General features: G+C 66.3%; 56 protein-coding genes, 2 tRNA genes and 1 pseudogene (1 of these 59 running past the window's edge). 21 read left to right on the top strand and 38 right to left on the bottom strand.

Going from position 1 to position 53,325, the window contains the following annotated elements:
- Positions 1 to 59: 59 nt before the first annotated feature.
- Positions 60 to 512: a Spy/CpxP family protein refolding chaperone gene (locus F9K20_RS21300; RefSeq protein WP_367238240.1), complete on the bottom strand. Its 453-nt coding sequence runs from the start codon at positions 510 to 512 to the stop codon at positions 60 to 62.
- A 361-nt stretch (positions 513 to 873) separates the two neighbouring features.
- Between F9K20_RS21300 and F9K20_RS10915 the strand changes: the two genes are divergently transcribed.
- Positions 874 to 1,155, top strand: coding sequence for a hypothetical protein (locus F9K20_RS10915; protein ID WP_291001184.1), 282 nt, complete (start codon positions 874 to 876; stop codon positions 1,153 to 1,155).
- On the opposite strand, the gene F9K20_RS10910 is transcribed toward F9K20_RS10915, so the two are convergent.
- A complete protein-coding gene (locus F9K20_RS10910) occupies positions 1,152 to 1,367 on the bottom strand; it encodes a hypothetical protein (protein WP_291001181.1) in 216 nt (71 codons plus the stop codon). The genes F9K20_RS10915 and F9K20_RS10910 overlap by 4 nt on opposite strands.
- A gap of 307 nt (positions 1,368 to 1,674) precedes the next feature.
- On the opposite strand from F9K20_RS10910, the gene F9K20_RS10905 reads away from it, so the two are divergent.
- A complete protein-coding gene (locus F9K20_RS10905) occupies positions 1,675 to 2,049 on the top strand; it encodes a copper resistance protein CopC (RefSeq protein ID WP_291001178.1) in 375 nt (124 codons plus the stop codon).
- The gene (locus F9K20_RS10900; protein ID WP_291001175.1) at positions 2,046 to 2,897 is read left to right on the top strand and encodes a CopD family protein; all 852 of its coding nucleotides are present in this window, start codon (positions 2,046 to 2,048) and stop codon (positions 2,895 to 2,897) included. Before F9K20_RS10905 ends, F9K20_RS10900 begins: the two co-directional genes overlap by 4 nt.
- Before the next feature lie 29 nt (positions 2,898 to 2,926).
- On the opposite strand, the gene F9K20_RS10895 is transcribed toward F9K20_RS10900, so the two are convergent.
- From F9K20_RS10895 to F9K20_RS10885, 3 genes are all read right to left on the bottom strand, one after another.
- The gene (locus tag F9K20_RS10895) at positions 2,927 to 3,193 is read right to left on the bottom strand and encodes a hypothetical protein (protein WP_291001172.1); all 267 of its coding nucleotides are present in this window, start codon (positions 3,191 to 3,193) and stop codon (positions 2,927 to 2,929) included.
- Between the two features lie 82 nt (positions 3,194 to 3,275).
- Positions 3,276 to 3,629: a hypothetical protein gene (locus F9K20_RS10890; RefSeq protein WP_291001170.1), complete on the bottom strand. Its 354-nt coding sequence runs from the start codon at positions 3,627 to 3,629 to the stop codon at positions 3,276 to 3,278.
- 247 nt (positions 3,630 to 3,876) lie between these two features.
- Positions 3,877 to 4,383, bottom strand: a complete 507-nt coding sequence (locus F9K20_RS10885) for a hypothetical protein (RefSeq protein WP_291001168.1) — start codon at positions 4,381 to 4,383, stop codon at positions 3,877 to 3,879.
- A gap of 719 nt (positions 4,384 to 5,102) precedes the next feature.
- On the opposite strand from F9K20_RS10885, the gene F9K20_RS10880 reads away from it, so the two are divergent.
- From F9K20_RS10880 to F9K20_RS10870, 3 genes are all read left to right on the top strand, one after another.
- Complete coding sequence (locus F9K20_RS10880) at positions 5,103 to 6,422, top strand: aminotransferase class I/II-fold pyridoxal phosphate-dependent enzyme (RefSeq protein ID WP_291001165.1); 1,320 nt, start codon at positions 5,103 to 5,105, stop codon at positions 6,420 to 6,422.
- A gap of 71 nt (positions 6,423 to 6,493) precedes the next feature.
- On the top strand, positions 6,494 to 7,408 hold the full coding sequence (locus F9K20_RS10875; protein ID WP_291001162.1) for an alpha/beta hydrolase: 915 nt from the start codon (positions 6,494 to 6,496) through the stop codon (positions 7,406 to 7,408).
- Between the two features lie 98 nt (positions 7,409 to 7,506).
- Entirely contained in the window at positions 7,507 to 7,941 is a 435-nt protein-coding gene (locus tag F9K20_RS10870; protein WP_291001160.1) for a cytochrome c, read from the top strand.
- A gap of 31 nt (positions 7,942 to 7,972) precedes the next feature.
- Here the strand turns inward: F9K20_RS10870 and F9K20_RS10865 are convergent, their stop codons facing one another.
- Entirely contained in the window at positions 7,973 to 8,482 is a 510-nt protein-coding gene (locus F9K20_RS10865; RefSeq protein ID WP_291001158.1) for a GNAT family N-acetyltransferase, read from the bottom strand.
- A gap of 174 nt (positions 8,483 to 8,656) precedes the next feature.
- On the opposite strand from F9K20_RS10865, the gene F9K20_RS10860 reads away from it, so the two are divergent.
- The 3 genes from F9K20_RS10860 to F9K20_RS10850 all read left to right on the top strand — a co-directional run bounded on the left by F9K20_RS10860 (position 8,657) and on the right by F9K20_RS10850 (position 11,661).
- Positions 8,657 to 9,343: an outer membrane beta-barrel protein gene (locus F9K20_RS10860; protein WP_291001155.1), complete on the top strand. Its 687-nt coding sequence runs from the start codon at positions 8,657 to 8,659 to the stop codon at positions 9,341 to 9,343.
- A 275-nt stretch (positions 9,344 to 9,618) separates the two neighbouring features.
- The gene (locus F9K20_RS10855; protein ID WP_291001152.1) at positions 9,619 to 9,909 is read left to right on the top strand and encodes a hypothetical protein; all 291 of its coding nucleotides are present in this window, start codon (positions 9,619 to 9,621) and stop codon (positions 9,907 to 9,909) included.
- Between the two features lie 132 nt (positions 9,910 to 10,041).
- The gene (locus F9K20_RS10850) at positions 10,042 to 11,661 is read left to right on the top strand and encodes a peptide chain release factor 3 (RefSeq protein ID WP_291001149.1); all 1,620 of its coding nucleotides are present in this window, start codon (positions 10,042 to 10,044) and stop codon (positions 11,659 to 11,661) included.
- Here F9K20_RS10850 and F9K20_RS10845 read toward each other — a convergent pair.
- Both F9K20_RS10845 and F9K20_RS10840 read right to left on the bottom strand, forming a co-directional pair.
- Entirely contained in the window at positions 11,658 to 12,497 is an 840-nt protein-coding gene (locus F9K20_RS10845; protein WP_291001147.1) for an LssY C-terminal domain-containing protein, read from the bottom strand. The genes F9K20_RS10850 and F9K20_RS10845 overlap by 4 nt on opposite strands.
- A 19-nt stretch (positions 12,498 to 12,516) precedes the next feature.
- Positions 12,517 to 12,942, bottom strand: a complete 426-nt coding sequence (locus tag F9K20_RS10840; protein WP_291001145.1) for a cupin domain-containing protein — start codon at positions 12,940 to 12,942, stop codon at positions 12,517 to 12,519.
- A 129-nt stretch (positions 12,943 to 13,071) separates the two neighbouring features.
- Between F9K20_RS10840 and F9K20_RS10835 the strand changes: the two genes are divergently transcribed.
- Complete coding sequence (locus F9K20_RS10835; RefSeq protein ID WP_291001144.1) at positions 13,072 to 14,163, top strand: TQO small subunit DoxD; 1,092 nt, start codon at positions 13,072 to 13,074, stop codon at positions 14,161 to 14,163.
- A gap of 61 nt (positions 14,164 to 14,224) precedes the next feature.
- Positions 14,225 to 14,965 (top strand): DUF72 domain-containing protein, encoded by a 741-nt coding sequence (locus F9K20_RS10830; RefSeq protein WP_291001141.1) that lies wholly within the window; start codon positions 14,225 to 14,227, stop codon positions 14,963 to 14,965.
- On the opposite strand, the gene F9K20_RS10825 is transcribed toward F9K20_RS10830, so the two are convergent.
- Entirely contained in the window at positions 14,962 to 15,444 is a 483-nt protein-coding gene (locus F9K20_RS10825) for a cupin domain-containing protein (protein WP_291001138.1), read from the bottom strand. The two genes, F9K20_RS10830 and F9K20_RS10825, sit on opposite strands and share 4 nt — an antisense overlap.
- 208 nt (positions 15,445 to 15,652) lie before the next feature.
- Between F9K20_RS10825 and F9K20_RS10820 the strand changes: the two genes are divergently transcribed.
- Together F9K20_RS10820 and F9K20_RS10815 are read left to right on the top strand one after the other, a co-directional pair.
- Positions 15,653 to 16,507, top strand: a complete 855-nt coding sequence (locus F9K20_RS10820) for a DUF72 domain-containing protein (protein WP_291001136.1) — start codon at positions 15,653 to 15,655, stop codon at positions 16,505 to 16,507.
- A gap of 135 nt (positions 16,508 to 16,642) precedes the next feature.
- Positions 16,643 to 16,872: pseudogene (locus F9K20_RS10815) on the top strand (DUF3175 domain-containing protein).
- 149 nt (positions 16,873 to 17,021) lie between these two features.
- On the opposite strand, the gene F9K20_RS10810 reads toward F9K20_RS10815, so the two are convergent.
- From F9K20_RS10810 to serS, 3 genes are all read right to left on the bottom strand, one after another.
- On the bottom strand, positions 17,022 to 18,491 hold the full coding sequence (locus tag F9K20_RS10810; RefSeq protein ID WP_291001133.1) for a LysM peptidoglycan-binding domain-containing protein: 1,470 nt from the start codon (positions 18,489 to 18,491) through the stop codon (positions 17,022 to 17,024).
- A 217-nt stretch (positions 18,492 to 18,708) separates the two neighbouring features.
- The gene (surE, locus tag F9K20_RS10805; RefSeq protein WP_291001130.1) at positions 18,709 to 19,509 is read right to left on the bottom strand and encodes a 5'/3'-nucleotidase SurE; all 801 of its coding nucleotides are present in this window, start codon (positions 19,507 to 19,509) and stop codon (positions 18,709 to 18,711) included.
- Between the two features lie 199 nt (positions 19,510 to 19,708).
- Complete coding sequence (gene serS, locus F9K20_RS10800) at positions 19,709 to 21,076, bottom strand: serine--tRNA ligase (RefSeq protein WP_291001127.1); 1,368 nt, start codon at positions 21,074 to 21,076, stop codon at positions 19,709 to 19,711.
- Positions 21,077 to 21,343: 267 nt separating this feature from the next.
- Here serS and F9K20_RS10795 point away from each other — a divergent pair, with 267 nt between their 5' ends.
- Positions 21,344 to 21,655, top strand: coding sequence for a HigA family addiction module antitoxin (locus F9K20_RS10795; protein WP_291001125.1), 312 nt, complete (start codon positions 21,344 to 21,346; stop codon positions 21,653 to 21,655).
- Here F9K20_RS10795 and tatC read toward each other — a convergent pair.
- The 10 genes from tatC to F9K20_RS10745 form a co-directional block, all read right to left on the bottom strand.
- Positions 21,652 to 22,458: a twin-arginine translocase subunit TatC gene (tatC, locus tag F9K20_RS10790; RefSeq protein ID WP_291001122.1), complete on the bottom strand. Its 807-nt coding sequence runs from the start codon at positions 22,456 to 22,458 to the stop codon at positions 21,652 to 21,654. The two genes, F9K20_RS10795 and tatC, sit on opposite strands and share 4 nt — an antisense overlap.
- Positions 22,455 to 22,862, bottom strand: a complete 408-nt coding sequence (gene tatB, locus F9K20_RS10785; RefSeq protein ID WP_291001120.1) for a Sec-independent protein translocase protein TatB — start codon at positions 22,860 to 22,862, stop codon at positions 22,455 to 22,457. Before tatB ends, tatC begins: the two co-directional genes overlap by 4 nt.
- 77 nt (positions 22,863 to 22,939) lie before the next feature.
- The gene (gene tatA / locus F9K20_RS10780) at positions 22,940 to 23,176 is read right to left on the bottom strand and encodes a twin-arginine translocase TatA/TatE family subunit (RefSeq protein WP_291001117.1); all 237 of its coding nucleotides are present in this window, start codon (positions 23,174 to 23,176) and stop codon (positions 22,940 to 22,942) included.
- 145 nt (positions 23,177 to 23,321) lie between these two features.
- A complete protein-coding gene (locus F9K20_RS10775) occupies positions 23,322 to 24,458 on the bottom strand; it encodes an ABC transporter ATP-binding protein (protein WP_291001115.1) in 1,137 nt (378 codons plus the stop codon).
- Positions 24,459 to 24,494: 36 nt separating this feature from the next.
- Complete coding sequence (scpB, locus tag F9K20_RS10770) at positions 24,495 to 25,331, bottom strand: SMC-Scp complex subunit ScpB (protein WP_291001112.1); 837 nt, start codon at positions 25,329 to 25,331, stop codon at positions 24,495 to 24,497.
- 195 nt (positions 25,332 to 25,526) lie between these two features.
- Positions 25,527 to 26,384: a ScpA family protein gene (locus tag F9K20_RS10765; protein ID WP_291001110.1), complete on the bottom strand. Its 858-nt coding sequence runs from the start codon at positions 26,382 to 26,384 to the stop codon at positions 25,527 to 25,529.
- A 78-nt stretch (positions 26,385 to 26,462) separates the two neighbouring features.
- Entirely contained in the window at positions 26,463 to 27,494 is a 1,032-nt protein-coding gene (gene nagZ / locus F9K20_RS10760; protein ID WP_291001107.1) for a beta-N-acetylhexosaminidase, read from the bottom strand.
- Positions 27,495 to 27,574: 80 nt separating this feature from the next.
- Positions 27,575 to 29,287 carry an SPOR domain-containing protein gene (locus F9K20_RS10755; protein WP_291001105.1) on the bottom strand — a complete coding sequence of 571 codons (1,713 nt, stop codon included), beginning with the start codon at positions 29,285 to 29,287 and terminating at the stop codon, positions 27,575 to 27,577.
- A gap of 50 nt (positions 29,288 to 29,337) precedes the next feature.
- Entirely contained in the window at positions 29,338 to 31,152 is a 1,815-nt protein-coding gene (argS, locus tag F9K20_RS10750; RefSeq protein WP_291001102.1) for an arginine--tRNA ligase, read from the bottom strand.
- Between the two features lie 46 nt (positions 31,153 to 31,198).
- Entirely contained in the window at positions 31,199 to 32,371 is a 1,173-nt protein-coding gene (locus tag F9K20_RS10745; protein ID WP_291001196.1) for a deoxyguanosinetriphosphate triphosphohydrolase, read from the bottom strand.
- A gap of 175 nt (positions 32,372 to 32,546) precedes the next feature.
- Between F9K20_RS10745 and erpA the strand changes: the two genes are divergently transcribed.
- Entirely contained in the window at positions 32,547 to 32,876 is a 330-nt protein-coding gene (gene erpA, locus F9K20_RS10740; protein ID WP_291001099.1) for an iron-sulfur cluster insertion protein ErpA, read from the top strand.
- A 60-nt stretch (positions 32,877 to 32,936) separates the two neighbouring features.
- Positions 32,937 to 33,719 carry an exodeoxyribonuclease III gene (xth, locus tag F9K20_RS10735; RefSeq protein ID WP_291001096.1) on the top strand — a complete coding sequence of 261 codons (783 nt, stop codon included), beginning with the start codon at positions 32,937 to 32,939 and terminating at the stop codon, positions 33,717 to 33,719.
- Positions 33,720 to 33,722: 3 nt separating this feature from the next.
- Here xth and F9K20_RS10730 read toward each other — a convergent pair whose 3' ends face one another.
- Positions 33,723 to 34,766, bottom strand: coding sequence for a tetratricopeptide repeat protein (locus F9K20_RS10730; RefSeq protein ID WP_291001093.1), 1,044 nt, complete (start codon positions 34,764 to 34,766; stop codon positions 33,723 to 33,725).
- Between the two features lie 274 nt (positions 34,767 to 35,040).
- Between F9K20_RS10730 and F9K20_RS10725 the strand changes: the two genes are divergently transcribed.
- Positions 35,041 to 35,460: a hypothetical protein gene (locus F9K20_RS10725; RefSeq protein ID WP_291001091.1), complete on the top strand. Its 420-nt coding sequence runs from the start codon at positions 35,041 to 35,043 to the stop codon at positions 35,458 to 35,460.
- 77 nt (positions 35,461 to 35,537) lie between these two features.
- Here the strand turns inward: F9K20_RS10725 and F9K20_RS10720 are convergent, their stop codons facing one another.
- The 7 genes from F9K20_RS10720 to F9K20_RS10690 all read right to left on the bottom strand — a co-directional run bounded on the left by F9K20_RS10720 (position 35,538) and on the right by F9K20_RS10690 (position 46,110).
- Entirely contained in the window at positions 35,538 to 35,975 is a 438-nt protein-coding gene (locus F9K20_RS10720; protein ID WP_291001088.1) for a hypothetical protein, read from the bottom strand.
- Between the two features lie 284 nt (positions 35,976 to 36,259).
- The gene (locus tag F9K20_RS10715) at positions 36,260 to 37,312 is read right to left on the bottom strand and encodes a tetratricopeptide repeat protein (RefSeq protein WP_291001086.1); all 1,053 of its coding nucleotides are present in this window, start codon (positions 37,310 to 37,312) and stop codon (positions 36,260 to 36,262) included.
- Entirely contained in the window at positions 37,299 to 39,023 is a 1,725-nt protein-coding gene (gene ilvD / locus F9K20_RS10710; protein ID WP_291001084.1) for a dihydroxy-acid dehydratase, read from the bottom strand. The genes F9K20_RS10715 and ilvD overlap by 14 nt, the downstream gene beginning before the upstream one ends.
- Positions 39,024 to 39,304: 281 nt before the next feature.
- Positions 39,305 to 42,073 (bottom strand): valine--tRNA ligase, encoded by a 2,769-nt coding sequence (locus F9K20_RS10705; RefSeq protein ID WP_291001081.1) that lies wholly within the window; start codon positions 42,071 to 42,073, stop codon positions 39,305 to 39,307.
- 132 nt (positions 42,074 to 42,205) lie between these two features.
- On the bottom strand, positions 42,206 to 43,417 hold the full coding sequence (locus F9K20_RS10700) for a DUF2497 domain-containing protein (RefSeq protein WP_291001078.1): 1,212 nt from the start codon (positions 43,415 to 43,417) through the stop codon (positions 42,206 to 42,208).
- Positions 43,418 to 43,671: 254 nt separating this feature from the next.
- Positions 43,672 to 45,051 carry a TolC family outer membrane protein gene (locus tag F9K20_RS10695; RefSeq protein WP_291001075.1) on the bottom strand — a complete coding sequence of 460 codons (1,380 nt, stop codon included), beginning with the start codon at positions 45,049 to 45,051 and terminating at the stop codon, positions 43,672 to 43,674.
- Between the two features lie 396 nt (positions 45,052 to 45,447).
- Positions 45,448 to 46,110: a protein-L-isoaspartate O-methyltransferase gene (locus tag F9K20_RS10690; protein ID WP_291001072.1), complete on the bottom strand. Its 663-nt coding sequence runs from the start codon at positions 46,108 to 46,110 to the stop codon at positions 45,448 to 45,450.
- Between the two features lie 177 nt (positions 46,111 to 46,287).
- Between F9K20_RS10690 and F9K20_RS10685 the strand changes: the two genes are divergently transcribed.
- The 3 genes from F9K20_RS10685 (at position 46,288) to F9K20_RS10675 (ending at position 47,174) form a co-directional block, all read left to right on the top strand.
- A tRNA-Cys gene (locus tag F9K20_RS10685) sits at positions 46,288 to 46,361 on the top strand.
- A gap of 136 nt (positions 46,362 to 46,497) precedes the next feature.
- A complete protein-coding gene (locus tag F9K20_RS10680) occupies positions 46,498 to 46,869 on the top strand; it encodes a hypothetical protein (RefSeq protein ID WP_291001069.1) in 372 nt (123 codons plus the stop codon).
- Positions 46,870 to 47,099: 230 nt separating this feature from the next.
- Positions 47,100 to 47,174 (top strand) — tRNA-Asn (locus F9K20_RS10675).
- Between the two features lie 36 nt (positions 47,175 to 47,210).
- Here the strand turns inward: F9K20_RS10675 and F9K20_RS10670 are convergent.
- A complete protein-coding gene (locus F9K20_RS10670) occupies positions 47,211 to 47,384 on the bottom strand; it encodes a hypothetical protein (RefSeq protein ID WP_291001067.1) in 174 nt (57 codons plus the stop codon).
- 9 nt (positions 47,385 to 47,393) lie between these two features.
- Here F9K20_RS10670 and F9K20_RS10665 point away from each other — a divergent pair, with 9 nt between their 5' ends.
- Positions 47,394 to 47,606: a hypothetical protein gene (locus F9K20_RS10665; protein WP_291001064.1), complete on the top strand. Its 213-nt coding sequence runs from the start codon at positions 47,394 to 47,396 to the stop codon at positions 47,604 to 47,606.
- 28 nt (positions 47,607 to 47,634) lie between these two features.
- Here the strand turns inward: F9K20_RS10665 and F9K20_RS10660 are convergent, their stop codons facing one another.
- From F9K20_RS10660 to ribB, 7 genes are all read right to left on the bottom strand, one after another.
- A complete protein-coding gene (locus F9K20_RS10660) occupies positions 47,635 to 48,096 on the bottom strand; it encodes a DUF1772 domain-containing protein (RefSeq protein WP_367115831.1) in 462 nt (153 codons plus the stop codon).
- Between the two features lie 67 nt (positions 48,097 to 48,163).
- Positions 48,164 to 49,264 (bottom strand): site-2 protease family protein, encoded by a 1,101-nt coding sequence (locus tag F9K20_RS10655; protein ID WP_291001061.1) that lies wholly within the window; start codon positions 49,262 to 49,264, stop codon positions 48,164 to 48,166.
- 86 nt (positions 49,265 to 49,350) lie between these two features.
- Positions 49,351 to 50,754: a L,D-transpeptidase family protein gene (locus F9K20_RS10650; RefSeq protein WP_291001058.1), complete on the bottom strand. Its 1,404-nt coding sequence runs from the start codon at positions 50,752 to 50,754 to the stop codon at positions 49,351 to 49,353.
- Positions 50,755 to 50,961: 207 nt separating this feature from the next.
- The gene (gene thiL / locus F9K20_RS10645; RefSeq protein WP_291001055.1) at positions 50,962 to 52,002 is read right to left on the bottom strand and encodes a thiamine-phosphate kinase; all 1,041 of its coding nucleotides are present in this window, start codon (positions 52,000 to 52,002) and stop codon (positions 50,962 to 50,964) included.
- On the bottom strand, positions 51,983 to 52,495 hold the full coding sequence (gene nusB / locus F9K20_RS10640) for a transcription antitermination factor NusB (protein WP_291001052.1): 513 nt from the start codon (positions 52,493 to 52,495) through the stop codon (positions 51,983 to 51,985). Before nusB ends, thiL begins: the two co-directional genes overlap by 20 nt.
- On the bottom strand, positions 52,492 to 52,956 hold the full coding sequence (ribH, locus tag F9K20_RS10635; RefSeq protein WP_291001194.1) for a 6,7-dimethyl-8-ribityllumazine synthase: 465 nt from the start codon (positions 52,954 to 52,956) through the stop codon (positions 52,492 to 52,494). The genes nusB and ribH overlap by 4 nt, the downstream gene beginning before the upstream one ends.
- A 60-nt stretch (positions 52,957 to 53,016) precedes the next feature.
- A protein-coding gene (ribB, locus tag F9K20_RS10630) for a 3,4-dihydroxy-2-butanone-4-phosphate synthase (protein WP_291001049.1) crosses the window boundary here: on the bottom strand, positions 53,017 to 53,325 show its 3' portion. Its footprint extends 843 nt past the window's final position; 309 of the gene's 1,152 nt are visible here — the last part of the coding sequence; its start codon lies off the right edge, out of view; the stop codon is at positions 53,017 to 53,019.

Genomic DNA, 53,325 nt, shown 5'->3' with positions numbered 1-53,325 from the left:
GGGCGGGCTCCCATGTGAGCGGCAGCTCTTGGGGGCTGCCAGCTCAGACTTCAGATGTATCAAGCGGCGAGAGGCGACCGCTCCCGCCCGTCTATCTTGAGGTTTGCGCCGGCGCGCGTTGATCCGCGCGGTTGCGTTTCCGTCGGGCGCCCTAGCCACCCACACTCGGCGTATAGGGTCGGCAGGAGCCGGTCGGCACGCATCCGCTGGCTCGGAGTCAACGATCGATACAGCGACCCTAGGCTTGCCGAGAGCCTTCGCGTGGTCGCCAGATGTACCATGAGGTTCTGCATTCGAAGCTCGAGTGCATCGGGAAACGATGGCGGGCGCTCGGCGTAGTTGCACGCCATCTCCTTGGCTGCCGCCTCGAGCAAGTCCGCTGTCGAATGGAACATATCGACCAATTCATCCCACGCGGAAGTCTGACCGCCGGATATCGCCAGATCGGCTTTGATCTCACGCAAACGCGCTATTCGTCTCTCTCGCTCCGCCACATCGGAACTTAATGGCATCGCTCACTCCTCAGTCATGAAATTGATGCCGCCAAAGGCGAGTGCTTCTTGCGCCGCACTGAGCGCCAACGTAACCAAATTGGTGGCAGGCAGAAGAGGGAGATTTGTGCAGATTTGTGCGCATCAATGCGAGGATGCGCTCATCGAGATGGAACTCGCGAACTCCGCTTATGGGATGAAGCGGCCACGGAGAGCAGTGACGGGTCCGCAATACTGCATGTCCGCTGCTGGCCGATAGCAGACAATCTTGTCCCCATCCCGCCGCGGCGAAAGGGTTGATCGCGCAGCCTCGCGTCTGATGATGCCCGCCGGCGGAACCGACGGACGCCGCGAGCGTTACCGCTCGGTCGTGGAGGGACACATGCACATCCTCACTTCCGCTTCGCTAGCGCTCGCAACCGCCGCCGTCTGCGTGACGACCGCCGAGGCGGTCGTCACGCAGAGGGTGAAGAATGCCTGCCGCAGCGAGTACTATGCGTTCTGCAGCGCCCACGCCGTGCCCAGCGCCGGGCTCAGGTCCTGCATGCGCGGCGTGCAGGATCAGCTGTCGCCGCGCTGCCTCAAGGAGCTTGTCGCCGCCGGCGAAGTCTCGCAGGACGAGGCCCGCAGCTATAACGCTCGGCAGAGGAAGGCGCAGCGCTAGTCGCCTGAAAGGTCGCCGCCTTCCGTCAGGCACAGGATGGCCACCGCGAGGGCGCGAGCATCCTGTTCCGGATCATGATCCTGGTCCGGCGCCCGCCGTGGCTTGCCTGGCGGCACGCGCCGGCCCGGCTCGGGCTCCGACTGCGCGGACGGATTGGTGCTGATGCTGGCGGCACGGCCCCCGTCAAAGCCATCTTGCTCGTGGGTCTTCATGTGTCCCTCCCGCTCTGTGGAGGGGCTAGGCAAGCGGCGAGATTGGGCAGACTCTAGGCAAGCGCAATCAACTCTGCCTCACGTTACGCAACGGTCGGCCCCGGCGCGGTCACGTTCGATGTCCAAGCGTTACGCGTTGTGTTGCCTGAGCGATATCCCACCTGTATGCCGAAGCTCGCGAAGCTTGACAGGAACAAGGATCAAGCCCTGTTCAGCCGCCCTTCAGGTAGGTGTTCCTACACTAAGGGATACGAACGAAGACGTTTCAGTGCGCGCACCAGGGATTGCAGCCCAGGGAGTATCGACAATGAAGCGCATTAAAGCAGCGGCGCTCGCGGCACTGCTCATGGCAACCGCACCGGTGGCAGCGCTGGCGCATGCGAAAATGACGGCCAGCAAACCCGCCGACGGCAGCACCGTTGTCGCCGGCTTGGCGGAAATCGAGATCGACTTCTCCGCGCCGCTGCGCGTCTCAATGCTGCATGTGCGCGACGCCAACAAGCACGAGGTCGCGCTCAAGAGCGAGCTGCCGGCGACCTTCGCTCCGGCGGTCAAAGTCAATGTCGAGGCGCTCGCGCCAGGCAACTACGAGGTGTCGTGGACGGCGGTGGCCGAGGACGGCCACGTGATGCAGGGCGGCTTTGCATTTTCCGTCAAGCCGGATACGCAGACGGCAAAATGATGGAGCCCGATCGCATCGCGATCATCCTGCGGGCGCTGGTTTATGTTGGCGCCGTCGCTGCCGCCGGCGGTGTGCTCTTTTCGCTCAGCTTCCCGTCGGCGCGCCAGCACGTCGAACGCGCGGTTGAGCGCCAGGTGCTGCTCGGGTGCTGGCTGCTCATCCTCCTCGAGCCGCTGCGCTACATCGCCTTCCAACTCGCCGTCGCCGAGGGAGACTGGTCGGCCGCATTTGCGCCCGGCATGCGCTGGATGGGGCTGCAGACCGCTGTCGGCCAGGCCGCTGCCATGCGCGTCCTCGCCGCCCTCGCGCTGGTGGGAACACGTCTGCGCTGGAGCGGCGTTTCACTCGCCGCCGCCATCGTCATGATCGCCTCGTTCGCGCTCGAAGGTCATACGGTGAGCAGCCATTACCGGCTTGCCGTGGCGCCACTGTTGCTTATTCACTTTGCCGCCGTCTGCTGGTGGTTCGGCGCGCTTTATCCCTTGCTCGCCTCGATCCGCCGGGCGCCACCCGAGATCGTCGCCGGCACGGCGCGCAGCTTTGGTCGTCGCGCGGTGTGGGTCGTCGGCGCCCTCGTGGCGGCGGGTGCCGTGCTCCTCATCGTCCTCTGCAACGGCGAGCTGCGCCTCGACAAGCCCTACCAGCAGCGCTTCATCGTCAAGCTCGCACTCGTTGCAGTGCTGCTGTCGCTCGCCGCCTGGAACAAGCTTCGCCTGACCCCGCTCCTCGTTGAGAACTACACGATCGGCGCCGCCAAGCTGCGCCGATCGATCCGCTTCGAGATCGCCGTGGCGCTGATGATCCTGTTGTCGACCGCGTGGATCGTCAGCACCGGTCCGTCTGACTAGGCCACAAAGAGCGCCACGGCGTCCCGGCCTCAATCTTGATGATCGTGCCACGTGTCGGGATGCTCGTCGTGGAAGTCGTGATGCATATAGCGCAGAGCGCGATGAAATGCCCTGTGCTCGCGGCGGCTGTCAAAGCCGTCCTCGTGGGCGCGCGCGTGAGCCTCGGCCGCCCGATCGTGGAAGCGGTAGTGCCTGTAATGACCGCTGGCGTGATCGTCGTAGTCATCGCCCGCCACCGCCGGTGCCAACGGCACAGCGAGCCACAACACGCCGGCCAGTAATGCCGTCTTGCTCATACTTCTCCTCCTTTGCAGCGAGCGCCTGAACGCTCGCAGACTCAATGGTTCCGCGCGAGAAAGCGTTCCGCCACGGAACCCGCTAGTAGTCGTAGCGCGGATAGCGCGAGCGCGACCGATAGTCGTAGTCGTCGTCATAGTCGTGGCAACGGCCGAGCTCGTCGACCTGCACGAGGTCGCCGTGGTAGTTGACGTGGATGTGGTAGCGCACGCCGCGCTTGCAGGCGCGGAAGCTGTACGGCAGGCTCGCGCGCTCAACCTCGATGTCGTAGTAGCCGAGGTCGCGGAGCGTGTGCTTGGCTTGATGCAGCGAGTGCACCTTGTGCAGTAGCGTGCGCGGCGGCTGCTCGAAGATTGCCGTGCGCACGTCTACGGCGTTGGCCGCCGATGTCCCCAGAAGTGATAAGCCGAGGGCGGCGCATAGAGCGGTCCGCATGACGATGCCTCCATATGCTGATTTGCATCGGCTCCTGTCCGACAGGGGCATCGTGCCTGCGTGCGACTGAACGCGATCGGAAGCCGCCGTTCATCCGCCATTCATCTGACCGATCGCGCTGACGCTCGCGGCATCTTTTGCAGCGGGGCGGATCTCCAGCCTTGCACCGCCGGCACGCATAAGCAAAACGCCCGCTGGTCTCCCAGCGGGCGTTTCCTTTTGCAGATCGTCTCGTCTCGCGGCCGGCTTACTCGCACGGCACCGTCAGCGTCATGCCAACAGAGGCGAAGAACTTCTTGCAGTCCGTCGGCTTGGCGGCGGCTTCCTTGGCAACCGGCGCCTTGGCGACCTTCTCGACCACATTGGCGGCAGCCACGGTGATCGAGGAGCTTTCGCTCTGCGCCGGCGTCGCCGCCACCTGCTTCTCGGCAGCATCGTCCTTGGCAACCTCCACCGGCTCGGCGGCCTCCGACTTGGCAACCTTCGCCGCCTTCTCGTCCCTATCGACTTTGGCGACCTTGGCCGGCTTGTCGGCGATCGCGGCCTTGGCGATGCGCCTCTTGGCCACGACGGCGCTGCGCGCCTTGTTCGAGCTATAGGAGTGCGCGGAGTAGTAATGGCCCGTGTGCGGCAGCGTCGAGGAGTTGCGCACGACCTCGGGGACGTACTCGCAGGAAATGCAGGCTTGCGCGCCCGAGGCCAGCATCGAGGCGGCGGCGAGAGCGGCGGCAGTGGCTAGAATGGTGCGGGTCACTGTTTCTCTCCAAAGTTGGTCTGCGTGTCTCAGGAGGGAAAATGCCGTGCCGGACGCCGGTGCGCTGTTCCGGGTGAAACAGGCGGCTTTTTATGCTCAAGCGGCCAAATTTATCCCCGCGCGCGCCGCCGCGCATAAAATCCCCCGCCAGCCCAACTCGAAGACCCGGGGTGCAGACGTGCGCTGGCGGACCTGCAGGAGATGGGCCGGCACGAATCCGCCAGGGCCGTAAGCGTAGCCCTAGGACCTACTGTCGCCGGCGCGAAAATGTCGGTGGGCCCCGGGCAGGGATGCGATCCGGGGAAGGCGGTTGGTCGGCGCTCGTGCCTGGGTGGGGCGGCGATGGCTGCATCCACACGAACAAGTAGAAGGGCCAGGACCGCCCCGCTCCCCGTGTCTATCACCCCGGGCTTTCCCGCCGCGGGCCAATGCAGCGCGCCTTGCTCTTTTGACATCGCTTGGAAATTGCGGCCCGGCAACTAGTGCGTGCCGGGCGATGGCCCATGCCCCCGACAAGTCAGCTCGCCGGCGGGATGCCATCCGTAGCCAGATAATCCTCCCCCAAAGCCGCGAAGTGCGCCAATATTGGCCCGGGCCTGCCGCCGCAGCGCTTTTGCCGCGCACGACAGGCAAGAACTGGGGTCGTAGCGTTGGACGCGCGTGAGACAGATCTCGTTCGGCCGGACTTGCGCCAGGCGCGGGACGGCAGACTGGCACGCTTGCTCACGCTCATGGGTCTCGCCGGCGCCGCCATGGCGCAGGACGCCGCTGTCCTCTGTCGTTCCTGGCGCGACAGGCTCAGCTTGGCGCCCCGCCGGCGGGCGTCGACGGCGCCGCGCCGATCGCAATCCTTCGACGAGCTGACCGCCTACACCGGCATCCAAAAGCATCGCGCCATTGCCGCGCGTTTCCAATTCAGCGATCCGTTCTACCAGTGCCACGCGCCGAGCCGCACGCCGTACATCGTGGTCGAGGGCCGCACGCTGCTCAACTTCTCTGCCTACGACTATCTCGGGCTCAACGGCCACCCCGCCGTGTCGGCCGCGGCGCAGGCGGCGATCGCGCAGTATGGAACGTCGGTGTCGGCCAGCCGCATCGTCGCCGGCGAGATCGACTTGCACCGCGAGCTAGAGGCGGCCCTGTCTGCCCACTACCGCACGGAGGCAGCGCTCACCTTCGTCAGCGGGCACGCCACCAACGTGTCGACCATCGCTGCGCTGACCGAGCCGGGCGATCTCATCCTCCACGACGAGTTGTCCCACAACAGCATTCTCGTCGGCGCCAAGTTGTCGGGCGCCCGCGTTCTCGCCTTCCGCCACAACGACCTGACTTCGCTGCAGCGCCTGCTCGAGCGCGAGCGCGCCCACCACAAGAATGTGCTCATCGTCGTCGAGGGTCTCTACTCGATGGACGGCGACATGCCGGATCTGCGCGCACTCATTGACCTCAAGCGCCGCTACGGCGCCTGGCTGATGGTCGACGAGGCGCACGCCTTCGGCGTCCTCGGGCACACCGGCCATGGCATCGCCGAGGCCGCCGGCGTCGATCCCGGCGAGGTCGACATCTGGATGGGGACGCTGAGCAAGGCGCTGGCCGCCTGCGGCGGCTATATCTGCGGCGCGGAGGCGCTGATCGAGGTGCTGCGCTTTCGCGCCTCCGGGCAGGTTTACTCGGTCGGAATGTCGCCGCCGCTGGCCGCCGCCGCCCTCGCTGCCTTGAAGATCGCCCGCGCCGAGCCCGAGCGCGTTGCGCGCCTGCAGGCCAACGGCCGCCTGTTCCTGAGCGAGGCGCGCCGCCTAGGCCTCGATACCGCGACGTGCCAGGGCTATGCCATCTGCCCGGTCATGGTCGGCGACATCGTCAGTGCGGGGCGCGTCACCGACCGCATGCTGGCGCGCGGCATCTATGTGCTGCCGATCATCTACCCCGCCGTGCCCTTGAAGGCAGCGCGGCTGCGCTTCTTTCTCACCAGCGAGCATACCCCCGAGCAGATTTGTGAGGCCCTGCGCATTACCGCCGAGGAGGTCAAGGCATCGTAGTTGCAGGCAAGAGGCAGCAACACTCCGGCCGCTTTCCACGCGAACCTGCGAGAAAGGCCTTCGGAGCTCACGTGGCCGGAAGCGGGCGAACGACATTCCTTGCCATTCTCCTCATCTTCGGCGTGCCAGCACTCGCGCCCGAGGCGCTGGCCTCCCCCTATAGCATCGAAGTTGCCGCCGCGGGGCAATCGGTCGTGCTCTATGCCGAAGAGACCGGCGAGGGACCGCCGCTGCTGCTGCTGCACGGCCTCGGTGCCTCGACGTTTACCTGGCGCCACGTGGTGCCTGCCTTGGCGCGCGATCATCGCGTCATTGCGCTCGATCTCAAGGGGTTCGGCCGCTCCGACAAGCCGCTCGACTATCGCTATTCGGCGGCCGATCAGGCGGAGCTCGTCGCGGCGTTCATCGCCGAGCGCGGGCTCACCGGCGTCACGCTCATCGGCCACTCGTTCGGCGGCACCGTCGCGCTGCTCACGGCGCTGCGCTTCGCGCAGCAACCGGGGCGCATTCATCGTCTCGTCGTCATCGATGCGCCGGCACTCGAGCAAGACTTTCCCGGCGCCGCAGAGCTCGTGCGCGCACCGGCGATACCGTACGTGGCGATGACGTTGAGCCCACCGGAAGTATTGGCGCGCGTGATGTTGCGCATCGTGCGCGCGCCGGGCCGGGCCGTCCCCGAGGCCGACATTCGCGGCTATGCGGCGCCGTATTACACGCGGGGCAGCCGCCACGCCTTCATGGCCACGGTGCAGGCGATCCTCGATGGCAATACGCCCCGCATGGGGGCGCGCTATCGTTATGTCACGCAGCCGACGCTCGTCGTCTGGTGTCGGCGCGATCGCATCGTGCCGCTGGCGACCGGGCGGCGGCTCGTGCGCATTCTGCCCAACGCCCAACTTGCAACGCTCGGCCGCTGCAATCACCTGCCACAAGACGAGGTGCCGGGTGCCCTGCTGGCAAAGCTCCGCCCCTTCTTGCGAGCCTGAAAAAACATGCATCTGACGCAAGTCAGCGCACCGCCTTCAACAAGCGTTAGAAGTTCGTGCCATAGCCTGATGCTTTACGTTCGCAAGGTTCGTCGGTCATGGCCCCGCACTCAGTCCCCTCCGTCGCCCGCCTACGCGTTGCTGCGCTCGCGGCCATGCTGGCGCTCCCCATGAGCGCGGCGGCGCAAGATCTGGAACCTGCCACCATCGCGCTCGGGCATGCGCTGTTCCAGGACCGCTGCGCGAGTTGCCACGGGACCGACGCCGGCGGCAACGGTCCGGCGGCGTCGACGCTGAGCGTTCCGCCGCCCGACCTCACCGAGATCAGCAAGCGCGCCGGCGGGGCTTTCCCGGCCCCGCGCGTCGTCGAGATCATCACCTACGGCGGTAATATCGCTGCGCATGGCAGCGGCCCGATGCCCGTGTGGGGCAAGGTGTTCAGCGACGAGGGCGGCCGCGGCAAGGTCGGCGCTGCTGCCTCGCGCCGATCGGTGATCGCGCTGAAACGGTATCTGGAGACCATCCAGAGATAAGGCAACCGCGACAACACACAGGATGCTACGGTCACGGCCAGTCGTCACGCGCCAGCCGATAGACGTAGCAATCGTCCTCGCCAAACATGCGGCGCTCGATGCGCTTGAAGCCCAGCCGCTCGTAGAAGCGACGCGCACGCTCGTTGGTGGCGAGTGGATCGGCGAGCACGGTGGTGACCGACGGATCTGTGAAGCAGCGCTCTATGGCGAGCCGCATCATTTGCGTCCCGAAGCCGCGGCTGAGATCCGCCCCATCGCCGAGCCAGATGTCGATGGCGCGTTGGTTCGGCGCGGCATCACCCCAGTAGTGGCTCTCCTCGATCGCCGGATCGATGATCTGCAGCATGCCCACTGGACGCCCCGCATGCTCGGCGATCAGCAACTCGCGCCAGTCGACCTCGCGCGGCAGCTCATACGCCCAATCGAAGCCGCCGCTGTCGGCGCCCGTCGCCGCCACGACGTGCGGCTCCTCATCCCATGCGCGCAGCAGCGCCAGATCATCGATCGTCGCCTTGCGCAACCTTATCTCGGAAACAGGCATGATGACTGGCGTACCCCCGGAGCGAAAGTTATTCATCTGCTGTTTAAAAACTAGGCGCCCGTGTGCACAACCGCCTCCCCGCAACAATGGATGCGTCCGCCTTCGTGTTAGCCGTCGCTCGTTGCGTAACCCGCGTAGAGGGGAAGGAATAATCGAGCGAGGGAGTACGTAGCTTTGAGACAGATTTATCTTGCGGCCGCATCGCTGGCCGCCGCCGCCGTCACGCTTGCTGTGACGCCGGCGCAGGCGCAGGTCACCAATCCGTGGAACGGCCTCTACGTGGGTGTGAACGGCGGCTACGCCTGGCAAGACGTGGGCGGCACATACGACAGCAGCGCCACGGTCACCAACTTGACGGGCAGCGATCTGAATGGCGCCGTGGTCGGCGGCCAGATTGGCTATAATTGGCAGAGCGCCCAGCTTCTGCTCGGCGTCGAGTTCGACGCCATGACCCTCGCCGACGGCGGCGAGAACATCAACGTCGCGAGCACACCGGCTGCGGTGGTGGGCACCGATATGAACTATCTCGCCAGCGTGCGCGCCCGGCTCGGCTGGGCGATCAACAACTGGCTGCTGTTCGGCTCGATCGGCTGGGGATTTTCGGAGTTCGAATTCACCCAGAATGTGCCGAGCACCGGTTTCTCCAGCAAGCTGCGGCTCGACGACAACGGTCTCGCTTATGGCGGCGGCGTCGAGGTGATGATGTCATATGGCGTGTCGCTGCGGGCCGAATACCTGCGCTATGACCTTGGCGCCAGCTCGCCAGTGTCCGGCGGCCCGGTCGCCGACACGGGTGACCGCGTGGCGTTCGACAACATCGACGTGGCGCGTGCTGCCCTCAGCATCAAGCTGAGCCAGTAACGGGTTCACCCCGATCGTCCCGGCGCGCTGGAACAAACGATGTTCCGCGCGCCGGCGACGCCCTATTTTCGGCCAACCAAGTGCCCGACATGACGCCCGACGCGTCGGAGTAGCACCTGGAGCCGGCTCGAGGGTGGCCGCCGGCCACGTGTCGTCGGCGGCGATGGAAGCTTCCCGCGCCAGCTCGCCGCCGAATTGCACTCTGTTCCCGAGCCGGCAGCCCGCGTCGGATGCTAGCTTCGCCGCCCCATGGTGGGGCGGAGGTGCATTCCAGTATGCTAACAGGGGCAACGATATTCGTGATCGGCTCGGCAGTCCTCTCGCCCGCGACCGCGGTGAGCTACGATTGCCCCAGCGAGAGCACGGCCGTGGTGCTCAACGACCACGACATTGCCATCGCCAAGCGCGAGGCCAGCATCGCCGAGATGCGCGCCGAGATCGTCGACGCCGGCGGCTCTACCGACGACCAGAGGAAGCTGCTGGAATCGCTGCAGGGCAAGCTCGCCAAGATGAAGGATGCGCGTGCCAAGCTCATCGACGAATGCGCCGGAAAGGCTGCGCGTTAGGCCCCTCGGCCGGCCTCAAAGTCGCGCCCGGCACCCAAGGAATCGACCTGACGGGTGAACGGTGCTAAGGGCACCGCTCGCAACCCGTGCCGCGCCACGCGCGCGCCCAACCGCAGGCGCCAGAACACGCAAATGCCGAACGACATCGCGCCAGCCAAGGCCAACGGCGCCACCAATACTGCGCTCGCCGCCGAGATCCGCCGCCGGCGCACCTTCGCCATCATCTCGCACCCCGACGCCGGCAAGACGACGCTGACCGAGAAGCTGTTGCTGTTCGGCGGCGCCATCCAGCTCGCCGGGCAGGTGAAGGCGAAGAAGGATGGCCGCAACACACGCTCCGACTGGATGGCCATCGAGCGCGCGCGCGGCATCTCGGTCGTCACCTCGGTGATGACTTTCGAGTACGAGGGCGCCGTCTTCAACCTGCTCGACACGCCGGGCCACGAGGACTTCTCCGACCACACCTACCGCACCCTCACCGCCGTCGATAGCGCCATCATGGTGATCGACGCGGCCAAGGGCATTGAGGCGCGCACGCGCAAGCTGTTCGAGGTGTGCCGCCTCCGCGACATTCCCATCATCACCTTCATCAACAAGCTTGACCGCGAAGCGCGCGAGCCGCTCGAGCTCCTGGACGAGATCGAGAAGGTGCTGGCGCTGGATACCGCGCCCATGGTGTGGCCGATCGGTAAGGGGCGCGGCTTCCGCGGCACGTTCGACTTGTCGACCCCGCGTATCCGCCGCATCGACGAGGATCCGGCGGGCCTGCCCGTGTCGGGGCCGGACGATCCTATATTCGAGACATTGCTGGAACCGGACGAGCTGGCAGCCTGGCGCGAGGAGATCGAGTTGGTGCGCGACGCGTGCGGTTCTTTCGACCTCAAGGCCTTCCGCGAAGGGGCGCTGTCGCCGGTCTACTTCGGCAGCGCGCTGCGCAACTTCGGCGTGCGCGATCTGCTCGACGCGCTCATTGCCTATGCGCCACCGCCGCTCAGCCGCAAGGCGGCGAGGCGCACCATCGAGGCGACCGAGCCGGCGATGACAGGCATCATCTTCAAGATCCAGGCGAACATGGACCCCAACCACCGCGACCGCATGGCCTTCATGCGCCTGTGCTCGGGGCGGCTGACGCGCGGCATGAAGGTGAAGCACGTGCGCACCGACAAGACGATGGCGCTCACCGCGCCGCAGTTCTTTTTCGCGCAGGACCGCTCGCTGGCCGAGGAGGCCTACGCCGGCGACGTGGTCGGCATCCCGAACCGCGGCACATTGCGCATCGGCGATGCGCTGACCGAGGGCGAGGACGTGCAGTTCCTCGGCATCCCGAGCTTCGCGCCGGAGATCCTACGTCGCATCCGGCTCGAGGACGCGATCCGCGCCAAGAAGCTGAAGGACGCGCTGAAAGAGATGGCCGAAGAAGGCGTGGTGCAGCTGTTCTCGCCGCTCGACGGCACGCCGCCCATCGTCGGCGTCATCGGCGCGCTGCAGCTCGACGTGCTGGGAGACCGCCTGACGCACGAGTACGGTCTGCCGATCGGCTTCGAGACGGCGCCGTGCGAGGTGATGCGCTGGATCGAAGCGGACGATCCGGCGAAGCTCAACCGCTTCATCGAGATAAACCGGTCGTCGGTCGCCAAGGACTCGGAGGGCGACTACGTCTACATGGCGCCTTCCGTGTTCAGCCTGAACTGGGTTGCCGAGCGCAACCCGGACATCAAGTTCATCGACGTGAAGGCGGTGACGCAGGGCTAAACACGCGGCAGCGCCGCGTCTTTGCCCAGCGCCGCGACGGCGACATCACCGTCCGTGATGTAGCGGTTGACGTGCTCCCCGGGGATTCGGTCGCCGGCCTCGACCGATACCGCCTCGCCCAAAGCGCCCGCATCACGGAGCTCACCGACAATGTAATCGCGCTCGGCGTTGGTGTCGGCATCGGTGCGGTGCGTGATCTGGAACGTCAGCTTGGTGAGGCCGAAGCCGGTGTCGCGTGTGCCGGCACCAACCCAAGGCACGCGCGCACCCGGCGCGGGAACGTCGGTGTTGAGCCAGAAGCTCGCCGTGTCGATATCCTGCGTGTCTTCCAGACTGCGTCCCCAGAAGCGCACGTGATGGCGCTTGCGCGGGCTGTCGCCGATGGCCTTCTGGAAGCCGATGTCCTGCCCGCGCCCAAAGAGATACAGCGTCGAGAATGGTGCAGCCGGATAGGGGCGGTTGAGCACGAACGCCTTCGCCATGCGCCAGGAGCTGGCGAGGCTCAGCTTGTCGGCCTCGACCCAGCCGATGGTAGCGAACGCGGTGCGCAGCTCATCGCGCGTGCCGAACAGCACGAGATTGACGGGATCAGCTGGCAGCCCGTCGGCGGCGACGGTGAAGCTCGGGACGCGCCGGCGCTGCAGCACCTTGAGCCCCATGCGCACGGCATAGGGAAGGATGACGTAAGCACCGATGGCATAGGTGGCGAGGAGCGCGAAGTAGACCGGCAGCTCCTGGTCAGCGAAGTCGAAGACGACGAAGACAATCAGCCAGACGCTGATCGCGCCGATGGCGAAGATGGCGAGGCGCTGCAGTGTGCGGACCAGCAGTCTCACGTCGCCCTCAGGGTGCGGTTCAGTAACCGCCGCTGTGCTGGATGAAGCTCTCCGGCGTGCCATCGCTCGAATCGACGAAGATGACATCCTTTGGATCGCGGCGGGGTGTGTCGATGGACAGGAACACCAGCGGCGCCTCCAGGATATCGGGGAGCGCATGCACGGTGCCGCGCTCGAAGTGCAAGAGCTGCCCCGGCCCGAACTCGGCCTTCTTCGAGGCGTCACCCATCCAGAACGTGCCGCGGCCCGAGAACACATAGAGGTACTCGTCGCACTTGGCGTGATAGTGCGGCGGCGTCGGCTTATAGACACGGAAGACGCGCGCGCTCGCCGACGGGCGATCGGTGAGATAGCGATCGACCAGCAAGGTGCTGGCACTTTCAGGGAGCGAGCCGGCGATCTCGGCGATATCGAAGCTGCCCATGGTCGTAGCAGTCTTGTCCATGTTCACCCTCCTTGCTGCCGCTCGCGAAGACGAAAGCGCTCCCCGTAATCTGGTTTTAGCGCATCGCCGTTAACGTTGCTCCCGTCCACGAATGCGGCGCCGATCGCGCCGAGCAGCAGGAGAAGTTGCATGGCGCATGCGGACCAAATCGAGCCTAGGGCATCGGCGGGGGCACTGTCGCTGGCGGCGCTGATCCTCCTCGGCACCCGCTTCGTGCAAGGTTTCATCTTCTGGGGCGGAGCCACGCGGCGCCTCGTCTATGACTTCCACGACGTCGCCGGCGTCGAGCACGCGGTCAAGCTGGATTTCGATATACCGGGCTTCGTCGCCGCGAAGCTGACCCACGCGCTGCCCGGCGCGCTGTGGGTGCAGGGCCCCATCGAGTGGACGCTGCGCCATCCCGACCTCATCGTCGCCTCGGTGTGGATGTGGACGTTCGCCGAGCTTGCCGTCGGGCTGGGGCTGATGCTCGGCCTGGCGACGCGCCTCTCTGCGCTTGTCAGCATATGGCTCAACGTCGTCCTGATGGTGATCTTCGGCTGGATGGGATCGACCTGCCTCGACGAGTGGACCATGGCCGTGTCGGGCGTCGCCATGAGCTCGGCCGTGTTCCTCGCCGGGGGCGGTGCCTGGTCGCTCGACGAGCGCTACCTCGCGTCGACGAGCGTGGCTCAGCGCTACGCCTGGATACCATGGCTGCTCAGCGGGCCGCTCCCGGCCGAGATGCTGCGTCGCCTCGCACTGTGGCTGGGCGTTGCCTGCGCGCTGTTCACGGTTCTGACCTACCAGATCCTGTTCGGCGCCGTCGTCTCGCCGCTGCACTCGCGCGTGAACTTCCATCGCCATCACATCGCGCTGTCTGCACCGAGCGTCGCCGGCGACGGCAGCGTGACGTTCGACGCATACGTCGATGCGGGACCTGACACCGGCGCCGCCTACATCATCGCCGCGAGGCTGCTCGACGGCTCCGGCCAGACGATCGCACACTGGGATGGGCAAGCGCTGGCCGCACTTGCCGACACCGCCATCCGCAACGGGTATCCCTATGTGTGGGCGTCGCGCTTCAAGACCGAGCGCGTCGGCTTCAGCGGGCAGACGGGAGCGCGGGCGACGATCACCTTGCCCGCCACCACGATTCAGCCCGCCGAAGGCGCGGCGCGCATTCTCGTGCTCGAGGCCATTGACGGTACGGTGTGGAAAGCGGTGGCGGGGGCGAAGTAGCCTATTTGCCGTGGCAGGCGTGCGGCGACCGCGGGGTGCCTCCTCACAGAATGGGAATTGCATGGCACGCGGTTTGATCCGCATCGGCTGCGCCGGGTGGGCGCTGCGCAAGGAGAGCGCAGATGCGTATCCGCCCCCCGGCACGCATCTGGAGCGCTACGCGCGGCACTTCAACGCCGTCGAAATCAACTCCTCGTTCTACCGTCCGCATCGCCGCGGCACCTACGAACGGTGGGGGGCTAGTGTTCCGGCCGACTTCCGTTTCGCCGTGAAAGTGCCCAAGGCCGTCACGCACGCGGCGCGGCTTGCGGACACTAAAGCCGCGCTCGAGCGCTTCCTCGGCGAGGCCGGTGGCCTTGGCGACAAGCTTGGGCCCTTGCTCATCCAGCTGCCGCCTAGGCTCGCGTTCGATGCAAGCGTGGCGGGCACATTCTTCGCCACCCTAAGACAGCTATTCGCCGGCGACGTCGTATGCGAGCCGCGCCATGCGGCATGGTTCGGCGGTGAGGCGGCAAGGCTGTTTCGCAAGTTCCACGTTGCGCGCGCCGATGCCGATCCGCCCCCGGCGGCGGCGACCGAAGCCGCCGACTTCGGTCATGTCCGCTACTACCGGCTGCACGGCTCGCCGCGCATGTACTATTCCGCCTATACGCCAGAGTCCCTCGCGGCGCTTGCCACACGTTTGCAGCAAACGGCGCGTTCCGGCCGCGAGGTATGGTGCATCTTCGACAATACCGCCGCCGGAGCCGCGCTCGACAATGCGCTGCAGCTGCAGTCTCTGGTCGAGCCGCGAGCCGACTAGCCGTTGCGATTGGGCGTGCCAAGGATGTGCGACTTCGGCGGCAGCATGATGGCGTCGAAGTCCTGCGTGAACATTGCGGCGGAGAAGAAGGCGACGGCGCGCAGCGTCTCCTTGCCGGTATTGGCGAGGTCGTGGCGCACATTGGTCGGCAGCACGAACACGCTGCCGGGCCCGACGGGATAGTTCCCGTCCTCCATGTGCAGCTCGCCCTTGCCGGAGATGATGTACTGCGTCTCCTCGGTCGCATCCGTATGCCAGCCGAGATGGCCTCCTGGCGGGATCTCGTAGACGATGGTCGAGGACTGATCGGCATGGTTGCCGCCGCAGCTTGCGAACGACGCGTGCCAATCGACCTTCTTGTCGTCGACGCTGCTGACCTTGATACGTTCGAGCTTATTGGAATCGATGACAGGGCTCGATGCGTGCGCCGCCTTGTGCGACTGACGCTTGGTAGCAGGTCGTTTCGCGGGGGAGCTCATATGTGGGATCATGTTCCATTCCTCAAGTGGAGGCTGCAGGCGAGGCTCACGGCCACTCGCTGCATATCAATCAAGGGCTCGCGGTTGTCGGCCGGTTTCGCGACAGCGGCGGATTCGCCTCGAAATGCTCCTATCGCCGGCGAGCCACGGCTTGACCGAGCGCCGCGCGGTTGCCACCGTCGCCGCGGCTGCATGACAAGAGGTCCACATGACGAAGCGGGGAGCCATCCGGGCCGGCATGGGCGGCTGGACGTTCGAGCCGTGGCGCGGCACGTTCTATCCCGACAAGCTGCCGCACGCGAGGGAGCTCGCCTACGCGGCCGAGCACGTGCCGACCATCGAGGTCAATGGCACGTTCTATCGCACGCAGACGCCGGAGACGTTCGCCAAGTGGGCGAGCGAGACCCCGGACGGATTCGTGTTCGCGCTCAAGGGCCCGCGCTACGCCGTCAATCGCCGCGTGCTCGCCGAGGCGGGCGATAGCATCAAGCGCTTCATCGATTCCGGGCCCTTGGAGCTCGGCGACAAGCTCGGGCCGATGCTGTGGCAGTTTGCGCCAACCAAGAAATTCGACGCCGGCGACTTCGCCGCCTTCCTGGCCCTGCTGCCGGAGAAGGTCGACGGGCGCAAGCTGCGCCACGTCGTAGAGGTGCGGCACGACAGCTTCTGCACGCCGGAGTTCATCAAGCTGACGCGCGAGCAGGCGGTGCCCGTCGTGTTCGCCGAGCATGCGACTTATCCGGCGATCGCCGACATAACCGGTGATTTCATCTACGCGCGCCTGCAGAAGGGCCAGGACGAGGTGAAGACCGGGTATGCCCCCAAGGCGCTCGATGCCTGGGCCAAGCGGTTCAAGGCGTGGGCCGAGGGCGGCGTGCCCGCCGACCTGCCGCTCATCGATGCAGACTACAAACCGCCCAAGAAGCCGCGGGATGCGTTCGTCTACTTCATCCACGAGGGCAAGGTGCGTGCGCCACATGCCGCCATGGCGCTTATGCAGCGTGTCACCAATAGCCGAACTTGGAGGCGTTTGGAGCTGTTTTGCAGCATCGGGAGTGAATGACGGAGGCCTATCATGGCCACGACCAAAGCCAAGACAAAGTCCAACCCCGCCGCCAAGCGCAAATCCGCGCCGAGGAGCACTGTGCGGTGCGGCCCTAAGAAATGGTCGCAGGCGGTCACCGAGCACAGCGACGCGATGGATCTCGAGCCCGACGTGTTCACGCTCGATGATCCCAAGGAGATCGCCGCCTCGCTCAAGCGCTCGGCCGAGCGCAGCCGCCGGCGCAAGTCGGAGCCGTATCGCTCGGCGATGTCGATGCTGACGTTCTACGTCAATCGCGCCGGCGCAATCTCACGCAAAAGCGCAAGCTCGTCCTCGAGCGCGCCAAGGACGAGCTACGCAAAGCCTTCGGCAAAGGAGCGTGAGCAGCTCTGCATCTTCGCGCTTCAACAGTGCGCGCGACTCTGATCTAAAGATGGCACCGGTCCATGCCGGTCAGACGGCCACAAGCGCCGCAAACGGTGTCAGACCCTCGAGGTCTGACACCATTCCCTCTCTCTCACTTGCGCGAAAACTAAAGTCGCTCGAGGAACGGCACTGGATCGACCGGCTTCGATCCCTGCCGCAGCTCGAAGTGCACCTGCGGCTGGTCGACGGAGCCGGTGCGCCCGGCTGTGGCGATCACCTGTCCGCGCTGCACCTTGTCGCCGCGCTTCACCATCAGCTGGTCGTTGTGAGCGTAGGCCGTGACCCAGCCGTTGTCGTGGCGCAGCAGGATCAGATTGCCGTAACCCTTCAGCTCCGAGCCGGCGTAGGCGACGGTGCCGCCTTCGGCCGCATGCACGGACGTGCCAAGCGGCACCGACAGGTTGATGCCGTCGTTGTGCGTGCCGTCGTTACGTTGCCCGAAGCCGGTGATGATGCGCCCGCTCACCGGCCAGCGAAGCTTGTCGCTGCCCGACGATGACTGGCGCGGCGGCGGGCTCACGGCACCGGTCGCAACGTCGTTGGTGTTGCGTGTCGCCACCTGCGTGTACTGGGTATTGCCGGCTTGGCTATTGCTGGGGCCGTTGATGATGGTCGGCTGGTGCGTCGAGGGGATGTTGCTCTGATAGGACGCTGGCGGTGCCACGCCAATCTGCTGCGCGGGGGCATCGGCGCTCCCGCCCGGCACGCGCAGCACGGCGCCGGCCTTGATGCCGCGCGCGTCGGTGATGCCGTTGGCCTGCTGTAGCTCAGCGACCGCCACGCCGTACGAGCGCGAGATGCCGTAAATGGAATCACCGGGGCGAACGGTGTAGGAGCCGCGATACTTGGCTGCGAGATCGGCCGGCGGCGGAGGCGGCTGCACGCTGGCGGTCTGCATCGGCCGCGGCGCCGGCGAGCGGTTGGCGGCCACGCCCTGCGGCAGGTAGAGCTTCTGGCCGAGCTGCAGATTGGGGCTCGACAGGCTGTTGAGCTGCATCAGCTCGGCGACCGACACGTTATGGCGCCGCGACAGGCCGTAGAGCGTGTCGCCCGCCTGCACCTCGATGGTGTCGCCGGGGCTCGCCATCGACGGCGTCGGCTGTGGATCGTAGCGGTTGGTCGAGGCGGTTGTCGCCGGCGGCACGGTGCCGTAACGCCCGCTTGCCGTATACGAGTTCGCCGGCGGGGAATCGTAGCGCCCGTTATTTGCGTAGTTTTTGGCGGCATAGGTGTTGGAGCCGGTGCGGCCGCCGGAATAGCCCGGATACCCGGAAGACGGGGTAGCGTCAGGCAGGCTCTGCGTGCTGACGCTGCCCTCGCGGTAGGTGCGTGGCGCGTTGTAGCTGCCCCCGCTGCCATAGCCGTCGTTGCCGAGATAGCTCGGGCTGCCGCGGCTCGATGCTGACGCCGTCTGCTGCGGCTTGGGGTCGTCGTTGAGGCTGAAGCTCGGGAAATCGAAGCCCGAAATGGAGGCGCTGCATCCCCCGGCGAGGCTGGCGAGGAGAACGGCGGCGGCGCGGCCCGCTGGCTGGGCGATCGACGCTCGGCGGCTTTTGAAACGCATAAAACGCATCATGATACGCACCTTTACTGCCAACCTTCCATTAATCCTTAAGGGGTTAATGGTCCCTTAACGGGGGCAGCAGGGCCGTTTGAAATCGCATTTTCGTAGTGCTCGCCGGACGTCGTCAGGAGCGCCGACGCGTCCTGCATCAAGGGCTAAGCTAGGCGCCCATTGTGCTTTGTTAAGGACGTTGCGGCGACGACATCGCGGCGCCGCGATGGCAAACCGCTCACAAGTCGCCGCCGGCGGCGCGCTTGCGATCGGCCGCCGGATCGAAAGCGCGCGCCAGCGACCGGCACGTCGTCTCGTGCGTCAGGTTGAGGCACAGCGGCGTCACCGAAATGCGGCGTGCGTCGATGGCGGCAAGGTCGGTTCCAGCGACCATGGTCGAGGGCGGGCGCTCGAAGTTGAACCAGAAGTACGGCATGCCCCACGGATCTGAGCGCTGATCGATGCACAGCGAGGCCTGGTCGCGCCGCCCCTGGCGCGTCACCTCGATGCCGGTGACCGCCTCGGGCGGGCACGGCGGGTAGTTTATGTTGACGACGATGTCCTTCGGCCAGCCCGCCTCCAACAGCCGCGCCAGCAACCCCGGGCCGTGATTGAGCGGCGTCTCCCAGTGGATCTTGCCTTCCTCCAGCGAGCCGCCGACCTGGCTCATGGCGATGGAGCGGATCCCGAGCATGGTGCCTTCGATGGCGGCGGCCACGGTGCCCGAATAGGTCACGTCCTCGGCCAGGTTGGAGCCGTGGTTGATGCCCGAGAGCACGAGATCGGGCGGATGGTCGATGAGAAAGTGGCGCACGGCCATGATCACGCAGTCGGTCGGCGTGCCGCGGAGGACGAAGGTGCGCTCGTTCGTCTGCCGCACGCGCAGCGGCTCGTGCAGCGTCATCGAGTGCGAGGCGCCGGACTGGTTCTTTTCCGGGGCCACGACCCAGACGTCGGAGGTCAGCTCCTCGGCGATGCGACGCAGGATGTCCATGCCCTCCGCGCCGATGCCATCGTCGTTGGTGACCAGAATACGCATGTTCAAACGCCACCCAGCTCGCAGTCGGGTTCCCCTCCCCCTAGTGGGGAGGGGCTAGGGGTGGGGGGATCGACCGGGAGTAACGCGGCTTGCATCACCCCAAGCTCATCACCCCACCCGGTCACCGGCAAGCCGGCGACTACCCTCCCCATCGAGGGGAGGGTGAAGAAGAGTGCGGCCCACTTCTCGCTCCACAGCATCAGCTGCCCTTCTCGATGACGGCGAGGCCGCCCATGTAGGGACGCAGCGCCTCGGGGACGACGACCGAGCCGTCCGCCTGCTGGTAGTTCTCCAAGACGGCGATGAGCGTGCGCCCGACGGCGAGGCCGGAGCCGTTGAGCGTGTGCACGAAGCGAGTTTCCTTGCCGCCCTTGGGCTTATAGCGCGCGTTCATGCGCCGCGCCTGGAAGTCGCCGCACACCGAGCAGGAGGAGATCTCGCGATAGGTGCCTTCGCCCGGCAGCCACACCTCGATGTCGTAGGTCTTTTGCGAGGCAAAGCCCATATCGCCGGTGCACAAGAGAATGGTGCGGAACGGCAGCTCGAGGCGGCGCAACACGGATTCGGCGCACGCCGTCATGCGCTCGTGCTCGGCGAGGCTGTCCTCCGGCGTGGTGATGGAGACGAGCTCGACCTTGGTGAACTGGTGCTGGCGGATCATGCCGCGCGTGTCCTTGCCGGCGGCGCCGGCTTCGGAGCGGAAGCACGGCGTCTGCGCGGTGAGGCGCATGGGCAGCTTTCCTTCGTCGAGGATTTCCTCGCGCACGAAGTTGGTCAGCGACACCTCGGCCGTGGGAATGAGCCAGAGCGATTCCCGCAAACCGGCTGCCGCCTCTGCAAAGTAACCACCACTCGGGTTAGGAATAAGCTTAGCGGGCTCGTCACTCGTAACATCGCGTCGGATGCGAAAGAGGTCATTAGCGAACTTGGGCAGGTTGCCGGTGCCGTAGGCGGCGTGGTCCTTGACCAGCAGCGGCACGACGTTCTCGGTGTAGCCGAACTCGGTCGTATGCAGGTCGAGCATGAAGGCGCCGAGCGCGCGCTCGAGCCTGGCGAGCGCCCCCTTCAGGACGACGAAACGGGCGCCGGAAATCTTCGCCGCCGTGGCGAAATCCATGAGGCCAAGCCCCTCACCGATGTCGAAGTGCTGCTTCGGCTTGAAGTCGAGCTTCGATGGTTCGCCGACGCGGCGCACCTCGACGTTGTCCTTCTCGTCCTTGCCGAGCGGCACATCGTCGAGCGGCAGGTTGGGAATGACGGACAGCGCATCGCGCAGCTTCGCATCAAGCTCGCGCTCGGCGTCCTCTCCCTTGGCGAGGGTGTCCTTCAGCATCGCCACCTCGGCCATCAGCGCCTCCGCCGTGGCCTCGTCCTTGGCCGCCTTGGCCTTGCCGATCTCCTTCGAGGCGGCGTTGCGGCGCGCCTGTGCCTCCTGCAGCTTCGTGACGTGCGCGCGCCGCGCCTCGTCGAGCGCGATCAGCTCGGCCGCCTGCGGGGGCAGCCCGCGCTTCTTCAGGCCGGCGTCGAACGCCGCGGGGTTGTCCCTGATCCACTTGATATCGAACACGTTGCTTGCTTTCAGCTGTTTCGTCGGACCTCAATACCGTCATCCCCGCGAAGGCCGGGATCCATGCAAGCCTCAACAGGTTGCCGCTGCGAGACTTTGCATCTCGTGCGAAGCGGAGGTGGAGACTGGCGTGGATGGCCGCCTGCGCGGCCATGACGAAAATACTGGGGTCTATTAGATCGTCGCGGACGGTATAGTGGGCGCGCCGGGGATGGTCCAGACTATCACTAGCCGCACCGAGGTTGTTAAGCGTTACGAGGAACTGAGATGGCCGGAGTGCCGAAGAGAGCCGATAGTCGCTGCCCGACACACCCGGGCGCCTTCTTGCGGGAGATCGTGCTACCGGCGTTGCCGATGCCGAAGACCGAGCTGGCGCGCACGCTCGGCATCTCGCGGCAGTCGCTCTACGATATCCTCGCCGAAAGACAGCCGGTGACGCCAGCCATGGCGGTTCGCCTAGGCGCGGTGTTCGAAACCACAGCCACGTCCTGGCTCAACATGCAGACGGCCTACGACCTCTGGCACGCCGAGCGGAAAGTCGACACATCGAAAATGAAACCGCTGAGGCTCGCGAGCTAGGTCTGAGCCTGCTTGGCGGCCTGCTGGCGGGCGACGCGCTCCACCGCCCAGATCGACAGCTCATACAGCCCGATTGTCGGCAGCATCATGGCCAGCATGCTGAACGGGTCGGGAGGCGATAGCACCGCCGCCACCGCGGTGATGCCGAGGATGGCGTAGCGCCGCCCCTTCTTGAGCGTCTCCGCGGTGACGAGGCCGGCTCTGGCGAGCAGCGTAAGCGCCACGGGCAGCTGAAAGCAGATGCCGAAGCCGATGATCAGGTTCATGATCAGCGCCAGGTATTCCGACACGCGCGCCTGCAGGTGAATCTCCACCGGCCCTCCCGTCTGCTGCATCGACAGGAAGAAGCGCATCGCCATGGGCATGACGAGGAAGTAGACGAGCAGCGCGCCGAGCAAGAACAGCACCGGCGTCGCGATGAGGTACGGCAGGAAGGCGCGCCGCTCGTTCTTGTACAGGCCGGGCGCGACGAACTTGTAGATCTGCGCGGCGACGATGGGGAACGAGATGCAGAAGGCGCCGAACAGGGCGAGCTTCATCTGCGTGAACAGGAACTCCTGCGGCGCCGTGTAGATCATCTCGATCGGCTCGGTGCCGCCGTGCGCCCACTGATAGGGCAATACGAGAATGTTGTAGATCTGCTTGGCGAAGACGAAGCAGAGCGCGAAGGCGATGCCGATGGCGATGAGCGAATAGATCAGCCGGGACCGCAGCTCGACGAGGTGTTCGAGCAATGGAGCCTTCGAGGCGTCGATCTCGTCCTGCCCAGGCCGCTCATCGGGCCGCTCGGCGACGTCGGTCATGCCGCTCCCCTACCCGGCTCACGCGTCGGCTCGGGCGCCTTCGCATCGCCCGCGACCTCGGCGGGCGTGTTGTCGGGCCCTGACGTGGGCGGAGCACCAAGCCCGAATCTCGGCGTCTGATCCTCGATGCGTGCCGCCGCGATCTGGCTATCGACGAGGCGCGAGCCCTCGTCCATCGTCGCGTGCACCTCGCGGCTGACGTTCTCGAACTCCTTTTTCAGCTGGTCGAGCTCGGCTTCGCGCATTGCCTCGTCGAACTGGCTGCGAAACTCCGCCGCCTGCCGGCGGATCACGCCGAGGTACTTGCCGACGGTGCGCAACAGGATCGGCAGGTCCTTCGGCCCGACGACGATCAGCGCCACGATGGCGAGGATGAGCAGTTTGCTGGAGGTAATGTCGAACATGCGTCGTTCCGATTACCGACGCGCTCAAGGCAATGCGAGCGCCAGGCGCCGCGGCACCGCGCGCGCCGCACCGCCAACTAGCCCGTCTTGGTGGTGTCGCGCTCGGACGACTTCACCGGGCGCTGGTCGATGACGCGTGGCTCGATCGGACGCGCCTCGGGCTTGTCCGTGTCGTCGTCCTCGGACAAGCCCTTTTTGAAGCTTTTGATGCCCTTGGCCATATCGCCCATGATGGACGAGATACGCCCGCTGCCGCCAAAAATTAGAAGCGCGACAAGCGCGAGGATGAGCAAATGCCAGCCGCTCAAGCCCATCGTCGTTCGCTCCTTCCTTGAGTTGCGAAAACCGCAACGGTCCCGTCACCAAGGCGTTGCTATTTCGGTAACTGGTATCGCAGAAAGCATATGGCCCCGCAAGGGCGCCAAACCTACGCACTAGGGCTAACATATTACGAAAGCTTCACTTTTGACTTTCGTCAGGGAATACGAGCGCGCTTGCGGGGTCGATTTGCGCGCGCACCTCGTCGCCGCGTGCCCAACCCTCGCTCTCGCGCGCACGCACTTTCAGGGCCTTATCGAAGCCCTCGACGCCCACCTCCAGGCGGGCGACATCGCCGAGAAACTTCACGTCGAGAACGCGCCCCGAAAGGCCCGCGCCGTTGCGTGACAGGTGCACGCCGCGCTCGCGGATGCACACCGTGGCCCGAGTGCCGGCGGCGAGGCTCGGTGCCCTCAACACGCCGATCGGGGTGTCGATGCCGGCGCTGCCCACCCGGTAGCCGATCTCGTTGATCTCCGAAAAGAGGCGCGCCACGAACAGGTCGGCCGGCTCATGGTAGAGCGCCTCGGCGCTGCCGGCCTGCACGAGGCGCCCGGCGCGCATCACCGCGATACGGTCGCCGATGCGCATCGCCTCCTCGGGGTTGTGCGTGACGATGACCGACGTCGCGCGCGTCTCGCGCAATAGCGACAGCGTCTCCTCCTGCATGGCATCGCGCAGCTGCACGTCGAGCCCGGAGAACGGCTCGTCCATGAGCATCACGGCCGGACGCGGAACGATGGCGCGCGCCAGCGCCACGCGCTGCTGCTGACCGCCGGAGAGGATGTGCGGGTACGCGTCGGCAAGGTGGGCGAGCCCCACCCGCTTCAGGGCGGCGAGCGCCTCGCGCCGCGCCTCCGCCTTGGGCAGCGCCTTGAGACCGAAGGCGACATTGCCAAGGATGGTGAGGTGCGGGAACAGCGCGAAGTCCTGGAACATCAGGCCGACGCCGCGATCCTCCGGCGCGACGAACCGGGCTGGCCCAGCCACTTCCAGCCCGTTGATCAACACACGGCCAGCGGTCGGCTTCTCGATGCCGGCCGCGATGCGCAGCAGCGTCGTCTTCCCGCAGCCCGAGGGACCGAGGAGGCAGACGATCTCCGCCGGCGCGATGTCGAGGTCGACGCCGGCCAGCGCCTGCGTCGCATCGTAGTCACGGGTGACGTTCTCGAAGGTGAGACGGGCGGCGAAGGTGGCCGCAGCGCGGCCCTTGCCGTTGCCACTGGCAACGCCATTGTCGGCGGCGGGTGATGGGGGCACTTCGGAGAACAACGGCAACTGACGGGCACCTTGATTACGCGGCAACGTCCGGCGTCACGACTTATCGGGCTCCCCGCTCGGGGGCAAGCTATCGTCGTCCGCCCGCTCCTCGCCGTCATCGGCAGGCTCATCATCGTCGCCCTCGCCCGCCTCGAGCGGCATTTCGTCGGGCATCAGGGCAGCCACGTCGGCCGGCTCCGGCACGGCAAAGTCGGGCGGCAGGTTGCCGTCGAGCAAACCGGAAGCGCGCAGCTCGGCGAGACCTGGCAGGTCCTTGATGCTTTCGAGCCCGAAGTGGCTGAGAAAGGCGTCGGTGGTGCCATAGGTAACGGGACGGCCCGGCGCGCGCCGGCGCCCGCGCAGGCGCACCCATCCCGTTTCCAGGAGAATGTCGAGCGTGCCGGCCGAGGTCGTCACGCCGCGGACCTCCTCGATCTCGGCGCGCGTCACCGGCTGGTGGTAGGCGACGATCGACAGCGTCTCCAGCGCCGCCTTCGACAGGCGCCGCTCCTGCGTCGCATAGCGTTCGAGCAGGTAGGCGAGATCCTCGGCGGTGCGGAAGGCCCATTTGCCGGCGACGCGCACGAGATTGACGCCGCGCCCAGCATAGAACGCGCGCAGCTCCTCGATGAGCACGCCGATGTCCTCGCCTTCGGCGAGGTGGCTCGCCAGCTTGGCCTCGTCGAGAGGCTCGGCGGCGGCGAACAACAGGGCCTCGAGGATGCGCAGTTTCGCGCGGTGATCGGCAAAGGGAAGCGCGGCGACATTGCGTGGCAGCGCGCCGGCGCGCAGCGGCTCATCGCCCGCTTCGTCGCGCCCGTTGTCGTTGCTCTCCCGGCCGGATGGGACCAGGCTCAGGCGCGGCGGTTCCATGCGCTTTTCTTTCGTCATTGGCTGTCCGGGACGCACACGGGTTTCACCAACTAGACGACTAGTGTCCCGATTCCGAAGTTCGCCTGACTTCGCCGCTGGGACCGAGAGTGAACTTCGGAATCATCAGGGACACTAGAAACCTAGACTTGCTAGTGCGATTCAGATCGAGAAATTCGCTCGACACCTCGCCGCTAACGATGGCGAATTTCTCGATCATCGCACCAGCCGCCAGTCTGCAGCAGGCTCGGCTGCGTCGGATCGGCGAGGACGCATGTAAATGGGCTCGAACGGACCTTCCTGACGCAGCTCGATCTGTCCTTCACGGGCCATTTCGAGCGTAGCACCGAACGAGCTGGCCATAACCGTCTTGCCGTTCTCGTGGGCACTCGCCAGCTCCTGCATGCAGCGCTCGAAGGCGAGCCACTCGGTGGGCGATGGCGCCTCGCCGAGCAGACGCTCAAGGCGAATGCGCGCGTCCTTGATCGACCACACCGGGCGCACCTTGACGACGTGGCCAACCTTGATGGTGCGGCGGCGCTGGTCGGCGTAGGCATGCAGCAGGTCGTAGATCTTCGCCGTGAACTCGGTCTCGCGAATGGTCCGCGTACCCTCCGGCATGCCGCGCTGGAATACATCGCGGCCGAGGCGCATGCGCGTCATCAGCTGCGCAGCGGCTTCCCGCATCGCTTCGAGGCGCATGAGGCGGAATGACAGCCTGCGTGCCAGCTCCTCGGCACTCGCCCCCTCGCCATGCGCGGTCTCGCGCGGCAGCAGCAGGCGCGATTTGAGGTAGGTCAGCCATGCCGCCATGACGAGATAGTCGGCGGCGAGCTCGAGGCGCAGCTTCTGCGCTTCGCCTATGAAGCCGAGGTACTGGTCGGCGAGCGCCAGCACGGAAATCTTCGACAGGTCGACCTTTTGCGTGCGCGCCAGCGCGAGCAGAAGGTCGAGCGGCCCCTCGTAGCCCGCCACGTCGACGATCAGCGCATCCTCGTCGTCGAAGCGCGCTTCGACGACGGGTTCCTCCCATGCTGCAACGGCCTCGTTGGCTTCCTGCGGCTCGGCGCTCATTGCGTCCTAATGGCTGTGTCCCTGCGGCAGCCGGGTAGCGACCACCGCGTTTGATTCGGCAATCATATAGTGTTGAGTTTACACTGATTCAGCACTACCGGCCGCAAATGCAAGGACCTTGGCGAGTTGCGCCTCGGCCGCATGGGAATCAAACGGCCGCGTGGCTTTGGTTATCTTAACGGCTGCGTCAAAACGCTCGCGTGCGCGCCCCCCTAGCGCGCCCGACCCGGCGGCCGCCTGGCGCATCTCCGGCAGATCGCCGCTGCAGTGGAGGGCAAGGTCCGAGCCGGCCGCAATCACCGCCTCGGCGCGGGCGCGCATCGGCCCCGACAGCGCCTTCATGGTGAGGTCGTCGCTCATCAAGAGGCCGTCGAAGCCGATGGCGCCGCGGATGATGTCGCGGGTGACGATCGGCGAGGTGCTGGCCGGCGCCTCGGGGTCGATGTCGCGGAATACGACGTGCGCCGTCATCGCCGCCGGCATGCGGTTCAGCGCCTTGAAGGGCGCGAAATCCGTGACCGCCAGCTCATCGCGCGCCTCGGTAACCACGGGCAGCGCCAAATGGCTGTCGGCGGTGGCGCGTCCGTGACCGGGGATGTGCTTGATCACCGGCACCACGCCGCCGGCAATGAAAGCATCACCTACCGCCTCGGCCAGCGCGACAACCTGATCGACGCTACGGCCGTAAGCACGATCGCCGATGATGTCGTGCGCGCCGGGCACAGGCACGTCGAGCACTGGAGCGCAGTCGGTATTGATGCCGAGGGCGGAAAGGTCGGCGGCCAGCAGGCGCGTGACCTCGAAGACCGCCGTTACCGCTGCATCGCGATCGCGCGCATAGAGCCTGCCGTATGCCGCCGCCGGCGGCAGCGCGCGCCCCAGGGGCGGGCGCAGGCGCTGCACGCTGCCCCCCTCCTGGTCGATGAGCACGAGCAAATCGTCGCCGCCAACGGCGGCGCGCACGTCGGCGATGAGCGCGCGGATTTGCGCGTGATCGGCGAGGTTGCGGGCAAAGAGGATGAAGCCCGCCGGCCGCGCCTCCTTGAGAAAGGCTGCTTCGTCGCGCGACAGCTTCGTGCCCGCGACACCGACGATGAGAGCGGTGCGCATCACCAATCCGAGGAAAATTCAGGTCGGGCCCGAACTAGCATCGCGGGGGGCGGCCGTCGAGCGCGCCCCCGGAAGGCTGCTTAGTAAGCGGTAACCCAGCAGTCCTTGTAGCCCGAGGCCTTGAGCTGCGTGCATAGCTCGCTGGCCTGCGAGCGGGAGCCGGGCGGCCCGACCAGGAGCCGGTGGTATGCGCCCTTGCCGGCCAGCACCGTCTCGCGCACGTCCGGCGTCTTGTTGGCCAGCACGATGCCGTACTGCTGCTGCATGTCGGCGAACTTCCTGAGCGCATCGAGACGGCTGTTGCCGGAGACCGGTACCGAGGCGAGCACGACGACATACCCGTTGGCACCGGTAGCGCTGGTCGCGCCTTCGTTGGTCGTCGTCGGGGTGGCGGCGGCCACCTTCTGCTTCTTCGGGGCTGGCGCCGCAGCGGCCTCCTCTTCGGGGATGCTGGCGGTAGACGCCGGAATGACCTTGGTCGATTTGACGTTGACGCGCGGCTTTGCAGGCGAATTCACGACGACCGGCTCGGCCTCGGCCTGTTTCGGCGCCGGCTCGGCTGGCCGCTGCGGGGGGGCCTGGGCGGCGCTGCCGAACGCATCGACGACGGTGAGACCAGGAACCGAGACCGTTGCCTCGGCGGCCGGTGCCGAGGCCGGCTCCGCGGTGGCGGCGGGCGGCGCAATCGAGCCGTCGCGGCCGACGACAAGGGTCGACACCTTGCGTGTGCCGTTGCTGCTGGTGTCGGTCTCCGACAGACCGCCGGAGCTGTCCTCGCTACCCGAAGCACCGCCATCGCCAAGCCGGCCGAGCACCTTGCTGTCGGTGTGCGAGAACTGCTTGCCGCCGGGGTCGAGCGGCCTTTCCTTGGCGGGCGAGGCATCGCTGGCAATGACCGGCGGTGCCGCGTCGGGGGGCGCTCCGAGCACCGCCTTGTAGGCCTGCGCCAGGCCGTACCCGAGGCCTATGGCGACGACGACGGCGCCGGCGATGCGCATGGTCCAGCTGACGCGACGCGGCTCCTCGATTTCGTAGGCGCCGGCGTCGTCCTGGTTGTAGGTCGGCTCTAACGCCCCGCCGTGCGGCTGGTCATAGCCGAGCTGGCCGCGCCCGTAGCCCTGCTGCTCGAGCGCAGGATCGCCATAGCCGGCCGCCGGCATCGCCCAGTCGGCCTGCTGCAGAGGATCCATGTGCGGCTGATTGCTGTTGGCGGGAAATGCGGTGTCGCCCGGCAGGTAGCCGCCCAGGTCCTGGCCGTAAGGATCCTGCGCCGGTGGCGCCGCCGGCCACTGGTCATAGGCAGGGGCGGTTGCTCGGGGGGCATACTGGGGGGCCGCGGCCGGAGGCTGGCGGTAGCCCGCCGCGCCCTGCTCGGTCGGCGGAACCGCATACACAGCGCGCTGCGCCGGCGGCGACTGGCGCGCCGGCTGCGGCGCATACTGCGGCGGCTGGGTGCGTGGAAAGTTCTCGAAATCGTGGGTCGGCTGCGCATTGCGTGCGCTGTCGAGGCTGCTTAGGCCCTGCCGATTGATCGGCGGCGCGGCCGGTGCGGGGGCCTGCGGGGCATACTGCGGCTGCTGGGGATAGTGGTAAGCCTGCTGGGCGCCATGGGCCGGTGCCTGTGCCTCGCCATAGCCCTGTTGCGGATAAGCCGCGCTCTGCTGAGCTGGGGCAGCGTATTGAGGGGCTTGGGGTCGCTGCGCGGGGCGCCCACCGCTACGGGGATCGGGCTCCCCCGCAGGACGGCGCTGCGCTGGCCATCCATTATTCGCGGCACCTTGGGAGCGAGTCATCGTGAGAACCCCTCGAAGCGCTGTTTCAGCCGTAAGCGTCGAATCGGAGTCTAGCGCATAGCATCCGGGGCCTCGACGCCAAGGACTGAAAGTCCCGAGGATATCACCTGTTGGACAGCGGCGATTAGTGCGAGCCGCGCCGCGGTCATAACCCCGTCTTCTGCCTGAATAAATCGCAAATGTGGCGAATCATTGCCTCGCGTCCACTGGGCGTGCAGCGCGGAGGCAAGGTCGTAGAGGTAGAAGGCGACCCGGTGCGGCTCCTCGGCTCGCGCGGCGCCGGCGATGAGGCGCGGAAAGTATGCCAGCTTCTTGACCAGCTCGATCTCACCTGTGTCCGTCAGCTTGGAGAGATCCGCCTCGCGCACGGCGCGGCCGCCGGGCTTGAGCTCGGGGAACACCGCCTGCGCGTTGCGGAACACCGAGGCGGCGCGCGCGTGCGCATACTGCACGTAGAAGACCGGGTTGTCCTTCGACTGCTCCACCACCTTGGCGAGGTCGAAGTCGAGCGGCTCCAGCTCTTTGCGGTACAGCATCATAAAGCGTACGGGGTCGCGCCCGACCTCGTCGACGACATCGCGCAGCGTCACGAAGGTGCCGGCGCGCTTCGACATCTTGTAGGGCTCGCCTCCCTTGAACAGCTTGACGAGGTTGACGACCTTGATGGCGAGATCGCTCGAGCCGCCAATCGTTTGCCAGGATTTGATCTTGCCCTTGGCGTCGCGCTCGACAATGCCGCCGGCAAAGGCGGCAACGACCGCCAGCATGCGCGGGATATAGCCGATGTGGTCGGCGCCGAAGACGTTGATCAAGTGCTTATAGCCGCGCAGCAGCTTGTCGTAGTGATAGGCGACGTCGCCGGCGAAGTAGGTGTAGCTGCCGTCCGACTTCATCAGCGCACGATCCGCCTCGTCGCCGAACTCGCTCGACTTGAACAGCGTCTGCTCGCGGTCCTCCCACTCCTCGTCGTCGTGCCCTTTCGGACGCGGCAGCCGTCCCTTGTAGATGAGGCCCTTGGCGCGCAGCGCATCGATGGCCGCCTTGACCTTGTCGGCGCCGTCGCCGGTCAGCGAGGCTTCGGAGAAGAATACGTCGTGCCTGATGTTGAGCGCGGCGAGATCGTCCTTGATCGTCGGCATGATGCGGTCGATCGCAAACCTGCGCACGATGGGGAGCCACCGTACCTCAGGCATGTCGATGAGCGAGCGCCCGTGCTCCTCGGCCAACGCCTCGCCGACGGGCTTCAGGTAGTCGCCGGGATAGAGCCCAGCCGGAATTTCGCCGATATCGTCGCCCAGCGCCTCGCGGTAGCGCAGGAACACCGAGCGGGCGAGCACGTCCACCTGGCCGCCGGCGTCGTTCACGTAGTATTCGCGGGTGACCTCATACCCCACGAAAGCCAACAGGTTGGCGAGCGCATCGCCGAATACGGCGCCCCGACAGTGCCCGACATGCATCGGCCCGGTCGGGTTGGCGGAGACATACTCGACATTGACCGTCTTGCCCTTGCCGGACGTCGAGCGCCCGTAGTCCTGGCCTTCTTGCAGGATGGTGCGCACCAGGCTCTGCCATACCGCCGGCTTGAGCGTCAGGTTGAGGAAGCCGGGGCCGGCAACCGTCACCGCCTCGATACCATCGGCCCCCGACAGCTTCGCCTGCAGCTTCTCGGCGATGTCGCGCGGCTTCATGCGCGCCGGCTTGGCGAGCACCATCGCGGCATTGGTGGCGAGGTCGCCATGGGTCGGATCGCGCGGGGTCTCGACCTCTATGCCGGCCGTCGGCAGATCGGCCGGCAGAGCGCCCTCGGCCTTCAAGGCTTCGAGCGCCGCCGCAACGCGGCTTTCGATGTCAACGAACACGTCCACGGCGGCGATCCTGGGAGCTGGAAGCGATGAGAAAAGTCGCGGCCCCCTAACGCAAATTGGGGGTGGCGTCAAACAGCCGGCGGTGCTCCGCGATGGCGTAGCGATCGGTCATACCGGCGACGAAGTCGGCGATGAGGCGGGCGCGGCGGTGCGCATCGAGGGGGCGGGAAGCGGCGTACCAGGCTTCCGCCATGGCGGCGGGCTCGGCCATGTAGCGCGCGAAGAGGTCGGCGACGATGCGCTCGGCGTCGCGCATCACACCCATGACGCGCTCATGCCGGTAGACGCGCTCGAACAGGAAGGCCTTGAGGCGCGCAATGTCGGTGGCCAGCGCGGGCGAAAAGGCAACCGTTGCCTGCGAGGCCGCGCGGATGTCGTCCGGCGATTGCGGACCGAGGGCGGCGAGGCGTGCGCGCGTTTCGGCAACGAGATCGGCGATCATCAGCGTAATCAGCCGGCGCGTCAGCTCATACACGGCACGCCCCTCATCAGGGCTGCCGCGGGCGCGGACGTGCGTCATCGCCGGACCGGATAGGGGCTGGCCTTCGAGATCGGCAAGAATGATGAGATGCGCGCGCAGCCCGTCGTCGATGTCGTGCGACACATAGGCGATGTCGTCGGCGAGGGTGGCGACCTGCGCTTCGGCCGCCGGCCAAGACGTGAGGTCTAGGCTACGCCACCGCTCGAGACGCCGCGCCACTTTCGCAACAGCGCTTCCATCCGCCACCGGGCCATTGTGCTTGGCGAGGCCCTCGAGCGTCTCCCATGTCAGGTTCAGGCCATCGAACTGCGCGTACTTGCGCTCCAGCGCGGTGACGACACGCAGGCTCTGCGCGTTGTGGTCGAAACCGCCGAAGCCCTGCATCGCCTTGTCGAGGGCGCGCTCGCCGGCATGCCCGAACGGCGGATGGCCGAGATCGTGCGCCAGCGCGAGCGCCTCGGCGAGATCCTCGTCGAGGCGCAGTTGGCGTGCGAGCGTGCGGGCGATCTGCGCCACCTCGAGCGAGTGCGTCAGGCGCGTGCGGTAGTGGTCACCTTCGTGAAAGACGAACACCTGCGTCTTGTAGGTGAGGCGCCGGAAGGCGGTCGAGTGCAGAACGCGGTCGCGGTCACGCTGGAACGGGCTGCGCGTCGTACATTCAGGCTCGCTGTGGAAGCGCCCGCGGCTCGGCACGGCGCCGGCCGAATAGGCTGCCGGCGCCCGCTCGCCCGGTGCCAAGGCCGCCCCGTAGTCGGCGGCTAGGCTCTTGTTGCCTGCTGGTTTCAAAGCTGTGCTGGATCCTACAGGCCCTGACGGGCTTTGACTTGGCAACCATCGCGCCTATCTTGGATAAGGAACAGATTCCTGCCGGCTGCAAGTCCGGGCAGGAGTCGGAGCCGCCTCCGAGGCCAATATGAGCGAACCCATTACCGTCACCGAGCGCGCCGCCAAGCGCATCGCGGAGATCGTGGCCGGCGAGAGCGCAGCGCGGGCGCTGCGTATCAGCGTTGAAGGCGGTGGCTGCTCGGGCTTCCAATACAAGTTCGATCTCGTGCCGGATGCGGCCGACGACGACGTGGTGCTCGAGCGCGCCGGCGCCAAGGTGGTTATCGATCAGGTTTCGCTGGGCTTTCTCGCCGGCTCGGAGATTGATTTCGTCGACGATCTCATCGGCGCGTCCTTCCGGGTGAACAACCCCAAGGCCACCGCCTCGTGCGGCTGCGGCACCAGCTTCTCTATTTAAGCCGCCGCGATTCCTAGCCATGCTGGCCAGGACTACGATTCTCGACTACGCCTTCCCGGCATGAAGGTAACGACCTGGAACATCAATGGCGTCAAGGCGCGCCTCGACTCGGCGCTCGCCTACCTGCGGCAGGCCTCCCCCGACGTCGTCTGCCTGCAGGAGATCAAATGCCAGACGGAAGCTTTTCCTTCCGAAGTCTTCGATGAGCTCGGCTATCACTGCGCCGTGCACGGGCAAAAGGGCTTCAACGGCGTCGCCATTCTGTCGAAGCAGCCGCTCGAGGAAGCGAAGACTGGCCTGCCGGGCAATGATGCCGACGACCAGTCGCGTTTCATCGAGGCGGTGATCTCGGTGCCGTCGGGCGTCGTGAAGGTCGCCTCGATCTACGCGCCGAACGGCAATCCCATCACCACCGAGAAGTTTCCCTACAAGCTCGCCTGGCTGGGCCGGCTGCGCGAGCACTTCCGGCGGCTCCTGGCCGAGGAGATCCCGTTCGTCATGGCCGGCGACTACAACGTCATACCCGAGCCGGTCGATGCCAAGCGCCCTGCGGCGTGGACTTCCGACGCTCTGTTCCAGCCGGAAACGCGCGCCGCCTATCGCTGCATCCTCAACGACGGGCTCACCGACGCAGTTCGCCTATGCCATCCGGGACCTGGCGTCTACACGTTCTGGGACTATCAGGCGGGCGCCTTCCAGAAGGACGACGGCATCCGCATCGATCACCTGCTGCTGTCGCCGCAAGCGACCGATCGGCTCGTCGCCGCCGGCGTCGACCGCTTCACGCGCGCGTGGGAGAAGCCGTCCGATCACGTGCCTGCGTGGGTCGAGCTCGATCTCTGACAGCTACTCGCTGCACTTTGCGCTGACGACGCTGCCGGTCGCCGGCAAGAATACCTTGCAGTCGAGCGGACGTCGCTGTTCCGCCTTGGGTTCGGCCCTAACCGCGGCGAGGTTGTCGCGCTTTTCCTTGCCTGGCTTGCCGTCGTTGCCCAGCTTGCCGAGTACCGCCAGCCGCTCGTTGGCGACGCGCCGCGTGGTGCGCCCGTCAAAGGAATCGGTGGCTGCTGCGAGGGCCCTATCGAAGCGCTTGCGGGCCGCGGTTTTGTCGCCGCGCTCCTCGAGGATGCGCCCTTTCAGCATGTGCGCGGCGGCGAAGTCGGCATGCAGTTTCAGCGCCCGATCGGCGTCCTCCTCGGCCGCATCGATGCGACCTTCCGCAAAGGCGACGGCGGCGCGCGCATAGTGCGCCGCGGCATCATCGCGACCCTCCGCCAGCACGCGGTTGATCTCGGCCCGCGCCGATTCATACGACCCCTGGTCAGCAAGGATCAGCGCCCGCATCAGCGGTATAAAGGCGGCATCCCGATTCAGATCGATGGCGGCGTCTAAATCGCGCAGCGCAGCCTCTCGGTCGCCGTTGGCGCGAAGGACCACAGCGCGGCTATAGAGGAACTGCCATTGCTTGCCGTCGCGCTTCACCGCCTCGTCGAGGTCGGCCAGGGCCATGTCCTTCTCGCCCCGGTCATCATGAACCATGCCGCGCGCTTCGTAGGCGCGCAGGAAGTCCGGCTTCAGCTCCAGGACCTTGGTGAAATCACTGATCGCCTTGGCGAAGTCGCCCGCCCGCTGATACGCGGTGCCACGATTGAAATGGCCGATGTACATCTGCTCGCGCGGCAGGCGACCACTATTCATAACGCGCGTGCACGCCGCAGCGGCGCTCCGGTCCCTTGCTGCGGTGCAGCTCGCCAGATCCTGGCTCATGCCCGCCGACGCCGACGTCGCCAGCAAGGCGACGAGGAGGAAACCTCCCGTCAACACTCCACCAATCAAAACAAAACAGGCGCGCAGCATTTTCGCCTCCCCTGGAGCGAGATCGTTAGCCATCCGCAAGGATCGCCGCCCAGCCGAGCGGCGCATGGCAGATCGTTACTCGCGCCTTGCGCGGCGCACTGTTCCGCAAGGAACAGCGGGCCTTTCGCAGGTTAAGAAGGATACCCATATAGCGACGGGGCAAGGCAGCTGCGCACCGTGATCGTTCAGCGACTTGTTACGTTTCTGCGTCACTGTCTGTACCCGGCACACACCGCTTCTCCTCTCGAGATTCAATTTCGTGTAGTCTGTCCACATTGGACACAGGCTCATTGCGCAAGGTCCAGTCATGAACATGCAGATCCTCAATCGCTTGGCGCGCCGCGCAGGCATGCTGTCGCTCGCTGCCATCCCCGTCGTCGGCATCATCGGTCCGAGCGCAGCCGAGCCGGGCGGGCTGGCTGGGTCGTGGAGCGGCGGCGGGTGGGTTTCGTTCGCCAGCGGCTCGAAGGAGAAGGCGCGCTGCCATGCCCGCTATTCCGGCGGCGGCGGCAGCTACACGGTGACCGCGACCTGCGCCACGGCGTCGGGCAAGGCCTCGCAGACCGCCAAGGTCTACAAGGCGGGAGGCAACTCCTATAAGGGCAGCTTCTTCAATAGCGAGTACAACGTGCGCGGATCCATCCGCGTAACCGTGCACGGCAAGAGCCAGAGCGTGAGCCTGTCGGGCGACGGCACCGCCGCGCAGCTCAGCCTCTCGCGCCGCTGATCGCCTCAGCGTAACGACTAGAAAAGCCGGAGCGCGAGCCGCGCTCCCGCTTTCGTTTGTTCAGAAGCCTGTTCGGCTTATACGTCGTGTTTGGCGTTCGCCGGCTGCTGCAGCGAGCCGAGCACCGAGCCGCTCCAGCGTTCCACCTTCTCAGGCAAGAACAGATAGCTGTGTAGCTTGAAGACGAGCCCGTCGCGCATGACGGTGTGCTCGCCGGTGTAGATCGCGGTGGCCGGCAGGTAGTAAGCGCACGAGAACTTGGCGATGGCCTTGTTGACCGCGTTGGCCGCCATTTCCTCGTTCTCGCCCTGCGCCTGATACATGAGGAAATTGATGGAGTCGGTTTTCTCATTGCAGAAGAAGCCGCGAACGCGCTCGGGCGACGGCGCCGTCTCGGCGTTCAAGCCTGGCGCTGCGAACAGCGCCACCGCGCCGGCGAGGCACAGCGCCATGGCTGCAATCTGGTGCGGAGCTTCCCGCCGTAGGCGGCGAACGAATGCAACGAGGCCGGTCATGTACACCTCCAAAGTCTAAGCGAGCACACGCGCTGTGCGCTTCACTCCGCCTTGGACGTGACCCCCGCCGCCCCCTTCATCTTGCTCTTGCGGACGAGGATATGAGCGATTCCGACAGTGCTCAAGCAACAGTCATGGGCAGCGGTTGCTCAGCAAAGCGCCGTTGCAGCCGCGTGCCCCGCCTTGGCGGACAGCGTCCACTCTAACCGTTGTTTGCCAGGTGTGCAGACCTTTCTTGCCATCGGATGGCAAGAAAGTTCGGGAAAGCGCTGCCCGGGATTCGATCAGCGCGTGGGAGCAGGCGCGCTGGCGCTTGCCCCAACGTCACGCAAGCCACTCGCCGCCGACCCCTTGATGAAGGTGCCGCCCGCGTCGGGCTGCTTGGGAAGCGCGGCTGGAAGCGGTGCTGCACCGGCGGCGGCCGGCACGTCGTCAGCGGCGACCGTGCCCATGTCGAAGATGACGGGCTCGCCATTGCCGCAGGTGCGCGTCGCCTGCACGTTGAGCGGTCCCAAACCCGTGTCGTCGCGCGTGTCCGGCTTGCGGCCGTAGCGTGTGCGCCAGTCGGCAACGATACCGGTCGCCTGCTTGCGGATGCCCTGCGCGGCGCCGCAGTAGATGTTCTGATAGATGTCCTCGATCCACACGCGCTCATACGGCGGCGAATTGGTGACGGCGACCGAGATCAGCGCCAGCGCCCGCACTGGATCGGCCGGCATGTATTTGCCCCGCCACAGAAGGTCGGCGAGGAACGCCTGTGCGCCGGGGTGCCCCTTCTGGCTCAGCACCGACAGCCAGTGCTTGGCGTAGGGAACGTCGCTGGCGATGCCGTCACCGTGCAGATAGAGCTTGGCCAGCTCGAACTGCGCATCCTCGTCGCGGAAGAACTGCGCCGCCTCACGCAGATACTCCATGGCGATCTTGGGGTTGGGCTTGAGGTTCACCTCCGGTAGCCCGTTGACGAGATAGCCGGCGATGCGCGTCATCGCCTTGGCGACGTACGGCGCCCGCTGGTCATCGTCGGGATCGACGTCGGTGTGCTCCTCGGCGATCTTCAGATAGAGCTCGTAAGCCTTGGCGTGATCGGTGCGCGAGCCGTTGTTGTCGGAGTAGATGCGAGCCAGGTAGTAGGGCGCCAGGAAGAGGTGCGCGTCGGCTGCGTACTCGAGCGCCGGAATGGCGATCTCGTAGTAGCCGCCGTTGAAGGCACCGATGCCCTGATCGAGCGCGTCCTGAGCCGATCGGTACTTAGCGGCAGTTGCCGAAGCGCCGATTGCGCCGAGACATATTACGAGCCCGGCTACTAGTACGCATACCGTCCGATCAAATATCCGCATAGCAGACCACTTCCGCTTTGCCGCCAGCATGAGTAACCGCACCCTTGAATGCCGGCCCGACCTGATCGGCGTACTTGCGCAGTGCGCCGCTCTGGTAGGGATTGGCCGGTGCCTTCCAAGTCTTTCTGCGCGCCGCCAGCTCAGCTTCGTCGAGCTCGACGTCGAGCGTCCCTTTCACTGCATCGATGGAGATGATGTCGCCGTCCTCGAGGAGACCGATGGGACCGCCAACGGCCGCCTCCGGTCCGACATGGCCGATGCAGAACCCGCGCGTGCCGCCGGAGAAACGGCCGTCAGTAATCAGCGCGACCTTCTCGCCCGCGCCCTGGCCATAAAGCGCCGCCGTCGTCGACAGCATCTCGCGCATGCCGGGGCCGCCCTTGGGGCCCTCGTAGCGAATGACGATGACGTCGCCTTCGTTGTACTGGCCGGCCTCGACCGCGGCGAACGCGTCCTCCTCGCAGTTGAACACGCGCGCAGGGCCGCGGAATTGCAGCTTCTTGAGGCCCGCCACCTTCACGATGGCGCCGTCAGGGGCAAGCGAGCCTCTCAGCCCCACAACGCCGCCCGTCGGCGTGATCGGATTGGAGACCGGGTAGACGACCTTCTGATCGGTGTTGAACTTCACCTTCTCGAGGTTCTGCTTCATCGTGCGACCCGTGGCCGTGAGGCAGTCGCCGTGCAGAAGGCCGCCGTCGAGCAGCGCCTTCAGGATCTGCGGCACGCCGCCGATGTCGAACACGTCCTTGGCCACGTACTTTCCGCCGGGCTTCAGGTCGGCGATGTAGGGCGTGCGTTTGAAGATGGCGGCGACGTCGAACAAATCGAAGTCGATGCCGGCTTCGTGCGCCATGGCGGGGAGATGCAGCGCGGCATTCGTCGACCCGCCGGTGGCGGCGACGATGACGGCAGCGTTCTCGAAGGCTTCGCGCGTAGCGATGTCGCGCGGACGAATACCGCGCGCGAGCAGGTTCATGACGGCCTTGCCGCTGTCGATGGCATACGCGTCGCGGCTTTCGTACGGCGCCGGCGCGCCGGCAGAGCCCGGCAGCGCGAGGCCGATCGCCTCAGATACGCAGGCCATGGTGTTGGCGGTGAACTGGCCGCCGCACGAGCCGGCGGATGGACAGGCGACGCACTCGAGCTCGTGCAGATCCTCGTCCGACATGCGCCCTGCCGAGTGCATGCCGACGCCCTCGAACACGTCCACCACGGTCACGTCGTGGCCCTTGAACCTGCCGGGCAGGATCGAGCCGCCGTACATGAATACGGACGGCACGTTGAGGCGCAGCATGGCCATCATGATGCCGGGCAGCGACTTGTCGCAGCCGGCGATGCCGACCAGCGCGTCGTAGCAGTGCCCGCGCATCGTGAGCTCGATCGAATCGGCGATCACCTCGCGCGAGACGAGCGAGGACTTCATGCCCTGGTGGCCCATGGCGATGCCGTCGGTCACCGTGATGGTGCAAAATTCACGCGGTGTGCCGCCGGATTCGTCGACGCCCTGCTTGGCGGCCTGCGCTTGTCGCATTAGTGCGATGTTGCAGGGCGCGGCCTCGTTCCAGCACGACACCACGCCGACGAACGGGCGGTGTATGTGCTCCTCTTCGAGGCCCATGGCGTAGTAGTACGACCGATGCGGCGCGCGCGACGGCCCCTCCGTCACGTGACGACTCGGCAGCTTTGATTTGTCGAACGTTTTCGCGTCCATACTTGTTTTTTGTCCGTGCACCCAGATAAGCGACAGTATCGACAACCTCAGCGAGGCGTCGCGCCAAATTCGAACGAAGGTTGCCCAGGCCTCTGTGTTTGAAAAGCTCGCGTGGTGGACGTTCAGCCGCCGCCTTCCACGCGCTTCCCTCGCTCTCCCTTAGCCTGAGGCTGGCGCCGTATTGTGGCTCAACGGAGGCAGTGGTCGCCCAAATCGTGGCCTGTTCGCCACATGTACCCGCGGAGTGTTAACCGCGTTCGGCAATAGTCGACGGGATCTGCTCAGCCGACCGCTTCGAGGCGGCGGATGGCCGCCTTCAGGCGGCGGATGGTGCCTTCCAGCTCCGCCTTCCGCTCGCGCGCTTCCTCCACCGCCTCCTCCTTGGCCTTGGCCACGAATTGCGGGTTGGAAAGCTTGGCGTCCATCTTGCCGAGGTCGCTTTCCGCCTTCTCGATCTCGCGGCCGAGGCGCTTGGTTTCCGCCGCAGTATCGATGACGCCGCCAAGCGGCAGGGCAGCCGTGGAATCGTCGATGACAATCACCGCCGCGCCTTTTGGCGTCGCCTTGGGGAAGGTGATGCTGTCGAGGCGGGCGAGACGGCTGATCGTCTCCTCGTGGCGCCTGGCGCGCTCGCGCAGCGCGGGAGAAGCGTTGGGCAGCGCCAGCGGCAGCTTGGCGGCGACCGGCACGTTCATCTCCGTGCGCACCGAACGGATCTCCGAGATCAGCCGCACGACCCAGCCGATCTCCTCGTCGACCTCGGCATCGATGAGGCCGGAGAACGTCGGCCATTGGCTGAGCGCCAGGAGATTTTCGCGCTTCTCGCCGTGCTCGACCGCGTGCGCCCACAGCTCCTCGGTGATGTAGGGCATGAACGGGTGCAATAGCTTCAGGATCTGATCCAGCGTCCAGGCGACGGTGGCGCGCGTCTCGATCATGGCGGCTTCGTCGTCGCCGGCGAGGATGGGCTTGATCAGCTCCAGGTACCAGTCGCAGACTACACCCCACACGAACTCGTAGACGGCGCCCGCCGCCTCGTTGAACTTGTAGGCCTCGAGGCCATCGGTGACGGCGCGCACGGCGCGCTCGGTCTCCCCGGCAATCCAGCGGTTGACCGGCTCTTTCACCGTCGACGGATCAAAGCCGCGCCGGCGGACGCACTCGTTCATTTCGGCAAAGCGCGCCGCGTTCCACAGCTTGGTCGCGAAGTTGCGATAGCCCTCGACGCGTTGCGTCGACAGCTTGATGTCGCGCCCCTGCGCGGCCATGGCGGCGAGCGTGAAGCGCAAGGCGTCGGCGCCGTAAGTGTCGATGACGCCGAGCGGGTCCATGACGTTGCCCTTCGACTTCGACATCTTCTGCCCCTTCTCGTCGCGCACCAGGGCATGAATGTAGATGTCGCGGAACGGCACCTCCTGCATGAAGTGCATGCCCATCATCATCATGCGGGCGACCCAGAAAAAGATGATGTCGAAGCCGGTGACGAGCACGCTGGTCGGATAGTAGCGGGAAAGCTCCGGCGTCTTGTCCGGCCAGCCGAGCGTCGAGAACGGCCACAAGGCCGACGAGAACCACGTATCGAGCACGTCCTCGTCGCGCCACAGCGTCGTTTCCTTGCCGTAGTGCTTGGTCGCGTGCGTTTGCGCCTTTGCCTCGTCCTCGGCGACGAACACGCGGCCGTCGGGGCCGTACCAGGCGGGAATCTGGTGCCCCCACCACAGCTGGCGCGAGATGCACCACGGCTGGATGTTGCGCATCCACTCGAAGTAGGTCTTCTCCCAGTTCTTCGGCACAAACACCGTCTTGCCGGTCTCGACCATGGCGATGGCGGGCTTGGCCAGCTCGGCGGCGTTGACGTACCACTGGTCGGTCAGCCACGGCTCGATGACGACACTCGAACGGTCGCCATGCGGGACGGTGTGCGTCGTCGGCTCGATCTTTTCCAACAGTCCGAGCGCATTGAGATCGGCGACGATGCGCTTTCTCGCCACAAAGCGGTCGAGCCCGCGGTAGGCAGCGGGGGCGTTGTCATTGAGCTGCGCCTGATCGTCGAGCACGTTGACCTGCTCGAGCCCGTGCCGCTTGCCGACCTCGAAGTCATTGAAGTCGTGCGCCGGCGTGATCTTCACCGCGCCGGTGCCCTTCTCGGGATCGGAATATTCGTCGGCGATGATCGGGATCTCGCGCCCGACCAGCGGCAGCTTCACTTTGGCGCCCGCCTTGATCAGCGGCGCATAGCGCGCATCGTCGGGATGCACGGCAACGCCGGTGTCGCCGAGCATCGTCTCGGGGCGCGTGGTGGCGACGACGATATAGTCCTTGTCGTAGCCCGGCACCTTGGCGGCGAGCGGGTAGCGGAAGTGATACATATGGCCAGACGGACTGTGCTTCAGCGCCTTTGCCAGCGCCTCGGCATCGAACGGCTTTTCAGGATCGCCCGCAGCCCAGTTGAAGGTGCCGCGCGCCTCGACCTGCACGACCTCGAGGTCGGAGATCGCCGTCTGAAACTTCGGGTCCCAGTTGACGAGGCGCTTGTCCTTGTAGATCAGCCCCGCCTCGTAGAGCGCCACGAACACCTTGACGACGGCCTTCGAGAGGCCCTCGTCCATGGTGAAGCGCTCGCGGCTCCAGTCGCAGGAGGCGCCGAGGCGCTTTAGCTGGTTGAGGATGGTCGAGCCGCTCTCTTCCTTCCAGGCCCACACCTTCTCGATGAACTTCTCGCGGCCGATGGCGCGCCGGTCCGGCTCCTGCCGCTCCATCATCTGCCGCTCGACGACCATCTGCGTGGCGATGCCGGCGTGATCGGTCCCCGGCTGCCAGAGCACGTCCTTGCCGCGCAGGCGCTCGAAGCGGCAGAGCACGTCCTGCAGCGTGTTGTTGAGCGCGTGCCCCATATGCAGCGAGCCGGTCACGTTCGGCGGCGGGATGACGATGCAATAGGGTTGCGCGTTGCGGCGCTCCGGGCGCCCGGCCTTGAAGGCGTCGACGCGCTCCCATTCCGCGCGGATGCGCGGCTCGATCTCGGCGGGCTGATAGATTTTGTCGAGCATGAGAGCGGAAATCTCTAGGGGGCAGGCGGGACCAGCGGTCCTACGCTCTCCGTTCCCGCACTGTCAACGGTGGGGCCTGCGCGCCGGCAGACGGCGGCGCGGCTGGCAAGCTAACGCACGGTCGTGCCGCCGTCAGGCCTTACCGGGCCCCTTGTCGCCACCCTGCGTCTGCTCGGTCAACTCGCTGCGCAGCGCCTCCTCGACGATGCGCGGCATGTTGTCGGCGAGCCACTGACGCAACATGGGACGCAGCAATTCGGCGGCGGCGCGATCGAGCTTCGGCGGCGCACCGGTTCCGCTTGCGGCTTCCACCTTCTCCGCCGCCGCGGCGGCCACCAGCTCGCTGTGCTTCTTGCCGGAGATGCCGCTGATGAACGAGGCGCCGGAGGTGAAGACCGACAGCGCGCTCGGCTGCTGCTGCACCATGTCGACGACGGCATCGAGCAGCGCCTCGGCCTGCGCGGAAGCGTCCATCTTGGATGGCGCTGCCGCGGACGTCGGCGATGAGTCGGCCGCCGGCTCCAACGTACCGGTCGGCTTATCCGCCGGCTTCTCGGCAGCCGCCGGCTCGGCCTCGCCGGCGGGCTTTGTAGTCTCGCGCGCCGTGCGCGGGAAGGGCGCGACGGTGCTGCCGGATGCGTTCGACGCGGCGCCGGCCGCGCCCGATGAAGTGCGCGAGGGAATGCTGATGACGCGGGAATCCTCGCCCGACTGCGGCTCCGCCTTCGTCTCGAGCTTCTCGCCCGCAGCCTTCACGTCGCCGCTCGCCGGTGCCCCTTTCGCCCCCGGCGCATCGCGCTGCGGAACGACGGTGCCGAAATCGAAGGACAACAAATCTTGCTTGTCGTCGCTCGTCGGCACCACCGGCTCGTTGCGCCAATCGGGGAAGCTCGGCAGGCGCGGGCCGCTCGTGTCACGTGAGGGCGCGGCGGCTTCAGGCAGCGCGCGCACATTGTCGGGTCGCGCCGGCGTCGGCGCGGATCGCGACTGGCTGGCCTCTGCGATGGGATCGACGAGGCCGGCGCGCGGGCCCTTCTCGAGCACGCTCGCGATCTCCTGCTGCAGCGACCGGCGCTGATCGGAAAGCGCGGTCGCGACCTTCAGGGCATCGGCGAGACTGTTGAAGTTCGACGGCGCCCCGCTGGGGCGACCTTGACCTGCGCCGGCAGGGGCCGTGCGGCCGCTGAATTCCGACACCGACGATCTCGCTGGCTCGCCAAAGGGCGTCCGACCCATCTGGTCCGGCATCGGGCTTGGGCCCGGCCGGTCGTCGGAGATCATCTTGCGAATGGAAGCGAGTATTTCCTCCATGCTGGGCTCGGAGGCCAACTGCGGCTTACTCATGCGGCGCAATCCTCTACACGACGCGCATCGGCCACCGCCCGCTCGCGGGCCTCAAGCGCTTCCCCGGTCGTACAACGGCAGTGCCCGCCCTATCAATAAGCCTACGCAACTATGGGCGCCGGAACTCCACCCGCACACCCTCGGGTACACGCCCGCGCTCGGCCGGCAAGCCGCTACGTTAACGGAGCAATGGCTAGCTGCCATCCTTGGCAGCTCTGTGGCGCGACGCTGCGCCACGCCACTTTCCCAGGAGCTTATTTCGGTGGGACGGGATCCCAGCCCTGGTCAACCGCCTGTGGCTGCGCCTCGAACGTCTCGGTACGGCCGTCGCCATAGGTTATGCTGAGACCGATCCACTTGCGGCGCACTTCCTTGTAATGGACGTTCGGGTCGTAGACGTAGGCGGCGGCACCGATCCACGCCGCATCGAGTCGGCCCATGGCCGAGATCACCGCGTAGGAGGCGACGACGAGATTGCGCCGCGTCGTCTCCAGGTTGACCTGCGAGTTGAGGTACTCGAGCTCGGCATTGAGCACGTCGAGCAGGGTGCGCTGGCCGACCTTCTCCTCCTCACGCACGCCTTGCAGCGCCACCTTGTTCGATTCCACCGCCACGCGGTCGGATTCGAGCTGCGCGCGCGCGGCTTCGAGCTGCGACCAAGCGGCGACGAGGCTCTGCGTCTGCTCGGTGCGCACCTGCTCGATCTGTTGCAGAATTCCGATGTGGTTCTGCTTGGCCTGACGCACGCGCGCATAGACGTCGCCGGCCTCGTAGATCGGGATCGTCGCGCGACCGACAATCGAGCCCGTCTCGGCCTCCGTCGTCAGCTTCGAGGTATCGAACCTATCGTTGTAGGTCGCCTCCAACTGGATCGTCGGCAGCAGCTCGCCGCGGATACGCTCGACGGTGTACTTGGCCGCCTGCTCGCGGAACAGTGCCGCAACAACCAGCGGATCCTCATTGTTGCTGATGCCAATCGCCTCCTGCAGCTGCTGCGGCAGAAAGTTGTCCGGCGTGCCGGGCCAGGAAAGATTGCTCGGCGGATGGCCGATGACGAGCTGATAGCTGCCGCGGCTGGTGCGCAGGTTGGCGCGTGCAGCATCGAGACGCGACACCGCGTCGGCGCGGCGCGCTTCCGCCTGTGCCACGTCGGTGCGCGTCACCTCGCCGACGGCGAAGCGGTCCTGCGCCGCCTTCAGCTCGCGCGACAAGACGTTGACGTTGTTCTCGTTGAGGCGGACGAGCTCCTGGTCGCGGACAACGTCCATGTAGGCGGTGACCGCCTGCAGCAGCACGCTGCGCTCCACGTCGCGCAGCACCTCGCGCTCGGCGCGGACGTTCGCCTCCGCCTCGTTCACGGCATTGTAGGTGCGAAAGCCACGAAACAGCGGCTGTACGGCCTGCACGCCGTAGCCGCGCGGCTTGGTCACGCCGTCGAGGATCGAGGACGGACGCACGTCGCTGCGCTCGATGCCGATGTCGGCGTTGCCGGTGACGGTCGGCCGGTAGCCCGACATGGCACGCGCCACGTCTTCGTCGGTGGCACGCTGGAAGGCACGCTGCGCGTCAAGGCGCGGGTTATAACCGTAGGCGGCCGAGAGAGCATCCTGCAGCGTTTCCGCAGCGACGGGCATAGCTCCCGCCAAGGCAAGGCACAGCGCCAGCAACCCGCACGCAGGCCATGCGCCAGGCGAACGGTTCGATCGACGTGCCGACGACAGACCCAAGTGGTCATTCCATTGTTGTTGAATTTTATTCTTACCGGCCGTCCGCATTACATCCCCTCAGCCACACACGCACGCGGGCCTTCCCCGATTTCCCCTTTTCGGAATCGCGGGTCCGGTGAGTCTGGGGGCTGGTCGCCGATTTGTGTAGTGCTTGGGGAGCGTTGGTGGAAAAGGCCTGGGATGGCGTGGCGCCAATCCCACACCGGCTCGCGGCACGCCGCCGCAGCGTACGCGCGCAAGCCTACGAAATCGCGCTTGAATTGCTGCCTGAGAACGCGGCCGACCGCTCTATCTCATCGCAGCTTACAACACGAATACAGGTATTTGCATGAAGCCGGGCAGTTGCGGCGCCGTCGCGTCGAACGCAGCCCATGCATCCACTGAGCGTCCGAGTCGCCGCCAGAGCGTCGCCTTGCCCAAGCCGTCCTCCATCACGATGGCGACGAGCCTGCCGCCGTCCTTCAACTGATCGAACAGCGCCTCGGGCGGGGCGGAAATCGCGCCTTGCAGCACGATGGCATCGAAGGGCGCTTTGCTGGCACACCCAGCGGCCAATTCACCCGTCACCACCCTGACATTGCCGAGGTCGGCGAGGTTGCGGCGCGCGTCCGCGGCGAGCTTGTCGTTGCATTCGAGCGCGACCACGTTGCGCGCCATAGTAGCGAGAATCGCGGCCGAATAGCCCGTGCTGGTGCCGACGTCCAATACGCAATCGTCGGCACCGATGTCGGCAAGCTGCAGGAGCTTTGCCTCTACGCGCGGGGCAAGCAGCCAACGGCGGCCCGGCCCCGGCGGCGTGACGGGTACGGCCTCGTCCATATAGGCGAGCGCGGTCATCGGCCCCGGCACGAACCGCTCGCGCGGGACCTCGCGCATGGCCCGCAGGATGCGCCGATCGGTCACGTCGCTAGTCATGACCTGGCTCTCGACCATATTCAGGCGCTGCGTGGCGGCGTCGACCATCATTCCCTCCCCATTCGACGTATCCGGTGAAGTCTAGCCGAGCGCGCGGCGGAGCGCGACGGGGCGCGCGGTCTCGGGGGGCCCGATCTGGCTTTGCGGCCCCATACGCATACTTTGCAGGCTCCCATCGGTATGATACACGGCGCATTCCCTTCAGGCTTCGGCGTCGCCGGGCGGAATGGCCACGTGGCGGAGTGGTGACGCAGCGGACTGCAAATCCGCGCACCCCGGTTCGATTCCGGGCGTGGCCTCCATAGATCCCAAACGGATATAAGCAATCCAGGCAGCGCCCTAGCGGTCGTGCGAACAATGCCGCGGCAGGCGCGAAAGCTCTGTTAGGGCTTTGGCGTCCTAGCTCCGCCCATGGCGGACGCTACGAAAAGCGGCCCTTTGGCTCCGGCCGACGGCACGACTTGGCCGCGCCGCGGACGCGGGCGTCGTCGCCGGCGGCGCAGCCGGCTCAGCGCGCGCGAACGCCTCCTCATCGGCGTGGCTCTCGCCTGCCTCGGGTTCGTCGCCGTTGCCGCCTGGGACCGCTTCACCGAGCCCACCCGGGAGAGCCGCGACGGCCCCGTCGCGCTGTGCTCCGTGCTTGAGCGGCGGACATGCCTCATCGACGGCCATACGGGACGCGACAATGGCCGTAAGTGGCGCGATGTCAGCCGCATCCTGCTGCAGGAAGGCTTGGCACAGAAGTGGCCCAATCGGGGCAACATCTGGTGCGATCGATACACCGGTACGCCACTGCGTCCGAGCGGATGAAGGGCCCTGTTCCGAGCAGCGTCAAATCGCGGCGCCATGGACGGGACGCAGTAGGGCTTGGTCTCGCAGGGCTCAAAGCACGCCATCGCGCCGCGGCGAACCCCTTGATTAAAATGTGCGATTGTGAGACTGCAGGGGCCGCCCTCAAGGGGATGCCTCCCCCGACGCAAGGCGCTGGCCCGCTCCGGCGCTTTCTGCTAAGAGGCGCGACGCCTCAAAGGCTAGGCTATTCCGCGGTAGCTCAGTGGTAGAGCCACCGGCTGTTAACCGGTTGGTCGTAGGTTCGAATCCTACCCGCGGAGCCATCCTTCGTTGTTGTCGCGCAGGTCCCGCCCCCTCGATCAGCGCGAAGCAGCGCCGCCACCGTCGGCATTCGAATCTGCCTCGAGGTTGCGAACCAACGCGCGCGAGCCTGCCTCGACGAGCGGTGCCACCAGCTGCATCCGCTCGTTCGGAAGAAAGTCGCTGATCCACACGAACCGGCAGCACCCGGCGTCTTCGGGAATGATCTGCATCGATGCCGAATGGTGTTCGAACACGCCGTCGATGACCGTATAGGCACGCGCCGCATCTCCTCGTCGATGTCGACGATGCGCTCGCGCACGATCATGCCATTGGCGAAGGTGACGGTACGGACGTCCCCGTCGATGCTGCCGTCAACCAGCACGCCGGCGAAGACCCGATGGGGCCTGCCGACATCGCGTAGCATGGCCCAGGCGTGCTCGGCCGAAACCTGAACGATTTCCTCCCGACGTATCGATGCCATCAGACCGCCTCCGATGCGAAGGCGGCGACAAAGAGCGCACAGGCTGCCGTGGAGGCAATTGTGCGCACGTGGTTCCAGAGAGTCCAGTGTTTCAGGTAGCGCGCCCATGCTTGCGCACCTTCGGCGCTTGCCGGGGGCACCGCGGCGAGCGTGTTGTTGAGCGGCACGTTGAAGATCATCGTCACCAGGAACATGCCGACGAAATAGATGCCGCCTCCGCTCAACATCGCCGCCGCACCAGGCTCGCCCCAGCGAAGGAGAGCAATGACGGACAGCACGAGGCTGGCCAGGATCGTTCCCAGGAAGAGCGGCATGAACAGTGACCTCAGGATGGCGGCATTGATTGCGTTCATGGCCGCAATGCCGGACGTCCGGTCGATACGGCCGAGCGCCGTTATGATGAAGGTCGAGAAAGCGAAGTAGAGGCCCGCGATCAGTCCGCAGCCGAGGCCGAGAACCAAGGAAGTCCAGTGACGATAGATTGGATCAAAGCCAGGCCCTCCATGCCCCGCGGCCCGCGCGCATATCCTACCCGCCGAGCCAGCCTGTCCCGCTCTTATCGCGCGAAGCCCCGATCATCATCAGCTCGCTCAGGTTTTCCGGCGTCAGGTAGCCGATGAGACGCCCCGACCTATCAACGACGCCGACGAAGCCCGCACGCGAGCGGCGCAACAAGCTCGCCGCCGCGGCGAGATCTTCGCTCGCCGGCACAGCCGGCACGTCGGCTTCCATGATTTCCAGTGCTGGCTTCGCCCCACTGCCCTCGCGCAGCGCTTCGATGATGGCCTTGCGTGTCACCACCCCGCGCAGCCGCCCGGCGCCGTCGAGCACGGGAAACTCCTGCTGCGTCGTGCGCAAGAGCAGCGCCGCCGCATCGTCGGCGGTGGCCGTCACGCCGAGTGGCTCGAAGGCGGTGATCATGCCCTCGGTGACAGGGTGACCACGCGTCAGCTCGCGCGCCTCCACCATGCCCGCCTCGCCCGCCGCAGCCAGGAAGATGAAGACGGCAATGAGCACCAGTATCGGATTGCCCATGAAGCCGAGGAAGGCGAAGCCGACGGCGAGGATCTGCCCGATGCCGGCGGCCACCTTGGTGCCACGCGCATAGCCGAGCCGCATCGCGAGCAGAGCCCGCAGCACGCGGCCTCCGTCCATGGGGAAGGCAGGAATGAGATTGAAGACGAGCAGCACCACGTTGGCGATGGCGACCTGCGCCAGGAATGTCTGCTGCAGAGCGTCGAGCGACATCTGCGCCGGGTCAAAGCGCAAGCCGAGCGCGGCGATGAGCACGACCGCGATGACGAGATTGACCGCCGGGCCGGCCAGCGCCACGACGATTTCCTGCGATGGCTTCTCCGGCATCCGCTCCAGGGCGGCGACACCGCCGATCGGAAGCAGCGTCACGTCCGGCGTGCGAATGCCGTAGCGCCGCGCCGCCCAGATGTGCCCAAACTCGTGCAGCAGCACGCAGCCGAACAGCACGAGAATGAACAGCACCCCCGACAGCGCTTCCTGCGCCCCTCCGCGCGACCATTGCACGGCGGCGATCCAGGCCAGCAGCAGCAGGAAGGTAATGTGCATGCGGACGGCGGTGCCGCCCCACGAAAATAGTCTGATCGACCAGCCCACGAGCAAGCCCCGACGATGAGATTGGCCCTCGCCAACAATATAGGGGCGCGAGCCTCATCATAGTATGGCCGAAGCGAGAATCCGCCTCAGGGGGCGAGCGTCACCGCCGGCGCCGGCTCGTTCGGATCGCGGTCCATCTCGGCAATCTGGTCGACGGAGCCGTCGCGACCGTAGATGTCGGGGCGGAACTCGACCTCGCCGTCGCGCTCGGCCCAGGCGGTGATGTAGACGAAGTAGACGGGGACCGGACGCGTCAGGTTGACGTCCACCGCCTGCCCTTGCTCGACGATCTGTCGGGCCCGTCCAGGCTCGCCCCAGCCGGGCTCCTGGTGGGCGATCCAGTCGACGAGGTCGAACACGCCCTCGACGCGCACGCAGCCGGCGCTGAAGGCGCGCGAGCGCTGCGCGAACAGCGGCTTCATCGGCGTGTCGTGCATGTAAACGGTATGCTCGTTGGGCATGTCGATGCGCACGAGACCGAGGGCATTCTGCGGTCCAGGGTCCTGCCGGAACTTGAAGCGCTTCGCCTCGGCAGAGCCCCAATCGACGGTCTGCGGATCGATCTCCGTGACGCCGGCCGGGTCGAGCACGCGGATCTTTTCGTTCTGCAGGTAGTCCGGCTCCTTCATGAGCCGCGGGATGAGGTCGAGGTGGGCGACGCTGTCGGGCACGCGCCAGTACGGGAAAAAGTTAAGAGCGCGAATGGTCGCCTTCACCGAAGGTGACTGGCGCTCGGTACGGCCGACGATGACGCGGTGGCGCTGCTGCACCTCGTACTTCTGCACCGCTTCGAGCTGAAAGGCCGGGATGTTGACCAGCACATAACGCTCCTCGGCTGGCGTCGTCATCAGCTCGCGGATGCGCCCGAGATTGATGCGCAGCTGATTGAGGCGCTCCTCAACCGTCATGTTCAACGCCGGGTAGGTAGAGCGCTCGACGCGACCCGTGGGGCGCAGGCCGTTGCGGCGCTGGAAGTGACGGACGGCCGCCGCCAGCTCCTCGTCGAAGGTGTAGGAATTGTAGTATTGCCCGCGCGACCTCAGATCGCCGCTGGCAATCAGCCGCCGGCGTAGGATGGGGACGCGCTCGTCGTCCTCGCCTTCGCGCATCATGCGCCCCGGAGGCACCAACGGCCAACCGCCCTGCTGCGCGATATCCTGATAACGCGCGATGGCGGCCTCCATGGCCGTGATCATCTCGTCGGAGCGCATCGGCATGGCGTCGGGCCGCAGATCGTCGAGCGGCTCGGACTGGCGTGCAGCGCGCTGGCGCTCACGCTCCTCCTCGCGATGGCCGGAGTAATCGGGCGTGCCGGAGCCGGTGAGGCTCTCCCACCAATTCGCTTGCGCCGCCTGCGCCTGTGCGGGGGCGCCAAGCAGCAAGACGCCGAGAATGCCGACGAGAGCACGCATGGCCAGGCCGCGAGATCCTGCCCCGCGCGTGGCGAGGTGCGAACCCAAAAGCCGCGCAGGCGCGCGATATGCCAGCATGAAACCGTCCCGATTCCGCTCGATGTGCCACCATCATTGACCGCAACCATCGTATGCGGTCGCGCCCCTCTGGCCCCATCGCCAACGCCTCAATAGCCGTCAGGATATGGCCAAACCAAGACGCCTGGATGTTGTTAAATTGTCCCGCCTGGCAAGCCCCCGCGGTGATGCCGATTTGGTCGCACGCACGCGCCCATTCAAATCCCATCATGATCGCGAAAAGTGATCCCAGCCCGCCTTGCCGAAGACAACGGCTTGACCGGCCCGATCCGTCGCGACAACGCCGGCAGCGGCCGCCGCGATGGTGCCGATGCACGTCACACGTGTGCCGGCCTTATCTGCCAGGCGTTCGAACTCGCCGGCCCGTGCGGGCGGCACGCAGGCCAGCACCTCGTAGTCCTCGCCGCCACTCATCAAGTCGGCAAGTGTGGCACCGCCGGCCGCGATGATCGCTCGCGCTGGTTCGGAGAGCGGTACATGAGGCGCCTCGATGTGCCCACCGACACCGGAGGCGCGACAAAGGCGATCGAAGTCCTTCATCAGTCCGTCCGAGATGTCCATCGCCGCCGAGGCGCACGCGCCGAGAGCCGGCACGAGCGCGACCGGGGGATGTGGTCGCGAGAAGTGGGCATCGAGATCGCGACGGGCTGCAGCGTCGAGCTTGCAGCGGGCGCGCAACTCGGGGTCACGACGCAGCGCCAGCCCCAGCGCGGCATCGCCGATGCACCCGGTGACATAGACGCGATCGCCGGGTTGCGCCGTCGTGCGCAGCACCATGCGTCCCTTGGGAACGGTGCCGAAGGCTGTGATCGAGACACTGAGCGGTCCCGGCGTGCGGTCGGTGTCACCGCCGGCGAGCCGGCAGCCGAATGCCTGCTGCGCGGCGGCGAGGCCCGCGGCGAAGCTTGCCAACCAGGCCCGCTCCGGCGCATCCGGCAACGCGACGCTCATCAGGTAGGCGAGCGGCGTCGCACCCTTGGCGACTAGATCAGAGATGTTGACCGCCAGCGCCTTCCAGGCAATGGCGCACGGATCCTCGCCGGGCAAGACGTGCACACCGGCGATGAGCGCGTCCGTCGTCACGATGAGCTCGGCCCCCGCCGGCGTGGCAATGACCGCGCAATCGTCCTTGAGGCCCAGGGCGCCGGGAAAATCTGCCGCCAAAGGCGCCCAGTATTCGGCGATCAGCGCCTCTTCGCCGCCGATCTCGCGCTCGCGCGGTGGCGCCTCATTTGGATCGCGTGGCATCACGGTTGAACTCGGCGGCGCGCAGCTGGCGCGCCAGCTTGTCGAGCACGCCGTTGACCACCTTCGGCTCGTCCTCGGAGAAGAACGAATGCGCGACGTTGATATACTCGTTGATGACGACGCGGCTCGGCACGTCGGGGCGCTCCATGAGCTCGAAAACGCCGGCGCGCAGAATGGCACGCACGATGGCATCGATGCGCACCAGGCGCCAGCCCTCGGCGAGCTGCTGATCGACCAGCGGATCGATGTCGCGCTGGCGGCGCACAACCCCGCGCAAAAGCTCGGCGAAGAAGGCCGGATCTGCACCGGCCGCCGCCTCGTCGCCCGGCGCACGCGGAAAGCGCAGGCGCACGAACTCGTCGATCACGGCGTTGAGGTCGGTGCCAGCAAGGTCCATCTGGTAGAGGCCCTGCACGGTGGCGACGCGCGCCGCTGTGCGCGGCGGCAGCGCGATCTTGCCGGGCGTTGGCGTGGCTTTGCTGGCGGTGGTCATGCGCTCTGCCCCTCGAACGCGCGTTGAAGCTCGATCAGCCGCAGGCAGGCGCGCGCCGCATCGCCGCCCTTTCCGTCGGCGCCGCCGCGCGCCCGCGCCAGCGCCTGCGCCTCGGTGTCGACCGTGAGGATGCCGTTGCCCAGCGGCACGGCATGCCGGACGGCGACCTCCATCAGCCAGTGATTGGCGTTGTTGCACACGATGTCGTAGTGCGAGGTCTGGCCGCGAATGACGCAGCCCAGCGCAATGGCGCCGTCGAACTTGCCGATCTCGGCGCGGCGCGGAACGAGACCGGCAGCGACCGCCTGCGCCAGAACCTGCGGGATCTCCAGCGCTCCTGGAACCGACATGCGCTCGTAGGCGACGCCCTGCGCCTCGAGTGCCGCGACCGCGCCAGCAAGGAGCGCGTCGGAAATCTTCTCATAAAAGCGCCCTTCGATGATGAGCACCCGCGCGCGCATCTCGCCCCTCGGGGACCTGCCCACACCGCGCACCGGAGGATCAGCTTTAACGACCATGACTCACTCGATCCTGCGCGTGCCGACGATGCGCAATCCAAAGCCTTCGAGGCCGACATAGACGTGTGCCGGCGAATTCGTCAGTAGCACCATATCGCGTACACCGAGGTCGGTGAGAATCTGCGAGCCGACGCCGATTTCGACTTGCCGCCGCTCGCGCGCGCCCTCGGCTGGCTTCTTCGGCTGGACGCGGCCCGCAATCCACTCGGACACCAACTTGGGGCGCAGATCGCGGATCAACACGACGACGCCGCGCCCTTCCTTCTCGATCATGCGCAGCGAATTGGCGATCTGCATCCCCTCGCCGGCCTC

It is taken from the genome of Hyphomicrobium sp. (genome assembly GCF_009026145.1).
Lineage (GTDB): Bacteria > Pseudomonadota > Alphaproteobacteria > Rhizobiales > Hyphomicrobiaceae > Hyphomicrobium_A.
Note: the sequence above shows the minus strand (reverse complement) of the source record. Positions and strands in the feature narration are given on the sequence as shown.

Excerpts from the sequence above, each read along its gene's own strand:
- F9K20_RS21300 (WP_367238240.1), bottom strand. The coding sequence starts at position 512 with ATGCCATTAAGTTCCGATGTGGCGGAGCGAGAGAGACGAATAGCGCGT.
- F9K20_RS10915 (WP_291001184.1), top strand. The coding sequence starts at position 874 with ATGCACATCCTCACTTCCGCTTCGCTAGCGCTCGCAACCGCCGCCGTC.
- F9K20_RS10910 (WP_291001181.1), bottom strand. The coding sequence starts at position 1,367 with ATGAAGACCCACGAGCAAGATGGCTTTGACGGGGGCCGTGCCGCCAGC.
- F9K20_RS10905 (WP_291001178.1), top strand. The coding sequence starts at position 1,675 with ATGAAGCGCATTAAAGCAGCGGCGCTCGCGGCACTGCTCATGGCAACC.
- F9K20_RS10900 (WP_291001175.1), top strand. The coding sequence starts at position 2,046 with ATGATGGAGCCCGATCGCATCGCGATCATCCTGCGGGCGCTGGTTTAT.
- F9K20_RS10895 (WP_291001172.1), bottom strand. The coding sequence starts at position 3,193 with ATGAGCAAGACGGCATTACTGGCCGGCGTGTTGTGGCTCGCTGTGCCG.
- F9K20_RS10890 (WP_291001170.1), bottom strand. The coding sequence starts at position 3,629 with ATGCGGACCGCTCTATGCGCCGCCCTCGGCTTATCACTTCTGGGGACA.
- F9K20_RS10870 (WP_291001160.1), top strand. The coding sequence starts at position 7,507 with ATGGCCCCGCACTCAGTCCCCTCCGTCGCCCGCCTACGCGTTGCTGCG.
- F9K20_RS10865 (WP_291001158.1), bottom strand. The coding sequence starts at position 8,482 with ATGCCTGTTTCCGAGATAAGGTTGCGCAAGGCGACGATCGATGATCTG.
- F9K20_RS10855 (WP_291001152.1), top strand. The coding sequence starts at position 9,619 with ATGCTAACAGGGGCAACGATATTCGTGATCGGCTCGGCAGTCCTCTCG.
- F9K20_RS10850 (WP_291001149.1), top strand. The coding sequence starts at position 10,042 with ATGCCGAACGACATCGCGCCAGCCAAGGCCAACGGCGCCACCAATACT.
- F9K20_RS10840 (WP_291001145.1), bottom strand. The coding sequence starts at position 12,942 with ATGGACAAGACTGCTACGACCATGGGCAGCTTCGATATCGCCGAGATC.
- F9K20_RS10835 (WP_291001144.1), top strand. The coding sequence starts at position 13,072 with ATGGCGCATGCGGACCAAATCGAGCCTAGGGCATCGGCGGGGGCACTG.
- F9K20_RS10830 (WP_291001141.1), top strand. The coding sequence starts at position 14,225 with ATGGCACGCGGTTTGATCCGCATCGGCTGCGCCGGGTGGGCGCTGCGC.
- F9K20_RS10825 (WP_291001138.1), bottom strand. The coding sequence starts at position 15,444 with ATGAGCTCCCCCGCGAAACGACCTGCTACCAAGCGTCAGTCGCACAAG.
- F9K20_RS10820 (WP_291001136.1), top strand. The coding sequence starts at position 15,653 with ATGACGAAGCGGGGAGCCATCCGGGCCGGCATGGGCGGCTGGACGTTC.
- F9K20_RS10810 (WP_291001133.1), bottom strand. The coding sequence starts at position 18,491 with ATGATGCGTTTTATGCGTTTCAAAAGCCGCCGAGCGTCGATCGCCCAG.
- surE (WP_291001130.1), bottom strand. The coding sequence starts at position 19,509 with ATGCGTATTCTGGTCACCAACGACGATGGCATCGGCGCGGAGGGCATG.
- F9K20_RS10795 (WP_291001125.1), top strand. The coding sequence starts at position 21,344 with ATGGCCGGAGTGCCGAAGAGAGCCGATAGTCGCTGCCCGACACACCCG.
- tatC (WP_291001122.1), bottom strand. The coding sequence starts at position 22,458 with ATGACCGACGTCGCCGAGCGGCCCGATGAGCGGCCTGGGCAGGACGAG.
- tatB (WP_291001120.1), bottom strand. The coding sequence starts at position 22,862 with ATGTTCGACATTACCTCCAGCAAACTGCTCATCCTCGCCATCGTGGCG.
- tatA (WP_291001117.1), bottom strand. The coding sequence starts at position 23,176 with ATGGGCTTGAGCGGCTGGCATTTGCTCATCCTCGCGCTTGTCGCGCTT.
- scpB (WP_291001112.1), bottom strand. The coding sequence starts at position 25,331 with ATGACGAAAGAAAAGCGCATGGAACCGCCGCGCCTGAGCCTGGTCCCA.
- F9K20_RS10765 (WP_291001110.1), bottom strand. The coding sequence starts at position 26,384 with ATGAGCGCCGAGCCGCAGGAAGCCAACGAGGCCGTTGCAGCATGGGAG.
- nagZ (WP_291001107.1), bottom strand. The coding sequence starts at position 27,494 with ATGCGCACCGCTCTCATCGTCGGTGTCGCGGGCACGAAGCTGTCGCGC.
- F9K20_RS10755 (WP_291001105.1), bottom strand. The coding sequence starts at position 29,287 with ATGACTCGCTCCCAAGGTGCCGCGAATAATGGATGGCCAGCGCAGCGC.
- erpA (WP_291001099.1), top strand. The coding sequence starts at position 32,547 with ATGAGCGAACCCATTACCGTCACCGAGCGCGCCGCCAAGCGCATCGCG.
- xth (WP_291001096.1), top strand. The coding sequence starts at position 32,937 with ATGAAGGTAACGACCTGGAACATCAATGGCGTCAAGGCGCGCCTCGAC.
- F9K20_RS10730 (WP_291001093.1), bottom strand. The coding sequence starts at position 34,766 with ATGGCTAACGATCTCGCTCCAGGGGAGGCGAAAATGCTGCGCGCCTGT.
- F9K20_RS10725 (WP_291001091.1), top strand. The coding sequence starts at position 35,041 with ATGAACATGCAGATCCTCAATCGCTTGGCGCGCCGCGCAGGCATGCTG.
- F9K20_RS10720 (WP_291001088.1), bottom strand. The coding sequence starts at position 35,975 with ATGACCGGCCTCGTTGCATTCGTTCGCCGCCTACGGCGGGAAGCTCCG.
- F9K20_RS10715 (WP_291001086.1), bottom strand. The coding sequence starts at position 37,312 with ATGCGGATATTTGATCGGACGGTATGCGTACTAGTAGCCGGGCTCGTA.
- ilvD (WP_291001084.1), bottom strand. The coding sequence starts at position 39,023 with ATGGACGCGAAAACGTTCGACAAATCAAAGCTGCCGAGTCGTCACGTG.
- F9K20_RS10705 (WP_291001081.1), bottom strand. The coding sequence starts at position 42,073 with ATGCTCGACAAAATCTATCAGCCCGCCGAGATCGAGCCGCGCATCCGC.
- F9K20_RS10700 (WP_291001078.1), bottom strand. The coding sequence starts at position 43,417 with ATGAGTAAGCCGCAGTTGGCCTCCGAGCCCAGCATGGAGGAAATACTC.
- F9K20_RS10695 (WP_291001075.1), bottom strand. The coding sequence starts at position 45,051 with ATGCCCGTCGCTGCGGAAACGCTGCAGGATGCTCTCTCGGCCGCCTAC.
- F9K20_RS10690 (WP_291001072.1), bottom strand. The coding sequence starts at position 46,110 with ATGATGGTCGACGCCGCCACGCAGCGCCTGAATATGGTCGAGAGCCAG.
- F9K20_RS10670 (WP_291001067.1), bottom strand. The coding sequence starts at position 47,384 with ATGCAGATCATTCCCGAAGACGCCGGGTGCTGCCGGTTCGTGTGGATC.
- F9K20_RS10665 (WP_291001064.1), top strand. The coding sequence starts at position 47,394 with ATGGTGTTCGAACACGCCGTCGATGACCGTATAGGCACGCGCCGCATC.
- F9K20_RS10650 (WP_291001058.1), bottom strand. The coding sequence starts at position 50,754 with ATGCTGGCATATCGCGCGCCTGCGCGGCTTTTGGGTTCGCACCTCGCC.
- thiL (WP_291001055.1), bottom strand. The coding sequence starts at position 52,002 with ATGCCACGCGATCCAAATGAGGCGCCACCGCGCGAGCGCGAGATCGGC.
- nusB (WP_291001052.1), bottom strand. The coding sequence starts at position 52,495 with ATGACCACCGCCAGCAAAGCCACGCCAACGCCCGGCAAGATCGCGCTG.
- ribH (WP_291001194.1), bottom strand. The coding sequence starts at position 52,956 with ATGCGCGCGCGGGTGCTCATCATCGAAGGGCGCTTTTATGAGAAGATT.